Raw genomic sequence first — 50,394 nt, forward strand, 5'->3', positions numbered from 1 at the left:
TCTTACACGGAGAGGATACACCTTAAGTTCAAAGGAAAGTGGTCTTGACATTGGGGTCCACTGCACAACATCAGTCGCCCCAACCAGGTCTGGTGCGCTGACATTACTTATATCCCCATGAGGCGCGGATTTTTATACCTGGTGGCGATCATGGATTGGCACAGTCGCAAAGTCCTTAGCTGGAAGCTGTCCAATACCCTTGACGCTGACTTTTGCGTGGCGGCTCTTGAAGGGGCCCTGTTCAAGTATGGCGCCCCTGAAATCTTCAACACAGACCAGGGTTGCCAGTTTACGAGCTTCGAGTTTACACAGGTTTTAAAGGATGCCGGGATCAGGATCTCCATGGACGGCAAGGGCCGTTGGATGGATAACGTCATGATCGAACGGCTTTGGCGCTCAATGAAGTATGAATGTGTTTATCTGAACGCGTTTGAGACGGGAAGCGAAACCAGGGATGGGATCGGAAACTGGATCAACCTGTACAACGAGAAACGGCCCCACTCCAAACTGGACGACAGAACACCTCATGAGGCATACTTCGATCTGCCTCTGCCCGGCTACAACGGGAAAAAGGCGGCATAAACCATGAACCTTTCCACCTTAAAACTGCCGCCAACCTGTCCAACCAATGGGGTCCACCTCTCACCGGCGAGGAGGTGTATCTCCCCCGCAGCCTCAGTGAAAGGCGTATGCAGAAAAGTGTCCTTCTCTGGCACCTTCCGGAGAACCGCGCCGCCGTGTCCGAAGCGTTGCGGATCACCGGTAGGGAGAAGGAGGGGAGGAAGCTGCTGGATATAATTTGCTTTTTTCAAAACCGGGGGTATAATTTGTAATAAATGCAGTTTAGAAAGCCAAAAAGCCCCTGCCTTCCGTGTTGCGGAAGGTTTTTCGTAGGGGGTGGAAAATAACGATATTGGAGAAGAAAAGGGAGGTTGGGAATGGAAATCAGGAGGTATTGGGGGAACTTACTTTCAATTGTTCTGGTGACAGGATTGCTCGGTGCCTGCGCCGGACCAAAACTCATGGTTGAGCCTGTTTCAGTGCCCCAGGACCCGGCAGTGGCCATGGCGCAGCTGGAGGCTAAACTGGTGGAAGGTCGTCAGGACCAGTTGAATGTTCTTTCGCCAACGTGGTTCGCCAAGGCAGAAAATTCCCTCGGCGAGGCTCGCAAGATCAATGAATCCAAAGGTGAGATCGCCCGTATCGGCGATGCTGCGTCCCGAGGGTTAACGGAGATCAGACAGGCCGAGGAGATCGGGCGTATCGTCAGGACCGCGATCCCGGAAGCAGTGGAGGCAAGGAAAATGGCGAGGACTGCCGGAGCCACCAGTTTCGGCCAGGACTACGCCGATGTTGAAACGCGGTTTCTGGGTCTGACCAGGGACGTGGAGAATAATGACCTTAAAAGTGCGAAAAAGGACCAGAAGGGGGTTGTGGTAGCGTTCCATGTTCTGGAGATAAAGGCCATCAAGGAGACCATTCTCGGTGATACGCGCAAGATCCTGAAACAGGCGGAGGAAGAAGGCGCGCGGAAGCTGGCTCCGGAGCAGTACGCCGAAGCCCAGCAGGAATTTAACAGTGTGGAAGAGTTTATCGCCGCGAACCCTTACGAAACCGAGGATATGAAAAGGCGAGGTACCGTGGCCCTTTTCAAGGCGAACCGCCTCCTTGAGATCACCAGACAGACAGAGCGTCTGCGTGGTATGGAACCCCTTGAAACAGCCCTCTGGTTCGAAGGCTACCTGCGGCAGGCCTCAGAGGCCCTTGGCGCCCCGGATATGCGCGACAAGACCTTTGATCTGCAGGAAAGCAACATCGTTGGCTCCATCACTTCGCTGGTGGAGGACCGCGATTTCCTGGCACAGAAGGCCGACGCCCAGCAGGAGGCGATGGACATAATGCGGTCACGCTATCCGGAGGAGATAGAGGCGCTAAGGAAGACAAACGCCAGCGACCAGAGTGCCATGAAGCAGCGGTATGATAAGGAGATCGAGGGTCTTATGGGACGCATCGCCTCCCTTGAGGGACAGAGCCGTGAAGAGGCTGCCAGGCTGGTCGCCCTTCAGGGTGAGCAGCGCGCGGAAAGAGAGCGGATCGAGGCTGAGCGCATTGCCGAGCGAGAGCGCATTGAAGCCCAAAAGAGAGCGGCTGAGGAACGGCTGGCCGCGGAACGACGCTTCAACGAGCTGTACAACGAGGTCCAGGCCCTGTTCACAAAAGACGAAGCCGAGTGTTACAAACAGGGAAACCGCATGGTGATCCGTCTCAGGGGAATGACCTTCCCGGTGGGACAGGCCGTCATCATGCCAGAGAACTACCCTCTGCTCAGCAAGGTCCAAAGGGCAGTCCGTACTTTCACAGAGCCCCAGGTGACCATCGAGGGCCACACCGATTCCACGGGAACTTCGGAATTCAATGAGCATCTTTCCCAACAGCGCGCTGAATCGGTTCGCGAATATCTTCTGGCTAACAATGTTGTGGCACCGGAGCACGTGGTAGCGGCCGGTTTCGGGTCATCCCGTCCGCTGGCTCCAAACATAACAGCAGCCGGCAGGGCGGCCAACCGCCGTATTGACGTCGTGATCACACCCGGGGACATGCCCGTGATGTAGAACAGATATTGAACGGTGTATAAAGGTTACACAGAGGCTCCCGGACGGTCAGGTCCGGGAGCCTCTTTACAATCAAGTTCTTGTCCTGTTCCTGTGTTTGATAAACTTTCACTTTTTTCCACGGCCGATATCCTGCCGTGATGACTATAAACCCGCTCTCTTTGTTCCCAGCCAGGAGCGAGGGGAACCCGGTGACGCCCAGGCGGCGGGATGTCTCGAAATCCCTCCACGTCGCCCTTGCAGTCTCCTCTGTTTTGAATCCGACGGCGAACTGTTCCCGGTTTACTCCGCACCCTTGAGCGATATCGGCTAATAGCTCGGGGGCGGTGACATCCCGGTTCATGGCATAGAAGGCTTCCTGAACTCTTTTCAGGAATTCAAATCCATGTGTAAGGTGAACCGTGAACCGTGAAACGTGAACCGAAAACCGTTCATAAATTCCAATTCATGTTTCGTGGTCTACGGGTTTTGAATGAGCTTAACGGTTCACAGTTCACTGTTCACGAAATGTGGCAAATACGAAACCCCCTCGCATTTCTGCAAGGGGGCCCCGATCATTGCAGGTACAACGAGTCATTTACATTTTTAATTTAAACTTATCCGCGATGACGTTGTAGTAAGCGTTCTCGGACACCGATCCCCAGACGCCCACCTGCTCCTTGAATTTCTTGAAAGTATCGTGGACCTTGCGCGCCACAGGATCCTTGGACGCCTCTTCCTCCATGGTCTCCTTGGCCATCTTGCGAAGGCTGTTGAGGAGGGATTCCGGGAACCGCACCAGGTTAACGTTGTGCTTGGTGATGAGTTCCTGAAGCGCTGCACCGTTGGTGGCTTCGAACTCGCTCAGGCTCCACATGTTCGTCTCGGCCGCAATGGCATCCAGGGTGATCTGGAGGTCCTTTGGAAGAGCGTCGTAGGCTGTCTTGTTGAAGATGACCTCAAGGCAGGTTCCCGGCTCATGCCAGCCGGGATAGTAATAGTACTTGGCGGCCTTGTAGAACCCCATCCTCAGGTCGTGCATGGGCCCGACCCACTCGGTGGCGTCGATGACACCCCGCTCGAGGGATGTGAAGATCTCACCGCCGGGCAGCAGGACAACGGTGCCGCCGGCCTTGGCGATGACCTTTCCTCCCAGGCCCGGAATGCGCATCTTAAGGCCCTTATAGTCATCTATAGTATTCATTTCCTTGTTGAACCAGCCCCCCATCTGAACTCCGGTGTTCCCCTGGGGCCGCGGCACCAGGTTAAAGGGAGCATAGACCTCCTCCCACAGCTTAAGGCCGCCACCGCTGTAGAACCAGGCGTTGATCCCTTGGGCGTTGAGGCCGAAGGGTACCGTCGTAAACCACTGGGCCGCCGGTGTCTTTCCACCCCAATAGTAGGCCGCCCCGCTGCCGCACTCCACCGAACCTTCGGATACGGCATCGAAAACTCCCAGACCTGGCACCAATTCGCCGGCGGCAAAAACTTTTATCTTTATGCGACCGCCTGTGGCCTCCTCCACACGCTGGGCGAACCGTTCTGCCCCGGTCTGGAGGACTGGCAGGTTGGGAGGCCAGGTGGTCACCATCTTCCATTCGTAGGTTTTGGTGACTGCCTGTTTCGGTGCCTCCTTGGCCTTTGCGCATCCCGTTCCCACAACCGCAGCGACAGCCGCGACTTTTCCCGCTTTCTTCAAAAAATCTCGTCTTTCCATGGTTCACCGTGTCCTTTCCTGGGAAAGGTGTTTGAAAGAACCATCGACACCCCCAGATGGGCCGACGGTCTGGATATTTTAATTCTATAAAAAAGCGTTCTATAATTTCAAGACCCAAATTAAAAAGGCAATACCGTTTTATACAGATCGACCTGATCTTGCATTCAGAATGTCCACTCGGCCGCAGGCATGATCAATTTCCGTAAACCACTGTGGGTAGCCATGTCACCAGGGCGGGGAATGACAGGACGATGAGCAGCCCGATGAGCTGGAAGATCACAAAGGGAATGATGCCCCGGTAGATGTGGCCGGTCTCTATCTCGGGGGGAGTAACGGCCTTAAGATAGAACAGGGAGAACCCGAAGGGCGGTGTCATGAAGGAGGTCTGGAGGTTTACGGCCAACAGGATGCAGAACCAGGCCGGGTCGAATCCGAAATCGATGATGATGGGGGCGAGAACCGGCACGTGGATGAAGGTGATCTCGATAAAATCCAGAAAGAACCCGATGATGAAAATAAGCCCCATAACGATGGCCATAACAAACCATTTCCCGTGGTCCGCGGCGATGCCCCCAAGGAATCCGCGTACCAGGTCATCGCCGTTCAGACCGCGGAAAACAAGCCCGAAGGCGGCCGCGCCCACCAGGATAATGAAGACCATGCAGGTCAGGATCATCGTAGAGTGCATGACGTCGCGAAGCATCTGCATGTTGAATTTGCGGTTGAGCACAGTCAGGCCTGTAGCCCCAACGGCCCCCACCGCCGCTGCCTCCGTGGGGGAGGCGATGCCGGCGAAGATGGATCCCAGGACTGCTACCATAAGAAACAGCGTCGGGACCAGGGCGCGCATGATACGGCCAAGCAACACCTGTCGGGTCAGGGCATCCAACTCACTTTTAGAAATAGGAGGGGCCCACTCGGGCTTGAGATGGGCAACGATGAGGATGTACAGGATGTAGAGCCCCACGAGCACCAGTCCCGGAAGGACCGCTCCCATGAACAGGTCGCCCACAGGAACGCCCACGATATCGCCGATGAGGACAAGGACAATACTCGGCGGGATGATCTGCCCCAGGGTGCCCGAGGCCGATACGGTGCCGGTGACCAGCTCCTTCTGGTATCCGCGTTTGAGCATGGTGGGCACGGCCAGAAGCCCCATGGTGACCACTGTGGCGCCCACGATCCCTGTGGAGGCCCCCAGGAGCGCACCGACAACGACTACGGAGATGGCAAGGCCGCCCTTGAGCCTACCGAACACCAGGCCCATGGTGTCCAGGAGGTCCTCGGCCAGCCCCGAGCGTTCCAGCATGACCCCCATGAAAACGAAGAGTGGAACAGCCAACAGGGTGACGTTGGTCATGACGCCGAAGATGCGAAGGGGCAAGAGGTTAAAAAGGTTCCACCCGAAGCCTATGAGGCCGAAGAAAATGGCCGTTCCCATGAGGGTGAAGGTCACTGGGAAACCCGCCATGAGCAGGATCGTCAGTGCGAGGAACATCCAGCCGGCGAGATAATCCATCAGATGTTCTCTCCGGTGTCCAGGTCACGGCCCCTGATATGATAGTAACTCCGGATGCCCAGGGCGACCCCCTGCATCAGGACGAGGGTAAACCCTGCCGGGATGCACGACTTGAGGATAAAGCGGTAGGGGATTCCCCCGGGATCCGGTGAGCTCTCCATTATCATAAAAGAGGTGGAGACGAATTTCAGGGAAGTGAGGATGATCATGAGACAGCCCGGGATGAGGAAGAAGAAAACTCCGATGAGGTTGATCCATGCCCGGTGCCTGTAGCTGAACCGCTGGTAGAAGATGTCGACCCGGACGTGGCCGTCCTTGAGGAGGGTGGCCCCGGCCCCCATGAGGAAGACGAAGCCGAAGAGATGCCACTCCAGTTCCTGGGTGGCCACGAAACTGGTGTTGAAGACGTAGCGCATGATCACGTCCACGAAAACCACCACCACGACGACGGCAGTGGCCCATGAAACCACATGGCCGACCCAGTCGTTTACAGCATCGATTCTCTGGCAAAGTTTGCGGAAAAAGCCGGTCATTTCACACTCCGAAAAATGTCCGGAAAACGAGGGATACAACTATTTCATGAGATGCGAATCATACCCACAACAGCCCCGACAGGTTATATTACCAGGTCGTTCAATTCAACATTCAAAATTGTTAGAGTCGCAAAAAGTCCAATCCGGGACTTTTCGCTCCACGGAAAGGGAAAAGCGTCGTTTTCCCTTTCCTTACAAATCAATGACTTACGGAGTGAGTCATTGATTTGGGCGCCCCGCGCGCAGCGCATTGATGACTTTTTGCGAAGTCATCAAAGTTTGTGATTCAAAAAGGATCCAAGATCCAAGAATGCTTGTCATCGCGAGCCGTCATTCGGGCGAAGCGATCTCGGGTTCTGTAAAAGCGGCAAAAGCCTTAACGCAGAGGGCCACCCTTTGACTGGGCTCAGGGCAGGCAGATTGGATCGCTGGTAGGCTGCTCGTACCACAGAAGGCCGCAGAGGAAGGCTTAAATCCGGGTAATGGAACTGTTCCTGTAAATGCATTAAAATCAGCCTCACACAAAAACACCATTCGACAAGCTTATGGTAGGCAGTGCTCCGGAGAATTACCTTTTGGATCTTGGATCAACCTGTTCGCGTTTCACTTATTCTCAATCCTCAATCAGGAATACTCAATTTACACGATGATCTCCTCCAAATTCCTCTTCGGCACGTGGTGGACTCCCTGCTCATCGCGCCAGTACTTCATGTCCCCGTCCTGGCCCACCGGCACGAGGTGAACCTCCTCTACCGGTTTACCCAGGGGCAGGACGAGCAGGACATGCAGGTGCTCACCGATCCCCAGGCCGCTCCTCAGGCCGTCCATGTCGAGGTTGCCGATCATACAGCCGCCCAGTCCCTTCTCGACGGCACCGAGAAGGATCGTCTGGGATGCTATGCCGTGGTCGCAGCTGTCTGCTTTAAAGATCGTGGTGTCCCTCAGAACGATGATATAGGCCGAAGGCCTTTCCCCCTCAACTGGCCCGGGCCAGTCCTTCAGATACCCTGCCCACTTCAGGTGGGGGAAGATGAGTTCGTTCCGAACGGGCTCTGAGGAGATCATATATTTTAACGGCTGCAGGTTGGCTGAAGAGGGTGTTAGCCTGGCGAGGTCCACCAGTTCCATAAGGGTTGCCTCATCGATTCTGTGACTTTCATCGAACCGCCGGTAACTGCGGTTCCTTTCCACGAGTTGTTTGAACATTTTTTGCCTCCTTTATCTTTGATATGGTCGCAAAAAGTCCATTATTGGCTTTTTGCTTCACGGAAAGCGAAACGTGTCATTTTCGCTTTCCTTACAAATCAATGACTTATACTGCAGGTCATTGATTTGGGCGCCCCGACAGGGGCGCATTGATGACTTTTTGCGAAGTCATCATCTTTAGGCGGAAAACTGTTTCCGAGGTACCTGGCCCCCTTTTAGTCATAATAGTTTAAGCGAGATGGAGATGTTTATCGAGGGGGGAATTTTCCCACTGGGAAATTTTCCCACAGTGCTCTGATACCGCAGGTTATCCACATAAAGGAAGGAGGAAGGAGGAAGGACGAAAGAGGAATACCCCCGCAGCCCCATACCATGATTCTCCATCCGGTGAGCCTTTGATAAGCGTTCAGCATTGCGCATGGTTCACTACTCGGTGATATTTCGCCCACCGCCCTTCATTCTCTACACTCTGCACTCACAGTGCTGGAAGATGTCCTGGAATGTGGTATCTTCATATCATGCAAAAGAGAAAATCCAGCACTGTGGCCGGCTTTACCTTAATAGAGGTCATGACGGCCGTAACCATCCTGGCCATAATGGCCACAGTCGCCTTTACCATCGTGTTCGGGGCGGTGAAGAGATCACGGCATATCGACCGGCGTGGGGGACTTACCACGGAGGCTGCTGCAATCGTCAACATTGTCTCCGAAGATCTTCGAGGAGCCTTCGTCCGTGATGGCGTTGTTCCGTTCTTCCAGGGTATTGATAATTTTAAAGCAGAGGATCCTGCCGATTGCCTTTCCCTTCTCACTACCGCTGTCCTTCCGGTAAACCCGGAAATACCCGCTGGCGGCGTTGGGGAGGTGGAGTATTCGATCATCGAGGGCGAAAATGGAGCCCTTCTGCTCCTGAGAAGGGAGCAGATCCCTGCTCGTTCCCCCTATGACGAGGGCGGCGCGGCCATCGTTATCACAGATCGCATCAAGTCCCTGAACCTTGAATTTTCAGACGGTGAAGATTGGTTCGAAAGGTGGGATACCGAAAGCGTCGGGGGGCACGAAGATGGAAAGCTCCCCAGACAGGTGAGGATCGAGCTGGTTCTGGAGGATGGTGAACTGTCTGTGACCCACCGCGGTTCCGTTGCGCCGATAATGGCGGTGGGGAGATGAGAAAGTGTAGAGGGATAAATCAGTGTAGGGTGCAGGGTGCAGAGTGTATTATTTTTGTAAGATCCATTCGTGCGTGCGTGTGTGCGTTAAGCGTGCATGCGAAAGGTTTTACGCACGTACTCAGGTACGCTTTACTTAGTCGGAATTTATCTGTTTCCAGCAGATTTTTCTCTACACTTTGCACTCTACACGCTACATACGCTACACTTCTATTGACACAAAGAGCCTGACCTATTATTGTCATAAATTAATTTTCTGCCTGGCCCGATCTCAAAAACCGACCCCGCCCTGTGCGGGGTTTTCGAAATCTGCAGGTGATGACTTCGTAAAAAGTCATCAACGCGCCCCGATGGGGCGCCCGGAGCGATGACCGATAGTGATGACCGATAGTCATGTCATCGATCCGTGAGGAAACCCAAAACCACGCTTTTGGGTTTCCCTAGAGCAAAAGTCCACAAGGACTTTTGCGACCTTTTCAATGCCAGTCCAAGGAGGCGTTAAATGCAGTCGGATAATATTAATTTCGGTCTGACCTTCGACGATGTTCTTCTCCTCCCCGCTCGTTCTGACGTTTTGCCTTCCGAAGTAAACCTTGAGACGATCCTGACAAGGAATATCAGCCTGGGTATCCCGCTGATATCCGCTGCCATGGACACGGTAACGGAAGCGCACACAGCTATCTCAATGGCCCAGGAGGGCGGGTTGGGGATCCTCCACAAGAACATGACACCCGAGAGGCAGGCCAGCGAGGTGGACAAGGTCAAAAAGTCTGAGAGCGGCATGATCGTTGACCCTATTACTATGGACCCGGACCGCACAGTGAGCGCAGCTCTTGAGCTCATGACAAAATACCGGATATCGGGTGTGCCTATTACGGAAGGTGGGAAAAAGGAGGGGAAGCTTGTTGGTATTCTCACCAACAGGGACCTTCGCTTCGAAACAAATCTTCAAAGACCTATCCGTGAAGTTATGACCAGCAAGAACCTGGTTACGGTGCGTCCCGGTATATCTCTGGAGGAAGCCAAATCCAGGCTTCATGAGCACAGGATCGAAAAACTTCTCGTCGTGGATGAGAACTACAACCTGGCTGGCCTCATCACGATCAAGGATATTGAGAAAGCCCGCAAATACCCCAACGCATGCAAAGACCCCATGGGACGGCTGCGCGTTGGAGCTGCGGTTGGAATCGGAAACGACCTTCAGGCGCGGGCTCCTGCCCTTATTGAGGCCGGTGTCGATGTCCTTACCGTAGATACCGCCCACGGCCACAGCACCGGTGTCCTCGCAGGTGTGCGGGAGTTGAAAAGGAATTTCCCGGATATGGAGATTATCGCCGGGAACGTTGCCACTGCAGCGGCAGCTAAGGAACTCGTTGACGCTGGCGCCGATGCTGTCAAGGTTGGTGTGGGACCTGGCTCCATATGCACCACCCGGATAATCTCTGGAGTAGGTGTTCCACAATTTTCGGCTATTCTGGAATGCACCAGGGCAATAAAAGGCTCTGGTGTGCCTGTCATCGCTGACGGCGGTGTTAAATTTTCCGGGGATATCGTCAAGGCTATCGCCGCCGGAGCCCACTCGGTGATGATCGGAGGACTTTTTGCGGGTACGGACGAAAGTCCCGGTGACCTGGTCCTGTACCAGGGCCGCTCCTATAAGGTCTACAGGGGTATGGGATCCCTTGAGGCCATGAAAGAGGGCAGCAAGGACAGATACTTCCAGGAACATGTGGATGTTGAGGGCAAGCTGGTTCCGGAAGGGATCGAGGGACGCGTTCCGTACCGTGGACCGATATCCGCCACTGTGTTCCAGATGGTGGGGGGGCTGCGCTCGGGAATGGGGTACACCGGGTGCAAGGACCTTTCAGAGCTTCGGACATTAGCGAAATTCGTACAAATATCGGCTGCCGGACTCAAGGAGAGCCACGTCCACGATGTGATCATTACCAAGGAAGCGCCGAATTATCGACTTGACTAAAAGCGATCTCAGATCTCAGATCTCACATCTCAAAGGGTAAGCGCACCCGTTTCAGGGTCTAGATCTTTCTGAGATCTAAGATTTGAGATATGAGATCAAGCGAGGAACTCTGTGACGAGCGTTGACATTCACGACGAAAAGATCCTGATCCTGGACTTCGGGAGCCAGTACACTCAGCTCATCGCTCGCCGCGTTCGGGAACTCAAGGTTTACTGCGAGATCCACCCCTGCACGGAACCATTGGAAAAGATAAGGGAATTTTCACCGAGAGGCGTCATCCTTTCCGGAGGACCGGCGAGCGTAACTGATGAGGGCGCGCCCCTTGTGCCAAGGGAACTGTTCGATTTGGATGTTCCTTTTCTGGGTATTTGTTACGGCATGCAGCTGTTTACGCACCTGATGGGTGGTAAGGTCGGCAAGGCTGAGCGGCGGGAATACGGCCACGCCATGCTCCAGATCGACGACAACTCTGACCTGTTCAACGGTTTTGAAACCGGGGCGGAGAACCTGAACAAGGTCTGGATGAGCCACGGCGACAAGATCGAATCGGCTCCGCCCGGTTTTGTCCCTATTGCTCACACGGAGAACTCCCACGTCGCAGCCATGAGGGACGAGTCCGGCAAATTCTTTGCCGTCCAATTTCACCCAGAGGTGGTTCATACGCCTCGCGGCACCGAGATTTTTGAGAACTTTCTGTTTAAAATCTGTGACCTGAGGCCTCTGTGGACAGCAAAATCCTACATCGACATGGCTGTGGAGCAGATACAGGAGACCGTGGGTAAAGATGGGAAGGTTCTCTGCGGTCTTTCAGGCGGTGTAGACTCATCTGTTGTTGCTGTCCTTGTACACAAAGCCATTGGGGACAGGCTTACATGTGTATTCGTGGACAACGGGCTGTTGCGTAAAGGGGAGAGGGAAAGGGTTGAGGCCGTTTTCACTGACTACTACCATATCCCCCTGATTGTACTCGACGCTGGAAAGGGATTTGTGGATAAACTTGCAGGTGTTGAGGATCCGGAAAGAAAGCGAGTCATCATCGGCAACGAGTTCATCAGGCTTTTCGAGATCGAGGCCAAAAATATAGGAGATGTCAAGTTTCTCGCCCAGGGAACCCTTTACCCGGACGTCATCGAGAGCGTTTCCTTCAAGGGCCCCTCAGCTACCATAAAGACCCACCACAACGTGGGCGGGTTGCCTGAAAAGATGGATTTAATGCTCGTTGAACCTCTCAGGGAACTGTTCAAGGACGAGGTGCGGGAAGTGGGTAGGGAATTGGGGATGCCCGACCAGATGGTAAAGCGCCACCCGTTCCCCGGTCCGGGTCTCGGGATTCGCGTTCTCGGTGAGGTAACCCAGGAGAGACTCCACGTCCTGCGGGAAGCGGATGCCATTGTTCGGGAAGAGATCCGGGCGGCGGGGCTCTACGACCATATCTGGCAGCTTTTCGCCGTTCTGCTCCCCATTAAAACAGTGGGCGTTATGGGGGATGAAAGGACCTACGAAAACGTGGTTGCCGTAAGAGCCGTTCATAGCCTCGACGGGATGACCGCAGACTGGGTCCATCTGCCCTATGACCTGCTCAACCGCATCTCCAACCGCATTATCAATGAAGTGCGAGGTGTCAACCGGGTGGTGTACGACATCAGCTCCAAACCTCCTGCTACGATCGAATGGGAATAGAAGAAGCCGAGGGGAGAGGGGGCGAGTGGGTGAAGGGGAGAAAAATCGTTTCCATGTTTCTTAACCGATCACGGATCACGGATAACTAATCACTGTCTTTATGAAACACGCCAATTTCGTTCATCTCCATGTCCATACTTCCTACAGCCTCCTCGACGGGGCCTGCCGCGTTTCCGATTTGACCCGTTACGCCGCCGATCTCAAGTTTCCGGCCCTTGCTATTACCGACCATGGGGCAATGTTCGGTGCCATCGATTTCTACAAAAGCGCTCGCGCAGCCGGAATAAAGCCGATTATCGGCCAGGAGTTCTATATTGCTCCCGAAAGCCGGTTTGATCGGAAACTTGATGAGTACGGGGAATCGGCCTATCACATCGTCCTTCTTGCGCGAAACCTTGAAGGTTATTCCAACCTGGTAAAGCTGTCCTCTATCTCTTATCTCGAGGGTTTCTACCGGAAGCCGCGTATCGACAAGGAGGTTCTTTCCCGTTACTCCGATGGCCTGGTAGCCCTGTCCGCCTGCCTGAAGGGAGAAGTTGCCTATCTGATCAGACAGGGTAATTACGAAAGTGCCAGGGAAACCGTGTCCTGGTACAAAGACCTGTTCGGCGAGAATTACTTCCTGGAAGTTCAGCATAACGGTCTTGCAGATCAGGACAAGGCCAACGAAGGGATGCTCAGGCTGGCTAAAGAAACCGGTGTCGGACTGGTAGCGACCAACGATATTCACTACCTGCGTAGAGAGGACACAAGGATGCATGATGTCCTCCTTTGCATCCAGACTGGGAAAACGGTTCAAGACGAGAACCGGATGAGAATGGACACCGACGAGCTCTACGTCAAGTCGGCCGAAGAGATGGAGATGTATTTCAAGGACTACCCCGACGCCCTGTCCAATACCCTTGCCATCGCTGAGAGATGCAACCTTGAGATCGCTATCGGTGAAACACACCTTCCCCGTTTTCCCATACCTGAAGGGATGACGGAGGAGTCTTTCCTTTACACCAAGGTTCGTGCCGGATTCGACAAGCGAATGGAGATCATTCTGGATGGGACTCCGGAGGATCAAAGGGAGGAGGTGCTGGAGAAGTACCAGGCCAGGCTGGGCACCGAATTGGAGGTGATCACCAATATGGGGTTCCCGGGCTACTTCCTTATTGTATGGGACTTCATACAATATGCGAGGGAGCAGGGCATCCCCGTTGGCCCGGGGAGAGGTTCAGCAGCTGGTTCCCTCGTGGCCTATTCCCTGAGAATCACCGATATCGACCCTATCAGGTATGGACTTCTCTTTGAACGTTTCCTCAACCCTGAGAGAATCAGTCTTCCGGATATCGATGTGGATTTCTGCATGGTGAGACGGGACGAGGTCATCCGTTATGTGACGAATAAGTATGGTGAAGACAAAGTCGCCCAGATAATTACTTTCGGAACCATGGCCGCCAGGGGCGCCATCCGGGATGTTGGCAGGGCTCTTGATATGAATTATGCCGAGGTGGACAGGATCGCCAAGTTGGTCCCGGAAATTCTGGGTATCAAGTTGAATAAAGCCATCGAGCAGGAACCTCAGCTCAAAGATGCCATGAAAAACGACAAGAAGGTGGCCGATCTCCTTGAGTTGGCCCAGAAAATGGAGGGTCTCCATCGCCACGCATCTACCCATGCTGCGGGAGTGGTGATCAGTGACCTGCCCCTTTCCAGCCACGTTCCCCTTTACAGGAATATCAAGGACGACAGCGTTCTGACCCAATACGCCATGAAGGAACTGGAAAACATCGGGCTTGTGAAGTTTGATTTCCTGGGGCTCCGGACGCTGACCCTTTTGAGTAATGCCATAAAGCTTGTCAACAGGAAGAGGTCGGATCAGGGACAGGAACCTTTCGAGATGGAAAGGCTGGACCTTTCGGACCAGAAGACCTACGAACTTTTATCCACCGGGGATACGGATGGAGTTTTCCAACTGGAAAGTTCCGGGATGAAGGATCTTCTGGTCAAGATGAAACCGGGGTGCTTTGAGGATCTCATCGCCCTTGTGGCCCTCTACCGTCCGGGGCCCCTCGGGTCAGGGATGGTGACCGATTTTATCAACCGGAAGCAGGGTCGGCAGCAGATCACCTACGACACCAAGGAGTTGGAAAAGATCCTGTCGGAGACCTACGGTGTTATCGTCTATCAGGAGCAGGTTATGCAGGTGGCCAGCGAACTGGCCGGCTATAGCATGGGTGAGGCGGACAACCTTCGTCGTGCCATGGGCAAGAAGATGCCCGAGGAGATGGAAAAGGAAAGGGTTCGTTTCCTGGAGGGGTGCCAAAGAAACAGTATCCCGGACAAGAAGGCGGCAGGTATTTTTGAAAACCTCGCATTTTTTGCGGGATACGGGTTCAACAAGTCCCACAGTGCTGCCTACGCTCTCATCGCTTACCAGACAGCCTATCTGAAGGCACACTACCCAATGGAGTTCATGGCCGCCCTTCTCACCAGTGAGATGGATAATTCGGACAAGGTTACCCAGCACATCGGCGTTTGCAAGGAGATGGGTGTCAATTTACAGCCCCCCGACATAACGCACTCGGAGATCCCGTTCACCGTTGAAGAGGGCGGGATCCGTTTCGGGCTCGGTGCAGTGAAGAACGTGGGGGTTTCGGCCCTGGAAGAGATCCTGAGTAAGCGTAGTGATGGCGGGACCTTCAAGTCTGTAAACGAATTTTGCAGCAGGGTGGATCTGAGAAAAGTCAATCGAAGGGTCATAGAGAGTTTGATCAAATCGGGGGCCTTTGATTGCTGCGGGGATCACAGAGCCCAGCTGCTGGCTTCCCTGGACCAGGCCATGGAACGAGGACAAAAGGCTCAAAGGGATCGAGACAGCGGGCAGATAACCATGTTCGAGGGAGCCCTTGCATCCGAGAGTGAGGATTCCATATCCCAGGTTGAACCGTGGTCGGAGCACCAGCGGCTGGCTTTTGAGAAAGAGTGCCTGGGCTTTTATATTACCGGACATCCCCTTGAAAAGTATCGCAAAGAGCTTGAGAGGTACATTACCGCGGATCTGGGGCGCCTTGTGGAGATGTCTGAAGGACAAGAGGTCAAGGTCGCGGGAATGAAACAGAGCATGCGGGAAATAAGTACAAGGAGAGGGGACCGCATGGCTTTCCTGACTCTGGAGGACCTGCACGGCAGCGCCGAGGTGATCGTTTTTTCTGATGCCTTTACCAAGGCAGGCCATATCCTGTCTTCCGAAGGTCCCTTCGTTGTTCAGGGGGTTATCGATTCTAACGGAGACAAACCAAAGATCAAGGCCTCTGATGTGGAGCTGTTGGAAGAATACCGGCAGAGGGTTACAAGTGAGATCCTTATCAACCTGTCCACCATCGGGCTTTCCGGGGACGATCTCGCTAGACTGAAGGATGTTCTTTTGCAGCACAAGGGTGATTGTGCTGTCAGGTTAAAGCTTACGATCCCCACCAAGGCCGAATCTGTTATAGCCCTTTCAGACATATTCAAAGTGGGGTCTTCCGATGAGATGGTCAACGATGTGGAGAGGATATTCGGCACCGGGACGGTGACCTTTGTTTGACAGACAGGATATTTGCAGGAATACTTAAAAGCGATGGAATGAAGGATGTAAAATGTAGAACAGGGAAAAAGGAACAGCATCCGAAACCCGAAAACTAACCGCAAAACGGAATATATTATGGTAAACAACCTGCTGGAATTTGAAAAGCCTCTGGCCGAACTGGAACGGCGTATCGGCGAACTGAAGCACATGGATCTGGACCAGCCCGGAGTGGACCTGTCTGACGATATCTCCAGGCTCGAAAAAAAGCTCAACAAAATGCGCCGTGATGTTTATTCAGACCTTAGCCGGTGGCAGAAAACCCAGATTGCCAGGCACCCCCAAAGGCCTTACACCCTGGATTACATAGAGTCCATCATGGAGGATTTTGTGGAACTCCACGGGGACAGGACTTTCGCTGACGACAAAGCCATTGTGGGGGGAGTGGCGTGGTTCAACGGGAGACCGGTCATGGTGATCGGGCATCAGAAGGGACGCAACACCAAGGAGAAGGTGGAGCGGAACTTCGGTATGCCCAATCCAGAGGGGTATCGCAAGGCTCTCAGGCTGATGAAGCTGGCTGAAAGGTTCAACATCCCTGTCATTACCCTGGTCGACACACCCGGTGCCTTCCCGGGGATCGGAGCCGAGGAGAGGGGACAGGCGGAGGCCATCGCGAGGAACCTTATAGAGATGGCTGACCTCACAGTTCCCATAATAACTGTCGTGACAGGGGAAGGGGGCAGTGGCGGAGCTTTGGCCCTTGCAGTCTCCAACTGGGTCATGATGCTGGAAAACAGTATCTATTCGGTGATCTCACCCGAGGGTTGTGCGGCTATTTTGTGGAAGAACCAGGATTACGCCCAGGACGCTGCGGAAGCGATGAAACTGACGGCCCAGGACAGCCTCAAGAACGGGATCATCGAAGAGATCATCCCCGAACCACTTGGCGGTGCCCATCTTGAACCGGCGACTGCGGCCAAATCTATGGGTGCCTCCATTCAGGTACAACTTGACAGGTTGTCTGCCATGGGGCCCGAAGAACTTGTCACCGACAGGTGGGCTAAATTCAGGAAAATAGGTGTCTTCAAGGATGAACCAGGTGGCTGACCAGCTCAGGATAGCTTATCTGGGACCAGAGGCTACCTTCACCCATCAAGCTGCCCGCCAGACCTTCGGGCGCGGCGCCAGATACCTTGCTGCCGAGACCATAGGGGACGTTTTTAGCATGGTTGGGCAAGGGTACGCGGACATGGGGGTAGCGCCAGTTGAAAACTCCAATGAGGGTGTCGTTACCTCGACCCTTGACCTGCTGGTGGACTCCGATCAGCAGATTGCCGGGGAGATCATCCTTCCCATCAGGCTCATGCTCATGTCCAGGGAGCAAAGTCTCAATACCGTGCGGACGGTTTACTCCCATCCCCATGTTTGGGGGCAATGCCGGCAATGGCTGGGAAGGAACCTGAGCGAAGCTAAACTGAAGGACGCCAGGAGCACCGCGGAAGCGGTGACCCTGAGTGCTGAGGTTGCCGGAACGGCCGCGGTAGGCGGGGAGCTGGCCGCGGAGCTTTATGAAGTCCCGATCCTGGTTGAAAATATCGGTGACTGGACGGAGAACCTTACCCGGTTTCTTATCTTTTCCAACCGAAAATCCGACCTTACCGGAGATGACAAGACTTCCATCGTTCTGTCCATCAAGGACCGTGTCGGGGCTCTTTATGAGATCCTTAAACCTTTTGGCGACAACGATATTTCTCTCACCAAGATCGAATCGCGCCCGTCGAAGAGAAAAGCCTGGGATTACCTCTTTTTTGTCGATCTGGAAGGCCATAGGGGCGAACCGAAAGTGAAGGAGACCCTGGAGAGGGTAAGGGAGTTTTGTGAGGATATGAAAATATTGGGCAGTTATCCTAAAGGCACCGTGATTGGGGGGGACACACAATAACAGGCCATCTGTCACGCCGATGGCGTGATTGTCGGGGTTCGGCAATCCTCGACGTATGTTACTCGTGAAGTGAACAGTGAACTGTGAACGGTGAAAAGTATGATGTTTCCATTCACTCTTCACGGTTCACCTTTCACTGCTCTTTTTGAGATCTGAGATCTGAGATCTGAGATTAATTCATACACGGAGTCAACAATATGACCATAACCTACCGACCCGCATATAGTTCAGTGGAGGATCTTGTTCCCTATAGCGCCGGAAAACCCATCGAGGAAGTTGCACGGGAGATGGGGCTTACCAGGATCGTGAAGCTGGCCTCAAACGAGAATCCCATGGGTATGTCACCCCTGGCTGTCGAAGCGATGAATCGGGCTGCTGCCGGTGTAAACAGGTACCCTGATGGCGCTGGCTGGGATCTGAAGGGAAAACTTTCTGAAATGCTGGAAGTACCTCGGGAGAATATCGTACTGGGGAACGGATCCAACGAGATCCTGGAACTCCTTGCGCAACTGCTTCTCACAGAAGGGGACGAGACACTTTATGCCTGGCCTGCTTTCGTAGTCTATAGGTTGGCTACTTTGGCTCACGGGGGAAAAGGGATCGAGGTGCCCCTGGACAGGAACCTCAAACACGATCTGGACGCCATGGCAGACGCTCTGACAGATCGGACCAGGATCGTTTATATAGCCAACCCCAACAACCCTACCGGGACCTATGTCGGGCGGGATGAGTTGGAACGGTTAATGGACAGGGTTCCGGAAAATGTCCCGTTGGTGCTCGATGAAGCTTATTTTGAGTTTGCCAGTCATATCGAAGATTTTCCAGACGGGATGGAGTACTTCAGACAGGGCAGGCCCATTGTAGTGGTAAGGACCTTTTCCAAGGCCCACGGACTGGCAGGTCTTCGTGTGGGCTACGCTGTAATGCCTGAACCCCTGGCGGACCTTCTGAACCGTGTTCGCCAGCCGTTTAATGTCAACAGTATGGCTCAGGCTGCGGCTATAGCCGCTCTTGATGATAATGATTTTGTTCAAAGAGGACTCGACCACAACCGGAAGGAATTGAGACGTATCCAGGACGCTGTGGAAAGTATTGGTCTTACGGTTACCCCGTCATTTACCAACTTTATCCTCATTGATCTGGGGGGACGGTCCGGTCAGGATGTTTATGAGGGGCTGATGAAGAAGGGCGTTATCGTAAGATCCATGGCGCCCTACGGGTTGCCGGGCACCATCCGGGTCACTGCCGGGCTTACCGAAGAGAACGATATGTTTCTGGAGGCGCTCCAAGAAGTAATAGGAGAAATGCGTGATTCGAAACTGGTAATTCGTAATTCGCAAACAGCAGATTTACCAATCACGAGTCACGATTCACAAATCGCGGTAATTAAGAGGTAACAGCCATGATCATCGTACTGAAATCCGGTTCGACCCAATCAGACATTGATTACATCAAGGGAAAACTTCACGGCAAGGGTCTTAAGGTCCACGTCTCCCAGGGGGAGGAGAGGACTATCATAGGCGCTATCGGCGACGAACGTATTCTCAGGGAAGCTGCCCTGGCGGCCTACCCGGCAGTGGAAGCGGTTCTTCCCATTTTAAAGCCGTTTAAACTGGCAAGCCGCGATTTCCACAAGGAGGATACCCGCGTCACAGTGGGTGATGCGATTATCGGCAGCGACGACGTAATCGTCATTGCCGGTCCGTGCAGTGTGGAAACAAGGGAGGGTCTCCTTGAAGTGGCCAGGTCCGTGAAGAAATCCGGTGCCAAGCTGCTCCGGGGAGGAGCGTTCAAGCCCAGGTCCTCCCCTTACGCGTTCCAGGGGTTGGGTGAGGAAGGGCTCAAGTACCTTGCCGAGGCCCGGGATGAGACAGGCCTTAAGATCGTCACCGAGCTAATGGATCCCCGAGACGCGGAACTGGTGGATAAATACGCTGACATGATACAGATCGGTGCGCGAAATATGTCCAATTTCAACCTTCTCAAAGAGGTTGGTAAAATGAAAAAACCAGTCCTTCTCAAGAGGGGTTTGTCCTCTACGGTCAAGGAGTGGCTCATGTCTGCCGAATATATCCTTAACGAGGGAAATATGGAGGTCATCCTTTGTGAACGGGGTGTCAGGACCTTTGAGACCGAAACCCGAAACACCCTTGACCTTTCGTGCGTACCGCTGGTCCAGAGCATGAGCCATTTGCCGATTATTGTTGATCCCAGCCACGCTGTCGGGCGTGCCGACCTCGTGACCCCCATGTCCATGGCCGCTGTGGCCGCCGGTACTGACGGACTCCTTATAGAGGTCCACGAGAACCCCGAAGAAGCCAGGTGTGACGGGCCGCAGTCTCTCCGATTAGACGATTTCGCTTCTCTCATGAAGAGCCTCCGATCTCTGGCAAAGGCCCTCGGCAGGGAATTGTGAACCGTTCAACCTCCCCACCCCCCCCTTTCAAACGGGTGTATCTGCTGGGGACCGGTCTCATCGGCGGCTCCCTGGCACTGGACCTGAAGGCCAGTGGACTGGTTGAAACTGTTGTCGGATCCGATTCCTTTCCGGAGAGGTCCGAGTCAGCCTTGTCCATCGGCATTCTGGATGAAATTCTGCCCATGGTGCCGGAAGTCGTAAGTTGCTGCGACCTGGTTATCCTGGCAGTACCCGTAATCAACATCAGAGAGATTCTCAGCGTTGGATTTGAAAGGGACACCCTTGTCACCGATGCGGGAAGTGTGAAGAGTGATGCTATCCGTGGGTATCGCGAGGCAGTTGCCGCTGGCAAGGGCTATCGCTACGTCCCCGGGCACCCCATAGCGGGAGATGAAAAATCAGGACCTGAAGCCGCCAGGAAGGGACTTTTCATCGGGGCAAGGGTCATCCTTACCCCTGTAGATGCTTCCCAGGAGGATGTGTCCGATATCAGCGCCATGTGGGAAGGTGTTGGCGCAAAGATCAAGATCATGGATCCGGATGAGCACGATGAAGTGTTCGCCTGGGTCAGCCACATGCCTCACATGGCGGCCTATGCCATAATTGACAGTGTGTTGGCGCAAGATCCGGACATGGTGGACCTTTCCGGTGGAGGGCTGAGGGATTATACACGTATCGCTGCGAGCAACCCCCGCATGTGGGCGGACATCGCTGTGGCCAACCGGGAGAAGCTCCTCATCGCCACCAGGGGCCTGGGTGATTCGCTGAACAAGATCATTTCCGCACTTGAGGAGGGTGACCACGATCGTCTTGAGAGCGTTTTTCAAAGGATCGCGTCTGTCAGGAGGTCACTGGATTGAGCTGGGTGATCAAACCAGGAGGATCTCTCCATGGTGATATTATTGTTCCGGGGGACAAGTCCGTTACCCAAAGGGCTTATATCTTTGCCGCCATGGCCAAAGGGACTTCCCAAATAATCGCGCCCCTTCGCGCAGAGGACACGGACAGCACCCTCAACGCCGTGAGAGCCCTGGGTCCAATTATAGACGACAGGGTTCAGGAGGTGTCCGTAACAGGGGGCGGAACACAATCCTTCACTGAGCCTGGTGATGTAATAAACCTTGGAAACAGCGGTACGGGTGCCCGTCTCATGGCAGGCCTTCTCGCGGCTTGTCCCTTTCTTTCTGTACTTACGGGTGACGAATCCCTGCGCCGGCGTCCCATGGCCCGGGTGACAGAACCACTTCGGCTCATGGGGGCTGTTATCGATGGACGTGCCGACGGTACCCTTCTTCCTCTTGCTATCAGGGGTGGGTTTCTGAAGGGTGTTAACTACACTAGCCCGGTCGCCAGCGCTCAAGTCAAATCAAGCGTGCTTATCGCTGCCCTGGGGGCCCATGGAAAAACCATATTTACGGAGCCGGCTTTGAGCAGGGACCACACGGAAAGAATGCTCACAGCCATGGGCGTTCATATTTCCACTCAAGGAGGGTCTCTCGTTGTGGAGGGAGGGCAGGTTCCCACAGCTGCCACCATAAAGGTCCCCGGTGATATATCTTCTGCCGCCTATTTCTTTGTCGCCGCCACCGTTATGGATGGGTCTGACATCGTTGTGCACAACGTGGGTATTAACCCGACGCGAACCGGGATACTGCAGCTGCTCGAAGCCATGGGTGCCCGGATCTCAGTCGTGCCTTATGATGGTGATGGAGAACCAATGGCTGACATACGGGTGCAGGGAAACGGTACCCTCAAGGGGGTGAGCATCCCTGAGGAATGGATCCCGGCGATCATTGACGAGCTTCCCCTGGCGGCTGTCCTGGCGGCCGCGGCCGACGGCGTGACAGAACTGCGTGGGGCCAGTGAACTGCGTGTTAAGGAATCGGACAGGATCACGACCACTGTTCAGATGCTCCAACGGGCCGGTGTTAAGGTTGAGGAGCTCAGTGACGGTTTCAGGATCCACGGTCCGGCCGCCGTAACCGGTTATGCTCACGAGAGCCACGGTGACCACCGTATTGCCATGAGTTCCACCATCTTGTCTCTTCTGGCAAAGGACGAGAGTGAGATCCTGGAAACAGGGTGTGTGGCAACCTCCTTCCCCGGTTTTGTTAAACTCATGAACGATCTTCTGCCCGGTTCGGTGAGTGTTACCTGAGTGTTATGAAACAGATCGTGGCAATAGATGGTCCATCGGGTTCCGGCAAGAGCACAGTGGCCGCCATGCTGGCAACGAAGCTTGGTTACATGCATCTGGACACAGGTGCTATGTACAGGGCGGTGGCTCTGGCAGCTGCTCTTGGCAACATCCCCTACGACGATGCGAAGGGTCTGGATGAGCTGTGTGAGCAGATCCGGATCGAGATGCGTCGGAACGAAGGCGTCGTGTCGGTATACCTTAACGGGCAGGATGTCACGGAAAAGATCAGATCACCCGAGATGAGTCTCGGGTCATCCGCCGTCTCGGCGGTTTCGGAGGTCCGGTCTCATATGGTGAGGCTGCAGCGTGAAATTGGGAGTTCGGGTGGAATTGTGGCTGAGGGTCGGGATATGGGCAGTGTGGTCTTCCCTGACACTCCGGCAAAATTCTACCTGGACGCTTCACCTGAGGAGCGCGCAAGACGAAGATGGCTGCAGCTTAAAGAGATGGGAATTGACGAGGCACCGGAAAAGGTCCGAAGAGAGATGGATGAAAGGGATCAAAATGACACATCAAGGGAGCATTCGCCTCTTAAGAAAGCTGATGACGCCATCATTGTAGACACCACAGGAATGTCTGTCGACCAGGTTATCGAAAAACTTGCAGACAAGGTGAAGGAGCTGGAGGAATCCGGTGCATGAGGTGAAGCTGGCTGTATCAGCGGGGTTCTGCTTCGGTGTTGAAAGGGCCGTCAAAATGGCAGTCCTGGCCCTCGATGAGTTAGGGGGGCCGGTATACACCCTGGGCCCTATTATCCATAACCCTCAAGAGGTACTTCGGCTTCAGAACATAGGGATAAAGATGGCTCATACCCTTGATGAAATACCGGGAGGTACGGTGGTAATCCGTTCCCACGGCGCTCCAAAGGGAGTGATCGAGGAGGCCGAAAAGAGAGGTCTCAAGGTCGTTGACGCCACCTGTCCCCTTGTGCAGCGGCTTACGGAAAGAGTCAGGGAACTGGCAGAGGATGGGTACCAGGTTGTTGTCGTGGGGGAATCTGATCACCCGGAGGTCATGGCGGTTCTCAGTTATGCCCCTGACTCATGTTTCGTTGTCAGTGGCCCGGAAAGTGTGGAATCTGCAAATTTAAATAAAAAAGTGGGTCTTGTAGCCCAGACGACACAGTCCCTGGAAAACCTGCGAGATGTGGCCTCCCTATGTATATGTTATTGCCAGGAGGTGAGGACCTACAACACGATCTGTCATGCGACACACAAGCGGGGCGCTGAGGCGCTGGAACTTGCCAGACAGGTTCAGGTCATGATCGTGGTTGGCGGGAAGAACAGCGCCAACACGACACGACTGGCGAAGGCTGTCATCCAGGGAGGCACTAAGACATACCATATCGAGAGTGCGGATGAGTTAAACAGTATTGAGGTTCCCTTGGGAGTGCCCATAGGAGTCACAGCCGGTGCCTCAACACCCGGTTGGGTCATAGAGGAAGTTATGGTGGCGTTAAAGGACATGGACTAAATACTATCTCAAATCTCATATCTCAAATCTCATATTTCATATCTCAAAAAGTCCTAAAATCTCTTTGACTCCAGTTACATAGGATGCTCCTTTCCACAGGTTGTTTATCGATCATCCCCAATATAACAGACCGAAGGCGGAATCCTGGAAGCGAATTTCAATTTCCAATCCTCAATTCATAATTTACCATTTCCCCCTAATTATGAAACAAATGTTGGAAACCCACTATTTTCAAGGCTTGCGAGCCGGGTATTGAATTGACATGGGGTATCAAATATAGGATAATCCGCAACCGTTCAGCATGAATAAAATTCGAGGAGGTCACACAGCGTATGACGATGGAAGAGATTGAAGAAACGGAAGAGAATAGTCTCAATAGCGATGGGACGCCTGTGGTGGTAGACGATGACACCATGACAGACAGCGGAGATGCCGGTGAGGAATTCGGTGAGGAACTGGATGACGATGACGATGACAGTGAGGATTTCGCCAAGATGTACGAAGCGAGTATCCGAGATCTGAGAGAGAGGGAGGTTGTCACCGGTACGGTAGTCGGAATCTCAAAGGATGGTGTTCTGGTGGACGTGGGCTACAAGTCCGAAGGCATTATTCCGAGGGTGCAGTTCCAGGATGAAAATGGAGAACTCACCATAGAAGAAGGCGATACCGTTGAGGTGTTCCTTGAGAAAAAGGAAGACTCAGAAGGTCTGATCTATCTGTCCAAAGAGAAGGCAGACAAGATGAAGGTCTGGAACGACATCGGCCAGTCCTACGAGGACAATGAGCCTATTCGGGGTAAGATCATCAGTCGGATAAAGGGTGGTCTCACAGTGGATATCGGCGTGAGGGCCTTCCTGCCCGGTTCTCAGGTTGACATCAGGCCGATCAGAAACCTTGATCGTCTCGTTGGTGAAGATTTCTTTTTCAAAATAATTAAATTTAACCCCAGACGAGGGAATGTTGTACTTTCCCGGCGTGTTCTGCTTGAGGAGGAGAGGGAAACCAAGAAGGAAGATACCCTCAAGGTACTCGAGGAAGGTTCGGTGATGGAAGGGATCGTTAAAAATATCACCGATTACGGCGCCTTTATTGATCTGGGTGGAATAGATGGTCTTTTGCATATCACAGATCTTTCCTGGGGAAGACTGCAGCATCCTTCGGAAATGTTGACAGTTGGTGACAGTATCCAGGTCAAGGTCCTGAAGTTTGACAAGGAGAAGGAACGTGTCTCCCTTGGAATGAAGCAGTTGTCCGAAGACCCATGGGAAGGTGTACCTGACAGGTACCCCCTCAACGGGAGGGTTAACGGCAAGGTTATGAGCGTCACCGATTACGGCGCCTTCATAAAGCTTGAGGATGGTGTGGAAGGACTTGTTCACATCAGCGAAATGACCTGGAACCGCAAGATCAAGCACCCTTCCAAAATTGTTGAAGTTGGGGATTCGGTGGAAGCAGAAGTTCTTAGCATCGACAGGGAAAACAGACGTATCTCCCTGGGTATGAAGCAGATCGAACCCAACCCCTGGGATATCGTTGCTGAGAACTATCCCATCGGCAGCGTTATCGAAGGAAAGGTCAGGACCCTCACCGACTTCGGCGCATTTATCGGGTTGGAGGAAGGCATTGACGGTCTTATCCATGTTAGCGATATGTCATGGACCCAGAAGATTAACCATCCCTCCGAGGTCATAAAAAAGGGTGATTCTGTCAAGGCAGTCGTCCTGAGTGTTGACAAGGGCAGGGAGCGCCTGTCACTGGGTTTGAAACAGCTGACCACAAACCCATGGGAAGAGCTTGCCGCCAAACATCCGGTCGGAACAATAGTTACCGGGAAGGTTGTCAACCATGCTGATTTCGGCACTTTTGTTGAACTGATGGAAGGTGTTGAGGGGCTCATACACGTTTCCGAAATTGATGTACGTGACGGTCAAAGCTCTGAGGATGCATACCCCTCCGGTACTGAGGTGACTGTCAAGATCCTGAACATCGATTCCGAGGAACGGAAAGTCAGTCTCAGCATGAAAGCTGCCAAGGAAGGCGGCTCTTCTCCTGCTCCTTACAAGAGCTATCTGAACAATGACAGCGGTGGCGGGACCCTGGGAGACATTCTGGGAGCATCCCTGGCAGCGGCCAAGAGCAGCGGGGAATCCCAGGAGCAGGAAACTGAGCCAGCGGTAGAGATCGAAGCTGTCCCTGAAGAAGTTGATGAATCTCCGGAGGAGGAGGTTGAGGCTTCCCTGGCGGAAGTCGAAGAAGATCTTCAGCCTGAAACGGAAGAGGATGTTGAAGCTTCCGCCCCTGAGACTGAGGAAGAAGAAACCTCTGAGGAAACCGAACCAGAGGAAGAGAAAGCCGACTAACCCGCATTTCTCACAAGGGTTCGTCGCGAGGCGGTGTAGACGGGTGTGGATACAAGGCGCGCGATCGAGGGCCCCGGAGGCGTAGTTGACACTACGTCGAGGAGTCCGACCGAGCGCAACGCAGTAGACATGCCCGTATCCGCCGCCGCAGTAGAAGGCTGGTGAGAAGTGCGGGCTATTACCGGCAACGGTAATTTTTGTTTGATTATAGCCGTGTGTATTCTCGATGAGATGCCACGGCCTTTTTTGTGATAGATTAAAGAGAAAATAGAAAGTGGATAGGGGATAAGGGATAAGGGACAAGGGCGGAAAGCCAGCCCGGAAGCTCGAAACTCAAAAGCGCAAACCTCAAACCTCAAACTTTGGTTAAGCTTATGAAACGTGGATATAAAATATTTATAATCATCACTTTGGTTCTGCTCGTGGTGGCTTTTGCCGTCGGACGATCAGACAGATATGGCCCCGGAGGTTTTGGCGGGGATACCATTGCCCTGCTGCGTGTTGAGGGTCCTATAGTCGATGTTAGATGGCATATGGACCAGGTCCGTGATCTTATGGAAGATGACAGGATCAAAGGTGTTGTGCTTCGAATAGACAGCCCTGGAGGTGCAGTCGCCCCCACCCAGGAACTTTACATGGAACTGCTTAAGTTACGAAAGATCAAACCGATCGTGACTTCAATGGGAACTGTGGCAGCTTCAGGTGGATATTATGTCAGCTGCGCCACTGACTGGATCGTTTCCAACCCTGGTACCATCACCGGAAGCATCGGTGTCATTATGGAGTTCAGCAATCTGGAGGGCTTGTTCGGGAAACTGGGCATCAGCAGCCGAACCATCAAAAGTGGAAAGTTCAAGGATACTGGCAATCCAATGCGTCAAATGACTGAAGAAGAGGAAAAACTGCTTCAGGCTATGATAATGGATACATACGAACAGTTCGTCGAAGCGGTGCTCGAGGGGCGGCCAGTGGAAGAGGACCTGGTGCGTCCTTACCTTGATGGCAGGGTCTTTACTGGCCGGCAAGCGCATGAACTGGGTCTCGTGGACCAATTGGGTAACATAAATGACGCCATTGAAAAGGTATCTGAAATGGCAGGGTTGAAGGAAGTACCTGATGAAATTTACGAACCAGAACGGGAACGCCCTGGGATTTTTTCGATCTTGTTCGGTGAATCGGCCGCCAGAGCCCTGGCCAGCCTGTCTGATTCTGTAAATGATCAAAGCAGCGACAGGTGGCTGCAGCTGTGGAGAGCGTTTTAAGAGCAGAATGCAGAATGTAGAATCCAGAACGTAGAAGAAAGACACTTTGGCTTCGCCAATATACACAGGTGGTCTGGATTGGTATTCTACGTTCTACATTCTCGATTCTACATTCTGCCTTTCCTAACCTCTTGACTTTCATAGCTATTTTAGTTAGCCTTTCTTTTATATTTCAACTTCATATTTCATTCTGGGAGGGATCATGACCAAGGCTGAACTCATTGAAGCTCTCGTAGACCGAATAGACAGACTGACCAAAAAAGAAGCGGAACTTATCGTCAACACGGTTCTCAAGAGCATTGCTGACTCCCTTTCGACTGGCGGTAAAGTGGAACTCAGAGGGTTTGGCAGCTTCAAGGTCAAGGACAGGCGGTCCAGGGAGGGCAGGAACCCAAAGACCGGTGACAAGGTTTCGGTGGATGCGAAACGTGTTCCTTATTTTAAGGCAGGCAAGGAGTTGAGGGAACGGGTTAATAATTAGCTTGAGCAAACAAATAATATTGAACGGCTGGAGATCATCCAGCCGTTTTTTTTGTGTGCTCAAGGCAATTACTAAGTAACGGGGTATCGGCGAAAGAACTTATATACGCATTTAACTTTTCCCCGATACGCCGACACTCCGACACTCCGATACCTGCTTTACAATCCCTCCTTCCCGTGTAAAATTAAATCCAAAATTAATCCTTTAGGAGGGCACATGGCTGGACATTCAAAATGGGCTAATATAAAGCACAGAAAAGGTGCGCAGGATGTGGTAAGAGGCAAGATCTTTACCAAGCTCAACCGCGAGATAATGGTTGCCGCCAAGATGGGAGGCGGTGAGGTGGAAGCCAATCCTCGGCTCAGACAGGCTATTGCCAAGGCAAGATCGGCCAACATGCCCATGCAGAACATCGAACGTGCGATCAAAAAAGGTACCGGTGATCTTGAGGGCGTCAACTACGAGGAGATCCTCTACGAGGGGTACGGCCCGGCAGGCGTTGCCATTCTTGTGGAAACCCTGACTGACAACAGGAACAGGACCGTTTCGGATGTTCGTAGCGCCTTTACGAAAAATAACGGTAACCTGGGTGAAGCAGGGTGCGTTTCCTGGATCTTCCAGATGAGCTCATATTTTGTTTTTCCCAAAGAGGGGATAGAGGGGGACCACCTTGTGGAAGTAGCTCTGGAGGCTGGTGCTGAGGACATTAACGAAGAAGGGTCCGAATACGAAGTGACCGGTCCTCCGGAAAAATTCGATGCGTTAAAGGATGCTTTTACGGATGCCGGCCTTGAGTTTCAGGTTGGGGAGGTTACCATGCTGCCCCAGAACGTCATCAAGCTTGATGACCGACAGGCAGAGCAGACCCTTAAACTGGTGGAGGCCCTGGAGGATAGCGACGATGTTCAGAAGGTCTTCGCCAACTTCGACATTCCAGACGATGTTATGGAAAACCTCTGATAGATATCATGCGCATCCTCGGTGTCGACCCGAGCCTTCGGTCAACAGGTTATGCGATCGTTGAAGGGGACCGGAAGAAGCAGAGGATTATCGAGTTCGGTCTTATTAAAACGCGCAGTTCAGAATCTCTGGAAGATTCCCTGAAGCATATAGCGGATGCCATTGAAGAAGTCGTTCGAATACACACGCCTGACAGCCTCGCCATTGAGAATATCTTCACGGCCAGAAATAGCCGTGTGGCGCTTCAGCTTGGTCACGTCAGGGGAGTTGTGATACAGGTTTGCACACGTTGTGGACTACAAATTTTCCACTATGCTGCTACACGGATAAAGGAGACTGTCGCCGGGTATGGGCGGGCGTCCAAGGAACAGGTGCAGAACATGGTGGTGCGAACCTTTGGGCTTACCGAAACTCCTCCCCACGACGCTGCTGACGCAATAGCTGCCGCCTTGACACATTTCTACTGGTACCGGCCGGAGGAGGAAAACAGGTGATCGCCCTTATCAGCGGACGTCTTGCGGTTAAGGATCCAGGTGGCACAGTGGTGGTGGACACAGGAAATGTGGGCTACCGCATCTTTGTTTCCTTAAACACCCTCATACGCCTTCCCGAGGTAGGGGAGGAACTGATCCTGCACACTGTGACGGTGGTTCGGGACGACGCCATGCACCTTTTCGGGTTCGGAGACACCCAGGAAAAAGACCTGTTTAATCTCCTTGTGCAGGTTAAAGGTATCGGTCCCAAAGTCGCCCTGTCCCTTCTCGGAGGGTTAAAACCCGTCGATTTGAAGAACGCTATCTACCGTGAGGATGCAGGATGGATCAGCACGGTGCCGGGGGTAGGCAAGAAGACTGCTGAAAGGATCGTTCTGGAACTGAAGGACAAGGTGCAGCCAGCAGGGGAAGACCCTGCAGCGGTTGATGTCGGTGTGGAGGAACAGATAATCTCCGATGTTGTGTCCGCCCTGGCCAATCTTGGCTACCCTGCGTCACAGAGCAGGAAAGCGGTACAGGATATCCTTGAAAAAGATGGCGGGCCCGAAGACTTTACGGGCATCATCCGTGAATCGCTTAAAGTGCTTTCCGGGAGGAAAGCATGAAAACCCGCACGTGTCGGCGTGTCGGCGTGTCGACGTGTCGGGGAAAAACCGCTGTTATGAACGTCTTTTTCACCGATACCCCGTTACCCCGATACCCCGATACCCGGGAAAACGAGGTCCGCAGAGAGGACCAGAACTTCTTATGACCGACGATCGCATCGTAAATCCGGAACAGACCAACGACGAAGCTGCTTTCGAGGCCAATATCAGGCCCAGGAGGCTGACTGAATACGTGGGACAGTCTCGGGTCAAGGATAACCTCAGTGTCTTCATCAGGGCTGCCCAGGACAGGGGGGAAGCCCTGGATCACGTTCTCCTCTTCGGCCCTCCAGGCCTCGGCAAAACAACCCTGGCTAACATCCTGGCCAACGAACTGGGGGTAGACATCCGTTCCACCTCGGGGCCGGCAATGGAACGGTCCGGGGATCTGGCGGCCATCCTCACCAACCTGGACGAAAAGGGTGTACTCTTTATCGATGAGATCCACCGAATGAACAGGGTCGTGGAGGAAGTCCTTTATCCGGCTATGGAGGATTTTTCCCTGGATCTTATCATCGGTAAAGGTCCGGGAGCCCGCACTGTCAAACTGGATTTGCCGAAATTTACCTTGATCGGCGCAACGACTCGTATGGGGCTTCTCTCCTCTCCCTTCCGGGACCGCTTCGGAGTTGTCTGCCGGCTTGAATTCTACTCAGTAGATGAGTTGAAACAGATCATCACCCGTGCGGCCAGGATCCTTGATGTAGAGCTTTCCGGGGATGCCGCAGACGAAATAGCCATGCGCTCAAGAGGAACACCCAGGGTGGCCAACAGGCTGCTCAGAAGAGCCAGGGATTTCGCCCAGGTCCAGGCCGAAGGTGTCATCACCCTGGAAGTTGCTCGTCATACCCTGGAGAGGCTACAGATCGACGAGGTGGGGTTGGATGCCCTGGACAGGGCAGTGCTCCTCACCATTATAGACAAGTTCTCCGGAGGGCCTGTGGGTATCGATACCATCGCTGCCTCCATAGGAGAAGAACGGGACACCATCGAGGACATCTGCGAGCCGTATCTGCTGCAGGAGGGATATATACAGCGCACGCCGCGGGGTCGAACCGCTACAGAGGCAGCATATCGGCACCTCGGGCGAAAAATGGGACAGGGCGGCCCGCAGAAAGATTTGTTCGAGTAGGTTCGGCTGCAGGCGTGCGCTGGCTTGCCAGACCGTAGCTTCAGCCAAAGCTGGTGAACCCTGTGTTGGATTAAACGCCGCCTCCTTCTCTAAAAGCAATTGTCAAAAGTCAAATAGCAGTTATGATATCCGGGTAGTGAGTATGGTTGAACATAGAATGATTATGTGAAAGGCAAAGAGATGAAACCTGAACCCTCTGCTCCGGAAATAATGGAAAAATCAAAAATTACCCTGCTTAGCGTTCTCAAGAAGTTCGAGACGCTCATCATCTCCATCCTCATGATGCTGATGATCACCATCCTCCTTTTTCCACCATCGACCTGGGCTATATCATCGGCAAGGATATCATTTCACCGCCCATGTTCATAATCAGCATGTCCCGTCTTCAGGAGATGTTCGGTCTTATAATGCTGATCCTCATCGGCATCGAGATCCTCGAGGCCATCAAGGCCTACCTGGTCCACCAGGAGATCCACGTGGAGGTTGTGCTCATGGTGGCTGTCATCGCCATCGCACACAAGGTGATCATAATTGATTTCAAGGGGCTGCCCAACTACACGCTCGTGGGCATCGGGATCATTATCGTGTCCCTGTCCATTTCCTACTATCTGATCAAGAAGGTACGGCTGGAAAAAAAGAAGGCGTACCAGGACATCACCATGGGGGATAACTAGCCCGCATTATTCATGATGGTGATGAGATGTGAGCTAACTGTGTGGCAAATATGGATAAATGGGAATGGCACGATAAACATCATGAATTATGCGTACCAGGAAACACGGGACACATCAACGCCAACTCCTGATATTTTTTCCAAAGGAAAAGGCGGAACCAGGTCCCGCCTTTTTTCTTTGCAGGTGAAAATCTCCGAAAAGCAATATCAGTGGCGCTTGCTATAGCTCAGACGTGCAGTTCGGGCAGCGCGTTGCCTGCAGGGCGATGGTGGTAAAGCAGTAGGAGCACTCTTTTGTGGTCGGATCCGCCGCGGGAGCCTCCTCCTGGCGCTTCATCTTGTTGAGGGATTTTATGACCATGAACACCGCCACGGCGACGATGAGAAAGCTTATGACTGTATTGACAAAAAGTCCGTAATTCAGGGTCACCGCTCCGGCGGCCCGGGCATTTGCGATGGAAGAAAAGGGCCCTGCCTGGGAACCAGCCTTCAGGACGATGAAGAAATTGGAAAAATCCACGTTTCCCAGCAATAGTCCGATGGGCGGCATGAGGATGTCGCTCACAAAGGACTTGACGATAGTCCCGAACGCGGCGCCGATGACGATACCCACAGCCATGTCGAAGCTTTAAAGAGAGGGTGGGCGCACCCTCTCTTTAAAGCGGCTTTTGACCTTATTGGGCGTTCTACGTTCCTCGTTTAACATTCTGCCGTTACAGTCCCAGACGCTAAATTTTCCCTTCCCATTTCCATTTTCTGATCTCCGGAAGGTCCTGACCCTCCCTGTGGATATATTCCCGGTGCTTAACACGCTTGCTGTGGACAAATTTCTTGATATAGGCGGCCTTCGGGGACAGCTTATCGACCCGGTCAGCCACATCGGCCATAAGGTGAAACCGGTCGATGTCGTTTAAAACCGCCATGTCAAAAGGCGTTGTGGTCGTTCCCTCCTCCTTGTATCCCCGTACGTGAAGGTTCCGGTGGTTGGTCCTTCTGTAAGTCAGCCGGTGTATGAGCCATGGGTAGCCGTGGTAGACGAAAATGATGGGCCGGTCGGTGGTAAATATCGTATCGAAATCCCTGTCCGAAAGCCCGTGGGGGTGCTCTTCCTCCGGCTGCAGGGTCATGAGGTCAACCACGTTGACCACCCTGACTTTGAGATCCGGCGCGTGCTCCCTGAGCAGCTGAACTGCTGCCAGGGTCTCCACGGAAGGAACGTCTCCGCAGCAGGCCATGACCACGTCCGGCTGGGCACCACGATCACTGCTGGCCCATTCCCATATTCCGAGGCCCGCGCTGCAGTGCTCGATGGCTGTTTCCATATCCATCAACTGAAGGTGCTCCTGTTTCCCTGCCACGATGACGTTGACGAAATCACGGCTGCGCAGGCACTTGTCCGCCACATACAGGAGGGAGTTGGCGTCCGGCGGGAAGTAAACCCTTATAACGTCCGCCTTTTTATTTATGACATGGTCGATGAAGCCTGGATCCTGGTGGCTGAACCCGTTGTGGTCCTGCCTCCAGACATGGGAGGTGAGGAGATAGTTCAGGGAAGCTATCGGCCGTCTCCAGGGGATCTCGCGGCTGGCTGATTTCAGCCACTTGGCGTGCTGGTTGAACATGGAGTCGACAATGTGAATAAAGGCTTCGTAGCAGGAGAAGAACCCATGCCTGCCAGTGAGGAGGTACCCCTCGAGCCACCCCTGGCAGGTGTGCTCACTGAGGATCTCCATGACACGCCCGTCGGGGGAAAGATGCTCGTCAACGGGGAGGATCTCCTCCATCCAGGTCTTGCCGGTCACCTCGTAGAGTGCGTCCAGGCGGTTGGAGGCGGTCTCGTCGGGGCCGAAGACCCTGAAATTGCGTTGGCCGGAGTTGTACTTCATCACATCCCGGAGGTATTGTCCGAGGATTTTTGTCGCCTGCGCCGTACTTTGCCCGGGAAGGGGCACCTCCACAGCGTATTTACGATAATCAGGCAGCCGCAGGTCCCTGAGCAGCTGACCTCCGTTGGCGTGAGGGTTGGAGCCCATCCGTCGCGGCCCCGTGGGGACCCAGGCTGTGATGCTTTCGAAAGGCGCGCCGTCTCCGTCAAAAAGCTCCTCGGGGCGGTAGCTCCTCATCCACTTTTCAAGGAGCGCGACATGCTCCGGGTCGCTGCCCAGGCCGGAGAGGGGTACCTGGTGGGACCTCCATGTTCCCTCGACCTTCAGACCGTCAACCTCGGCGGGACCGGTCCAACCCTTGGGTGTTCTGAGGACGATCATGGGCCAGCGTGGCCTTCCGGCCAATGCACCTGTCCTGGCTCGATCCTGGATCTCGCGGATCTCATCGAAAACACTGTCCAGAGTTACGGCCATGAGTTGGTGCATCGTTTCCGGTTCGTCACCTTCCACAAACCGCGGTTGGTAACCATAACCTTTCATGAGGTTTTCGAGTTCCGCCTTTTCCATGCGCGCGAGGATAGCCGGGTTGGCAATCTTGTACCCGTTGAGGTGAAGGATGGGGAGAACCGCGCCATCGCCGGCCGGGTTCAGGAACTTGTTGGAGTGCCAGGAAGCCGCCAGTGGCCCCGTTTCCGCTTCTCCGTCCCCCACGACACAGGCGGCTATGAGGCCGGGATTGTCGAAAACCGCGCCGAAGGCGTGGGAAAGGGAGTAGCCCAGTTCCCCCCCCTCATGTATGGAACCAGGCACCTCCGGGGCGACGTGGCTCGGGATTCCGCCGGGGAAAGAAAACTGGGTGAACAGCTTATTCATCCCCTCCTCGTCCATGGAAACGGCGGGGTAGGTCTCGGTCCAGGTCCCCTCCAGCCATGTGTTCGCAACCAGGGCGGGTCCGCCGTGTCCCGGGCCTGTTATGAAGATAATGCTCAGATCACGTTCCCTGATGGCCCTGTTGAGATGGGCGTAGATGAAATTGAGCCCCGGCGTCGTGCCCCAGTGTCCCAGGAGGCGTGGTTTGATGTGATCGTAAGAAAGGGGTTTCTTCAGGAGGGCATTGTCGTAAAGGTAAATTTGTCCAACTGAGAGATAATTGGCAGCCCTCCAGTAGGCGTCCAGCTGGGCCAGCTTCTCCTCGGTGAGAGGCTGCGGTGACGGCGTCATGATAAATGCCTCCTTCAGGACATGTTTCCCGGAAATGGGTTACTGTTTAAAGTTTAGGCTATAAAGGTGCGGCGTCAAGGATAAGAAAAATTCTATGTAAGAAAGTTCTATCTCGGAGTATCAACGTGCCAGAGTGCCGGAGGTGGAAAAGTGCCCACGGTCCGGTCATCTTTCTATGGTGTAAAGGAGATCGGTACCCGTCTCTTCCCCTGATTCCCCCTGGAGAAGCAGATGGTCGTTGATCTTATACTCGAACTGGAACACGCTGAAACTCTGGAATATACCGACACCGTAGCGGACATAAACGCTAGGTGTGAGGTACTTGCCCACAACCAGGGAGGACTGTTCCACGTCCGCTTCGGTTTGTACCGTAACCTCCTCGAAACCGAAGCTGTTGCCGATGCGCTTGGCCAGGGACTCACCCTGATTCAACCCCATGGAAAGGGCCGCTGTAGCCAGTGCATTTCCCTCTTCCCCTGATGTACGACTCAATGGCTTTCCATTAACCAGGTAGGAAAGGGCCTCGGCCTGGTCCATTGGGGGATCCGAAAAAAGGGAAATAACCGGTTCCATGAGGGTACCACCCACATTTATGCCCGCCAGGATATCGTCTATACGTCTCACAGCCCTGACGTCCAGTCCGGGGTTCTCCAGGGGGCCGCCAGAGAAGGTCAGTTTGCCCCGTTCGATGGTGAGCCTCCGTCCGAAGGCACGGTACAGTCCGTCAGTAATTCTCAACTCTCCTGTGGCTGATGTCACCGTCCCGGGTTCGTCGATTATGCGGACGGAACCACTCACACGCCCGGTAAGTCCGAATCCGTCAACTGTGACCTTGTCCCCAAGGTTCAAACGCACATCACCACGGACTTTCAGGGGCGGTTTGGGCGTGGTGTCAGAACCGGGAGCGATGACAACGACGTCCGGAGAAGGTCTCTGTGTTACGGAGATTTCCACTGGATTAAAGGACGCCTCTGGCACGTTGACTGATCCTTTCAGAGTGAAGAGATTATCTTCGGCTGTGAGGATAAGGTCCGGAGATATCACCAGACTGATAACAGGGGTTCTGGCAGCCGTAACCTCTTCTCCCTTGAACCGCAACTCCATGGCCCTCGACTTTGTTAAAGGGTTTCTGACGCTTCCCTGAATATGAAGGCGTCCACGACCTGAACCTGCCGTAGCATCCAGTGTGAAACCTTCAGGTTTGCCTGCCGTCAGCCGACCTTCAACTGGTTTCAGGGAAAGTCCCAAAAGAGGTACACCGGCAGAACCATCCTGCAGGTTAACGAAGCCTTCGGTTACGGGGGTACCCAAAGTACCCTTGATGTCCAGTGTGGCCGTTAGAAGACCGGCAGGTCCATCCACGTCAGGAGCAAGGGCCTGGATAAAACCCATTTCAGCTAATTGAGCTACGAATCGCCCCTGGACGGGTTGATCCTGATAGGAGGAGCCTTCCGGGCGAGGAAACAATATACCGGGAAGAGAGAGGGTCCCAAGGACATGGTCCTGGCTGCCTTCAGGGCCCAGTTGGGCCTGAAATGATCCTTGCAAGCCAGTGCTGTCGAAAGTTGTGGACAAATCTGTTTCTCTTAAATTGAAGGAAACCCACTTTCCCGATCCATTCTGATAAAGGATGGATCCGGCTAAAGTGGACAGCCTGGCGGACCCCCACCAGCGACCTTCCGACCTCCCCCCTTTGATGATACCGTCCGAAAAACCCTCTATCTTTAGAGCGGAGACGGTGCCGGCCGTCAAAAGGGAGAGGGGCAACCGGTGGATCTGGAGGGATCCTTTACCCTCACCTTCTTTCCAGAGTGCTTCAGCGCAAAGGCGGCTTCCGTCCGAGATCACACAAAATGGGTGGATATTCCCTTCGGTTGTGGAGATCACCAGTTCAGCTTTATTTTCCAGCGACCAGCGGCCCCTCAGTGGGTGGTCCAGGTACGTTGACACAAGCACGCCATTCCAGGTGTCTCCAACCATCGCCCCTTCAACGAGCACTGACGCTTTTCCTCCCGGGTAATCCAACGAAACTGTCAAGTCGTGCTCTCCCGCTGTCCCGGTAGCCGACAGGGCGGCCTGATCTAGCCATGATCCGCCAAACAAGATCCCCGTTGCGCGTCCGGTGATGCTTCCTGGAATGCGCTGGATGTCAGATATCTGAGTATCAAAAGAGACCGTTTCGGCAGACCAGTTTCCACCGCCGAGGGTGGTACCGATAAGGGATGCCATGATGCTTGGATGTGAGGGTGTACCGCCAAGGGCCCCGGTGCTTCGGAGGGAGCCCCTCAGGATGGACATGAAATGGGAAAGGTTCGGAACGTCCAGTGTCCATGTGCCGTTAAGGGCATCTCCTGTCTCAAGGGTGGCCTTCAGGGTGGATGTTCCCACCTGCAAATTCGGAACCCTGACTTTCGTTTCGCCGGAATCCAGGAGGATCCTGGCCGAACCCAGAACCTCCTGTCCGAGAAAAGTACCGCTGAGTTTCACAATATTCAGATCGCTTTGGAGCTTATCCCCCGCAAGGAAACCGTCCAGGGTGATCCCCGTGGTGAGACTTCCGTGAAATTGCTGGAGAACCTTGCCTGGATCCAGTTGATCACCCCGTATAGCAGCATGCCAGCTCATCTTCTCGCCCCACTGGAATTTTCCGTCAGCCTCCAGGGGCCCTTCGAGGAGATTCGTCAGCAAGGAACCTTCCCATGTGTTGGGGGTGATGCTCCCGTTTATGTCCACGGAGATAGGGGATCCATCGGGATTTTGCGTGATCATGTGAAGTTCGTGGTCCGTTCTGTTCCCGCTGCCTGTAATTTTGATCTCATCGGTGGTGAAGCTTCCCGTGGCCACCGGTGCCACGTGAATCATCAGGTTAAAGGGGTACAATTCGTCAATCCTGATGCTGGCTGTAGCTGTAACATCGCTGGTGCCGATCTTCCCAAAAAACAGGTCTTCCCCATCCAGGGAGATCTCCAGATCGGGGATTCCCCTGGGACCTGATATCTTTCCCCTGCTTATGACCTTTCCCCTGGATCCTTCCACAAAAGAGGCGAAGTCACCAATCTCAAGATCCCAAGAGGCGTTCCATGATTTCTCAAGGACTCCCGATGCTCCAAGGTGGGCGGACCCCCAGGTTAGATCAACTCCACGGAGTTCGATGCTCTCTCCCCGGATCCCGAGGCCCGCCTCCCCCTCGAAGGGCATGGAACGATAGTGCCCCTGAAGGTTGGATAAAAACACATCCGTTTTCAGGAGACCCTCGTCGTAGGAGCCGGAAAAAACAGCTTCCAGCTCGAGGTCGTCAGGCGAACCGTTCCACAGCAGGGCCGTATTCAACTCAGTGGCGTTCAGGGAGCCGTTCCAGACCAGGGTGTCCTTCCAGGCCAACCTTCCTGTCATGGATAGAATTCCATCGAGCCCTTTCACCACCCCCGTCCCTTCCCATGTCCCGTCATCTATACCACCATCAATGAGCGCTTCAATCGAAAGGTCACTACTCTGGACGCTTGTGCGGATGGAGTGGGAAAGGAAGTTTCCTTTGCCTGTCAACCCCACCCGGTCCATGTGGAAACCTTCAACCTTCAAACCCGTTAAGGAAAGGTCCAGTTCTGTTTCCGTACCCTGATTCAGGGTCGTAAGTACAGTTCCCGTCAATGACTGAAGGGTAACGCCATTGGAAAAAAGATCCCAACCGGTCAATTGGGCATACAGGCTGGGTGAAGCCGCTTCCCCCGATACGGTTCCTGAGATCTCCAGGCTCCCGCCGGCTGAAGGCATGACAGCCCCGATATCAGCTGCCTCCAAAAGCCAATTTACATCCCATTTGTCCTTGAGGCTTCCCCTGGCGTGAACTGACACAGCCTCCAGGGATATTTGAGCCTCGTGGATCGTGATTTCCCGCCCCTTTCCCGAGGCCCGGATCAGGAACGGTCCCGGCGGGAGCACTTTTGCTCCAAGGGTCCCACTCACTTGGGCGCTGTAGGTATCGCCTTGAAGATTGAAATCGATCCTGCCCGAAGGCGAGGCAAAAATCGGTTCCGCTTCCTTGAGAGGCCACCTTATATCATTCCAGACGGTCTCCAGAACAAGTACCGGTCCAGATCCCATAATTTCATAGCGTCCGCTGGTTTCGAGACTGGCAGTGTTACCTGTAGCCATAACATCGAATTTTTTGAGCTCCCATCGGTCGGCATCACGCTGTCCATTGATCTTTGCCTGAAGGGTTTCGTTGCCCAATCCGGGAAGACCGGACACGGAAAGATCCCCCCTGAAGTCGAAAGTCGCGAAAGTTCCACCACCTGTAAGATTGCCCTTTACCGAGCCTTTGATCCGGTCCAGAAAGGTGCCCCCTGGATGGAGATCGTTGACCAGGACCGACGCGTTCCAGCTGTTTACACCCCCGGCACTGCTGAGAGTTCCTCTGATGGAACCTTCAAGCAAACCGGTCACATCCTGATTTATCCGGAGTTCAGAAAGTGTTCCCTCAAGATTACCACTGCCCTGAACCCGAGGCAGTCCCGGAGGGTCGAATGACCACCGGACATCGGCATTCAAGGCATGGTCGCCCTCCATCTTCATGTCAGCAATGACAGTTATTTCGCCCAACGGGTCCCGGATCCCGAAATGCCGGATAATCAAATTTTTCCGGTCGATCCTCCCGGAAAATTCGATAGTGTCGATGCTCACAGGGGCTTTGGAGTCAGGCATCGTCAAAGCCAGGTCCCTGACTGACAGCTGACCTATTTCGATGCCCAGGGGGAGTGGATATCCGAATGAAGAAAAGGAGTCGGAAGTAGCTTCGGCGGTATTCTGGTTCGCCTCAACCCTGATGATCACCTTGTCTACAGATGCTGTCCCAAAAGTCAGGGATATCCTGAAGAGGCCGGCGGGAACAAGTTGAAAACCTACCAGATCTGCAGAAAAGTACAGGGTCTGAGTGCGGACCTCTACTCCCTGAAGCAATACCTTTCCGCCCAGCCGCCCCTGAATCTTCCCTACGGCAAAAACCCCATGAGACATACGGGTACCTGTGCCGACGATCCAGTTAAGGCCGGATTCTGTAAAGAACAACCATACCCCAAGGCTGAATGAAACAGCGGCGAGAAGGACGGCCAGGATACCGAGGCGCCGCCAGTTCACAGGTCGGGTCCGATGTTCAGGTGTATCCGCCAAGGTTTATCCTCACGACTCAAGGCCCAGGCCAGGTCCAGCCGGACCAATCCGATCAGTGACTTCCACCTCACTCCAACACCTGCCCCACTCTCCAGGGAATCCTTCATGCTTTCGAGGGAGTTTCCGGTGTCACTGAAAACAGCTGCGCTCCAGGAACGGGAAAGGCTGTGTTCGTATTCGGCGCTCCCAACTACCAGGTAGCGCCCTCCCACTGCCTCTCCTGCCGCATCCAGGGGGCTCAGTGATTTATAAGCAAAACCCCGGACGCTCTGATCTCCTCCGGCGAAGTACCTGAGGGAAGCGGGAAGAACATCAAAATCCTCGATCCAGGTGGTGGCTCTCTCTCCTCTCAGGATCACCCGGCCCCAATGGCCGACGGGTGTGATCAGCTTGGCTTTCGCCCTGGCCTGGAGGAAGGAAAATTGGGAAAAGAAGCCCTCCTGAGAACCCTGAAGTTCGAGGTCCAGCCTGAAACCCCACCTTGTGTTGACCCGATCATCGGCCCGGACATAACTGAAACCCAAACCGGGGTACAGCAGAGCGGTTTGCCCCTCCTCGGTGGCAATGTCATAATCTTCCCACAGGTAGCTAAGATTTTCCGAAAAAGATGAGGAGCCCCGCAAACGCACATGCTTCAGCCTCAGGAGTGCTTTCCTGGAGTCGATATCGTCTACACGTTCTCGCTCGAAGGCCAGGGAATAGTCTAGGTGGTCCGTTCGCGCACGTTTCAGAGGTACGGTATAGAGCCCGGACAGACCGGTTTTCACCGTGGAGAGCAACAGGTCCGTCCGGAAACGGTGCACTTTCCGGTTTACCCTGTGGTGCTCCCACCCCGTCCGAAACCTCGGCCCTGTGTCGGTACCGTAGCCGACCCCCGCAGTAAACTTTCTCGCCGGGCCGGGCTCCAGGGTGACCCTGACCGGAACGAAAAGGCCATCAGCCTCTTCCCTTGGGGCTGAAACCTCGACAAGGCTGAACTGATTGGAATCATAAATAGCTTTCTGAAGCTCCAGTAAGGCATTCTGTTCGTAAGGGTCCCCCTCGCTGATGTTAACAAAATCGTCCAGATAGGCCGGTGAAAGAAGATCCTGAACAAGAGTCACCCTTCCGAAACTGAAGCGGGGTCCGGTTTCAAGGTGCAGTACTATTTCGGCCGATGCATTTTCCCTTTTAACATAGACGCGATTTTCCATGTACCGGGCGTCGAGGTATCCCAATTGGACCGCAGTGATGATGAGGGCTTTTTTCCCCTGCTCATAACTGTGGTGAACGAGGATAGCTCCCTTCGTCAAAGGGAAATTTTTCAGTTGTAATAGCAGCTGGGGAGATTCGGAACCTTCCCCGTCTATTCGGATATCCAGGTGCGACACCGTGACGGGATTTCCTTTATCGACGGCGTACAGAGCATTGTACTTGTCTCCTTCCACTTTGAGTTGCGGGTCCACCGTTGCACCATAGAAACCGAAGGGTTCGAGGGCTTTCTTGATCTCTTCGGGTACCTGACCGTGGAGGCGCCGGACCAGGGAATCGTTGAGATAAGGGTGATCTTTCTGTTTTTCCAGAGTCAGGACTGAGAGAACGGACTTCAGCATATCCCCATCCAACCCCTCTACATTGATCGTCACCGAAACCGCTTCGGCGGTCCCGGGAAGAACGAAAAGCAGGAAAAATAAGAGGAGGCATGACAGGAACGGATTTCGGCCGGGTGCGTCGGACGAAAAAATGGTGTACGTGGGCCGGTTGCCGACGTGAATTTGGGGCCCGGCACGCTGATCAGTTTTTTCCCACATGGCTCACAGTATTAATAATCCGCCAGAATCTACGACATGATTTTTTGGCCGTGGGGAAAATTATTTTTTGTAAGATATCGTTCATGAAACGGACTTCTCGATCCACACATCATATTTCAGATTCCAAATGATAAACAGGAGCAATTGCTCCCGGCTTTCTGTTCCTGTAAAAAACGTTTAAAAACTTTAACGCAGAGAGTTTCACCCAGGATTTAGCCTTCCTCTGCGTCCTTCGCGTCCTCTGCGTTAAAGCTTTTGATCTTCTCCTGCGTCCTGCGTTCTGCGTGCTAGGATGTAACCCCTACTTCCAGACTTCAAGTTCGAGGGAAGTAGGAGTTACCTCCTCTACAAACACCTTCAAACTTCCGAAGTCGATCCCCAGGATCTCGTCGGCAAACCCCTGGGAGGATGTGTAGACCTCAAAGATCTGTGATGTTGAGGTGGAGGTGAAAACAGGGTTCTCAAAACGGCCGATGTATTTGGAACTGTTTAAGAGGGAACCTAAAAACTCTTTCTGGTCCAGGCGGCTCATGTTCACGTAGGTAAAGGTGATTTTCAGCGGTTCAAAGAGGAAGCCGAAGGATTCCAGAGCACTTGACAGGTTGTCTATGGATACGCGGACCTGACGAGTCGTGTAATATGTTTTGTCGATGAGCATCTCCTGTTCTTCGATGGTCTCGAAGAATTCAGAGTAGTTCAAGAGGTTCAGCAGGTTGCTGGTAGGGTCCTTCGTATCGAAGGGATCCCGGGACAGGTGGATCCCGTTGGGGCTTATACATCCTTTCATCGGATCTTGTGAATGGAGTTTGATCCCGAGCATCCGCAAGGACTCGGTGGCTGTCTGCCGGGTTGCGGTACGTCTTGCCAGGTCCCTCGTCCGCTCCAACTCCTGCTGGAGGCTGTCACTGCCGCTGAAACTTTTTCGCCAACCACTGCTGTCGAAAAAACCGCAAAGAGCCGCTTCGCCCTGAACGGTGATGAATTCACTTCTAACTTTCGGCTGCCCGGCAACCGTAGTTGTCTGCACATCCTCACCTTTGACGAGGGTTTCGACGCGGGCGAGAAGCTCCTGCTCTCCATCGGAATCGAAACCGTGGGAATATTCGTTTATCCGGCCCTTTTTGTCAATGAGGATCAGAGTGGGTAAGGTGGAGACACCAAAAATGTTGAATACCCTGGAGTCCTCGTCATAGAGGAGGGGGTATGTTATCTTCCCACGAAACTTCTCGAGCCTCTCTATGAAGCGGCGGATTCTATCCATGGGAACCTGGATGTCTTCATTGACAGCCATGATAATGAGACCCTCACCCTCATACTTGTCTTCAAGCTTCTGAAGTGAGAGCATCTCGTCAACGCATGAATCGCAATAGATGGACCAGAAGCTCAGAACGATGGGAGACTTCCCGAGGTACTGCTCTACGTCCACCTGTTGGCCCAGGATGTCGGGGAGGGAAAAGACGGGGGTTGCAGTCCCGGTAGAGAGAAGTTTGGAAGAGGGTTCGCTGGTCGCGTTCTGCCCCTCGGCATGCAGCGGGAGAAGGCAAATGACAGCCAGGAAAGAGTACATCAAAAATTTCTTATACATAATCATGTCCTTTTCTGCGGGTTGACGGTTAATAAGTTGCAACAGGATATTATACTTTGCCATGATATCACACGCCAAAAAACTGTTCCTATACACTTTAACAGCTCTCACTGTCCTTACAGCATCCTTTGCCAACGGTCAGGATGGCAGGTTCGTCAGGGAAACGGTCCTTCGTGTCATAGATGGGGACACCGTTGAGATCTCTGGTGGTGATCGAGTAAGGCTTCTGGGGATCGATGCTCCCGAAAAGGGCGAGCCCATATCCGCTCTCGCAACGGATAGGCTCAAAGAATTAACTGCATCCGGGGTTGTGACCCTTGAGGTGTGTGAGGACCGTGATATTTATGGCCGAATCCTTGCCACGGTCAGGGTGGACAGTTCCAACATTAACCGTATCATGTTGACGGAAGGCATGGCTCTTCCCGTGCTGATCCCTCCGTGTGGTCGTCCTGTGGCAGGGGATGTTCTCAAGGCTGCTGTCCAGGGCGCTCTGTCGGGGAAGGGAATATATTCCCTCAAAGAATACGTGATCGTTCCACACGGTGAGGCCGGTGAGCACATTGGCGAAAATTCCGTTGTAAGGGGGAAGATCCTGAATCTGCACAGGGGGAAAAATGCCCTGCAGCTTAACTTCGGTGTGGACTGGAAGACAGATTTTACAGCTGTTCTTTTCAGAGAAGGACAGCAGAGGTTCAGGGATCTGGGCATTGATCCGGCCGATCTCGTCGGGTTTGAAGTGCTGGTCATCGGGAAGATGAAACGATATAACGGTCCCGAGATAATAATTCGAGGTCCGGATCAGATACTTCCGCTGGATGGAATTACGGTCCAGGATCCAGGATCCAGGATCCAACATTGACAGGGTCGCAAAAAGTCCGTAATCGGCTTTTTGCTCCTCGGAAAGGGAAAAGCGTGGTTTTCCCTTTCCTCACAAATCAATGACTTACGGTGCGAGTCCTTGATTTGGGCGCCCCGCGCGGGACGCGTTGATGACTTTTTGCGAAGTCATCAACATTACAACATGAAAAACTGATATATGAAAATTCAGAGCCAGACAGGTTGATGTATTTGGAGAAAGCTTTGAAAAAATTCATAACCCTGTTCATACTTCTGTTCCTCGTAGTAGCCGGTGTGTATTTGCTGGGGGTCTTTTCTGAATCGCCCATAGACAGTGTGTTCAGGATAGACAGTCTGGTCAGGCGCGGCCAGGCTGCAGGGCCCGGACAAGAGCTGAACGCAGCGGGCATCGTTGAACTTGACTCCGGAGATCTGAAAGGGGCAGTTACAGCACTGCGTGAGGCGAGCCGGATGGAGCCGGAAAACCCGGTTATCACACGGAACCTGAGTATTGCTCTGGCACGGATGGCCAACGACCTGCCTGATGATGAGCAGACCGCCATCAGTCTGCTGGAAGAAGCTCTTGAACTGTGGCCAAAAAACCCCGAGGGCCTGGATGGTCTATCAACCATCCATTTTAAGGCAACCAGGTATAAGGCTGCTCTCGAGTCGGCCATGATACTACAGGAAATGATGCCGGACCGTGCAGACCTTGGGGAGTACGTCAGGCACCTTCAGGGAAAAGTCGCTGACGAACAGGGTATGGCCACCGAAAAAGGAGACCACTTTCGACTCCTTTACAGTAACGAGAAGGGGTTGGAGTACAGCGGGGAGCTTCTGGCATTACTACAAACCCAGCTGGACTCCTTGACGGCGGCTCTGGGTGTCTTTCCGGAGAAACCCATAGATGTGTTGCTGCTTACCGACGACCTCGGGACCAGGGCCGCCCCCCTTGACCCATCACTCGAAGGACTTTATAACGGCCAGATACGACTTTATCTAGGTGACGGTATCTTTGACACCCCGAAACTCATACTCACTGTGCGGCACGAGATGGTACACGCTCTTCTTCACCAGGGGGCTGGAAACCTTCCAGGGTGGGTCCAGGAGGGGTTGGCCCAGAAAGCAGGAGAGGAGCCGGATGAGGACCAAATTGTGGCCGCCAGAAGGTATATCGCCAATAAGATCAGGGATGGGTACAGTGTGGATCTCTCAAAGATGGGAATCAGCTTTATCAATTTGGACAACGAATCACGCACAATAGCCTATGCAACCAGTCTGCTTTTCATGGATTACCTTTCCCTGAATTATGGCAGCGGTTTTATTCCCAGGTTCGTCTCCGAGTTGGTCTCCGAGGCGTCCCCTCGCGATGCACTCAGGACACTGACGGGCTTAACTTTCGCCCAGCTGCAGGTATCCTTTTCCGAGGACCTGGAAAAGGAGTACAGATAATGTCTTATGTTGCCATCGTTGGAAGGCCAAACGTCGGAAAATCAACCCTGTTTAACCGGATCCTGGGAAAACGTCAGGCCATCGTGGAGGATATAGATGGGGTCACAAGGGATCGAAACTACGGTGCTGCCAGTTGGCTGGGTCGTGACTTCACTCTGGTGGATACGGGAGGACTGGATCCCCTGGTGGAAGAGGGACTTTTCACACTGACGCGGGAACAGGCCATGGTGGCCATCGAGGAGGCCGATATGATCCTTTTCGTGGTGGACACCCGTTCAGGCATAGCTCCCGCGGACGATGAAGTGGCGAAGATACTGAGGCGCACCGATAAGCCGGTCCTCCTTGTGGCCAATAAATCCGAAGGTAAGGGAGGAGAGCTGGAGGCCGCTGACTTCTACAGGCTTGGGCTGGGTGAGGTCTACCCTGTCTCGGCCCTTCACGGGTCCGGCGTGGCGGATCTTCTTGACGAAATTATCTTCAAGCTTCCGGAAAAGGAGCCTGTAACAGAGGTTGAGCACGATATGCGTGTGGCAGTGATCGGAAAGCCCAATACCGGCAAATCAACTCTGGTCAACAGGGTTCTGGGTTATGAACGGGTCCTTGTATCAGACATTCCCGGGACCACTGCCGACACGGTGGACAGTCTTGTGGAAAGGAACGGTAAGCGTTACCTGCTGGTGGACACCGCTGGAGTCCGGAGGAAAGCCAGGGTCACCGGGGCGATCGAACACTTCTCGGTTCTGCGGACGCTAAACGCAGTGGAGCGCTGCCACGTGTGTCTCCTCCTCGTGGACAGCTCGGAAGGGCTGGTGGACCAGGACCTGCGCATTGCCGGTCTTGTGAATGAGGCTGGCCGAGGTCTGGTGGTTTGCCTTAACAAATGGGACCTGGTGGAAAAGGACCACAGGACCTTCGACGAAACGGTGAAGGATATCAGGGAAAAACTGTTTTTTTACCCCGGTGTTCCGGTCATCTCTATCTCCGGCCTCACCGGCCTGAGGGTCGAAAAGGTTTTTGAAGTCGTGGATCAAGTCTACCAGGATGCCAGGAAGGAACTTACTACAAGACAGGTGAACGACACCCTGGAAAAAGCGATCGAGGGGCACCAGCCGCACCTGGTGCGTGGCCAGCGCCTCAAGTTCTACTACGCCACTCAAGTGGGCACCAACCCTCCGCGCTTCGTGATCTTTACCAACCGTCCGAAGGACATTAAAGACCATTATACCCGGTACATCGAGAGGGTCTTCAGGGAGGAACACGGTTTCGCGGGATCCCCTGTCAGGCTCATTTTTAAACGGGGTAGGGAGGATAGGCATAAATAATAATGAAGGAAGAAGGAGGAAGGAGGAAGGATGGAGGATGGAGCTATGCCTGTGTCCTGTTCTCTTCCTCCTTCCTCCCTCCTCCTTCACTATTCTGATTTTATGAAAGCCTACCTTGACATCGAAACCACCTTTGACAACACCATTTCCCTCGTGGGCGTTCACATCCCTGGGAGGGATATGGTACAGCTCATGGGGTCTCAGGTAACCGACGTGGCTATTGCCCTTGCCCTGGAGGGAGTAAACACCGTTGTGACCTTCAACGGCGCCAGCTTCGATCTTCCCTACATTCGACGTATAACAGGCCTGGATATCAAGGACATGGTTGAACACCGGGATCTGCTTCAGATCCGCCGCAAAAGAGGCCTCAGGGGAGGCCTGAAAAGGGTAGAGGTGCTCCTGGGCATAAGTCGTGGTTCCGGTATCACAGACGGACGCCTGGCGCCGCGCCTGTGGCAGCGCTGGGAGAACGACGGCGACAAGGAAGCGCTGAGGGTGCTGCTTCAGTACAATAAAGAAGATTGTGTGAATCTTGAGATCCTCGAATCCATCCTCGACAGTACAGAGGACCAGGGCGGAGGGCGAAGGGCGAAGGGCGGGTGAAGCAGGAGCCAGTACCCAGAAGCCAGGAGTCAGGAGAAGAGCTGTATCGGGGCAGAAGGACCTGTTCCTTTGTAACGAAACGGTGAAACCCTTCGACAGGCTCAGGGCAGGCGGTGAACCGGTGAAACGGGGATGGGGACAGGATCTTTTGCATGGGTGCTTGGGAGCACGGGTGCATGGAAGAAGCGCTTACGAAGAATATAAAAACCCTTTGTCATTGCGAGGAGCATCGTGGGAAACGAGAGCGACGCGGCAATCCCGAAGTTAAAGCTTTTCGCCGCTTTCACAAAAACAAAAAAATCGGAGCACCGCTCCGGTAACGCTATCCTCCTGCGTTCTGCGTGCTGCGTTCTGCGTGCTGCTCTTAAACTCCGAAGGTTTCCAGTTCCTTGAGCATCTCTTTGCCCAGCTCCCTCCACTCCGCCAGGCTCACGAACAGCGTCTCAAAGATCTGCTCCGATTCGCTGACGGTAAGAAGCAAAGCCCGGCTGCCATCCTGGTTAACCTTTGCTGTCTGGGTGAGACGGTAGCTTATCTCTGTCATACTTTCGGCCGATGCGGAGATAACGGTCGTTTTCTCTCTTTGCCGCTGAGCACCCTCCTTGAGTCTGGCAGCCATCTCGTTAAGGCTCACAGTCGTGTCGACAACGCTTCCGGCGGCATCAGCCTGCTTAACCGTTTCATCCCTGATAGCGATACTAATGTCCCGGGAGTGTCTGAAACTCTCATCAATGCGGTTCAGCACCTCCTCGGCCTTGCCTGTGTTTTCAACAGCCGATTTTACTGCTTCACTGATCAGATCCGTACCACCCATTACCGTTTCGATATCCCTTTCAAAATGGTCCATGGCCTGGCGTATGTCGCTGGTTGATTCTTCAACATCGCGGGACAGCTTACTGATCTCCTCGGCCACTACTGCGAAACTTCTTCCGTGGGCCCCGGCCTGGGCGGCAATGATGCTGGCGTTTAATGCCAGGAGGCGCGTCTGGTCCATGACCTCGTCGATGATCTTGATCGTTTCTTTTACAGTAACGGAACGGGTTTTAAGGTCATTCATGGTATGGGTAAAATCCACGGTGATCTTTTCCAGAGATCGTATGCCTTCCCTGGCATTGCTGAATACCTTTTTACCGGAGTCCACTTCCACTGCGGCCTGGTCGTCTGCTTTGGCCGACTCATTCGATTTCTCATTGATCTCAACGAGGATCTGCCGCATGTTACGCACGACGCCGGCGATCTCTTCCATGGAGGAGACCAGTTCGTCCATTCCCTCATTGACTTCCTTGCCCACATTGTCCAGCTCTTTGGCGGTGGCGGTACCATCGTCAGAAGAGGCCAGGATCTGCCCTCCGTCGGCCGCAAGGGAATCGGCGGCCTCACGCAACTGGGTGGTCGATTCGGCCAGCTTCTGGATCTGTCCTGAATAGCGGTCCCGTTTTTCCTGGATGGTGACGAATATCTGCTCCATAAGGTCATCCATACGGCGAATCCCGTGTATGAGCCTTATGTTGGAAATAGCCACTGAAATCTGGTCGGCCATAACCTTTATAATGGCAACCTCTTCATCGTTGATGTGAGTTTTCTTGAACTTGTTGTCAACGGCGAAAAGACCGATAGCCTCCTTCCCGTCATGAAAGGGGAGCAGCATAAAGGATGTGCTCCGTATCGCCTTGATCGAGTCATAGGGAGGTCTTAGACGTTGTTCCGGCTTCAGGTCAGAAGAGTTTTTGATCCTTATGGGTGTGTCATCCCTCAGGGCCTGCCAGATGATCCCGCCCTCATCGTTCATGGGTACACGTATGCTATCGAGGGGTTCATGAAGGTTGCCGCGCGTCTCGACGCATTCCAGCATACCGTTTTCCCGATTGGCCAGGAATATGTTCGCCCTGTCAAAACCCAGGGTTTCGTGTATCCCGTCAGCAACGATCCGAAAAACTTCATCTAAATCAGCAGATCGCTGAATGGAGGCGCTGACATTGGTGATCCCGTTCATTCTTCCCTGAAGGGTGAAGAGCCTTTGTTCAAACATTTCTTCTTTAGCCATGAACAGTTTATAGGTTTCCGACATCCTCTGCTGCTCATTTACAAGTTTTGTGTCCTTTCGTCCAATGAGGTATCCAAAGACCGCCATGACAGTGGAGGTGCCCAGAGCCATGTAAAGGGCTGTCAAAGTGTTGCGTGGATTCCCGAAGAAGAAACTTTTGATATAGAGAATAACGGAAGTTCCGTCCGGTCTTGAAATCAGAATGTCGAGTGCAAGCCAACCCAGAGGGGTGAAAAGGCCGAGCACCAATCCCGTCAGGGCGTAACGGAACGGCCGCTCATTTGCACTGGTGTGGTTGCCTGAAGATGAGGGTGTGGGTTTTATTTTCATAAAATTCGAGTCCGTTTAGCCACAGGTGGTCTTCTTTGCACAAAGGAGGAGAATATAACATTTGAATGGAGTCGACAAAGAAAATGTTGGGGTCTAGCAGCGTGTCGGGAAACCTGCGCACGCTGCTAGCTGGTTTGTCGGAAGACGCGCTTTTCCTGTTTCGTAATTTG

General features: G+C 53.6%; 38 protein-coding genes and 1 pseudogene. 27 read left to right on the plus strand and 12 right to left on the minus strand.

Going from position 1 to position 50,394, the window contains the following annotated elements; all coding sequences use genetic code 11:
* Positions 1–69: 69 nt before the first annotated feature.
* A pseudogene (locus tag P1S59_08440) lies at positions 70–582 on the plus strand (IS3 family transposase).
* On the opposite strand, the gene P1S59_08445 reads toward P1S59_08440, so the two are convergent.
* Entirely contained in the window at positions 558–812 is a 255-nt protein-coding gene (locus P1S59_08445) for a hypothetical protein (protein MDF1526280.1), read from the minus strand. The pseudogene P1S59_08440 and the gene P1S59_08445 overlap by 25 nt on opposite strands.
* A gap of 126 nt (positions 813–938) precedes the next feature.
* Between P1S59_08445 and P1S59_08450 the strand changes: the two genes are divergently transcribed.
* Positions 939–2,612, plus strand: coding sequence for an OmpA family protein (locus P1S59_08450; protein MDF1526281.1), 1,674 nt, complete (start codon positions 939–941; stop codon positions 2,610–2,612).
* Here P1S59_08450 and P1S59_08455 read toward each other — a convergent pair.
* The 5 genes from P1S59_08455 to P1S59_08475 all read right to left on the minus strand — a co-directional run bounded on the left by P1S59_08455 (position 2,584) and on the right by P1S59_08475 (position 7,566).
* Positions 2,584–3,051 carry a DsbA family protein gene (locus P1S59_08455; GenBank protein MDF1526282.1) on the minus strand — a complete coding sequence of 156 codons (468 nt, stop codon included), beginning with the start codon at positions 3,049–3,051 and terminating at the stop codon, positions 2,584–2,586. The genes P1S59_08450 and P1S59_08455 overlap by 29 nt on opposite strands.
* A 138-nt stretch (positions 3,052–3,189) precedes the next feature.
* Positions 3,190–4,308 carry a TRAP transporter substrate-binding protein gene (locus P1S59_08460; GenBank protein MDF1526283.1) on the minus strand — a complete coding sequence of 373 codons (1,119 nt, stop codon included), beginning with the start codon at positions 4,306–4,308 and terminating at the stop codon, positions 3,190–3,192.
* 193 nt (positions 4,309–4,501) lie between these two features.
* Positions 4,502–5,827 carry a TRAP transporter large permease subunit gene (locus P1S59_08465; GenBank protein MDF1526284.1) on the minus strand — a complete coding sequence of 442 codons (1,326 nt, stop codon included), beginning with the start codon at positions 5,825–5,827 and terminating at the stop codon, positions 4,502–4,504.
* Entirely contained in the window at positions 5,827–6,360 is a 534-nt protein-coding gene (locus P1S59_08470) for a TRAP transporter small permease subunit (GenBank protein MDF1526285.1), read from the minus strand. The genes P1S59_08465 and P1S59_08470 overlap by 1 nt, the downstream gene beginning before the upstream one ends.
* Positions 6,361–6,999: 639 nt before the next feature.
* Positions 7,000–7,566, minus strand: coding sequence for a nitroreductase family protein (locus tag P1S59_08475; GenBank protein ID MDF1526286.1), 567 nt, complete (start codon positions 7,564–7,566; stop codon positions 7,000–7,002).
* A 500-nt stretch (positions 7,567–8,066) separates the two neighbouring features.
* Between P1S59_08475 and P1S59_08480 the strand changes: the two genes are divergently transcribed.
* The 21 genes from P1S59_08480 to P1S59_08580 all read left to right on the plus strand — a co-directional run bounded on the left by P1S59_08480 (position 8,067) and on the right by P1S59_08580 (position 31,989).
* Complete coding sequence (locus P1S59_08480; protein ID MDF1526287.1) at positions 8,067–8,735, plus strand: type II secretion system protein GspJ; 669 nt, start codon at positions 8,067–8,069, stop codon at positions 8,733–8,735.
* A gap of 501 nt (positions 8,736–9,236) precedes the next feature.
* On the plus strand, positions 9,237–10,712 hold the full coding sequence (gene guaB / locus P1S59_08485; GenBank protein MDF1526288.1) for an IMP dehydrogenase: 1,476 nt from the start codon (positions 9,237–9,239) through the stop codon (positions 10,710–10,712).
* A gap of 111 nt (positions 10,713–10,823) precedes the next feature.
* The gene (gene guaA / locus P1S59_08490; GenBank protein ID MDF1526289.1) at positions 10,824–12,392 is read left to right on the plus strand and encodes a glutamine-hydrolyzing GMP synthase; all 1,569 of its coding nucleotides are present in this window, start codon (positions 10,824–10,826) and stop codon (positions 12,390–12,392) included.
* Positions 12,393–12,492: 100 nt separating this feature from the next.
* A complete protein-coding gene (gene dnaE / locus P1S59_08495; protein ID MDF1526290.1) occupies positions 12,493–15,966 on the plus strand; it encodes a DNA polymerase III subunit alpha in 3,474 nt (1,157 codons plus the stop codon).
* Positions 15,967–16,083: 117 nt separating this feature from the next.
* Positions 16,084–17,055 carry an acetyl-CoA carboxylase carboxyltransferase subunit alpha gene (locus tag P1S59_08500; GenBank protein MDF1526291.1) on the plus strand — a complete coding sequence of 324 codons (972 nt, stop codon included), beginning with the start codon at positions 16,084–16,086 and terminating at the stop codon, positions 17,053–17,055.
* A complete protein-coding gene (gene pheA / locus P1S59_08505) occupies positions 17,039–17,890 on the plus strand; it encodes a prephenate dehydratase (protein MDF1526292.1) in 852 nt (283 codons plus the stop codon). Before P1S59_08500 ends, pheA begins: the two co-directional genes overlap by 17 nt.
* A 197-nt stretch (positions 17,891–18,087) precedes the next feature.
* Positions 18,088–19,287, plus strand: coding sequence for a histidinol-phosphate transaminase (gene hisC / locus P1S59_08510; GenBank protein ID MDF1526293.1), 1,200 nt, complete (start codon positions 18,088–18,090; stop codon positions 19,285–19,287).
* A gap of 5 nt (positions 19,288–19,292) precedes the next feature.
* Entirely contained in the window at positions 19,293–20,306 is a 1,014-nt protein-coding gene (aroF, locus tag P1S59_08515; protein ID MDF1526294.1) for a 3-deoxy-7-phosphoheptulonate synthase, read from the plus strand.
* On the plus strand, positions 20,303–21,169 hold the full coding sequence (locus P1S59_08520; protein MDF1526295.1) for a prephenate dehydrogenase/arogenate dehydrogenase family protein: 867 nt from the start codon (positions 20,303–20,305) through the stop codon (positions 21,167–21,169). The genes aroF and P1S59_08520 overlap by 4 nt, the downstream gene beginning before the upstream one ends.
* A gap of 5 nt (positions 21,170–21,174) precedes the next feature.
* Positions 21,175–22,467, plus strand: a complete 1,293-nt coding sequence (gene aroA, locus P1S59_08525) for a 3-phosphoshikimate 1-carboxyvinyltransferase (protein ID MDF1526296.1) — start codon at positions 21,175–21,177, stop codon at positions 22,465–22,467.
* Between the two features lie 5 nt (positions 22,468–22,472).
* Positions 22,473–23,150: a (d)CMP kinase gene (gene cmk, locus P1S59_08530; GenBank protein MDF1526297.1), complete on the plus strand. Its 678-nt coding sequence runs from the start codon at positions 22,473–22,475 to the stop codon at positions 23,148–23,150.
* The gene (gene ispH, locus P1S59_08535) at positions 23,143–23,982 is read left to right on the plus strand and encodes a 4-hydroxy-3-methylbut-2-enyl diphosphate reductase (GenBank protein MDF1526298.1); all 840 of its coding nucleotides are present in this window, start codon (positions 23,143–23,145) and stop codon (positions 23,980–23,982) included. The genes cmk and ispH overlap by 8 nt, the downstream gene beginning before the upstream one ends.
* 332 nt (positions 23,983–24,314) lie before the next feature.
* Positions 24,315–26,342, plus strand: coding sequence for a 30S ribosomal protein S1 (locus P1S59_08540; GenBank protein MDF1526299.1), 2,028 nt, complete (start codon positions 24,315–24,317; stop codon positions 26,340–26,342).
* A 374-nt stretch (positions 26,343–26,716) separates the two neighbouring features.
* Positions 26,717–27,604, plus strand: a complete 888-nt coding sequence (gene sppA, locus P1S59_08545; GenBank protein ID MDF1526300.1) for a signal peptide peptidase SppA — start codon at positions 26,717–26,719, stop codon at positions 27,602–27,604.
* Between the two features lie 202 nt (positions 27,605–27,806).
* A complete protein-coding gene (locus P1S59_08550; protein MDF1526301.1) occupies positions 27,807–28,085 on the plus strand; it encodes an integration host factor subunit beta in 279 nt (92 codons plus the stop codon).
* 216 nt (positions 28,086–28,301) lie between these two features.
* The gene (locus P1S59_08555; GenBank protein ID MDF1526302.1) at positions 28,302–29,045 is read left to right on the plus strand and encodes a YebC/PmpR family DNA-binding transcriptional regulator; all 744 of its coding nucleotides are present in this window, start codon (positions 28,302–28,304) and stop codon (positions 29,043–29,045) included.
* 8 nt (positions 29,046–29,053) lie between these two features.
* A complete protein-coding gene (gene ruvC / locus P1S59_08560) occupies positions 29,054–29,539 on the plus strand; it encodes a crossover junction endodeoxyribonuclease RuvC (GenBank protein MDF1526303.1) in 486 nt (161 codons plus the stop codon).
* Complete coding sequence (gene ruvA / locus P1S59_08565; protein MDF1526304.1) at positions 29,536–30,144, plus strand: Holliday junction branch migration protein RuvA; 609 nt, start codon at positions 29,536–29,538, stop codon at positions 30,142–30,144. The genes ruvC and ruvA overlap by 4 nt, the downstream gene beginning before the upstream one ends.
* 142 nt (positions 30,145–30,286) lie before the next feature.
* The gene (ruvB, locus tag P1S59_08570) at positions 30,287–31,315 is read left to right on the plus strand and encodes a Holliday junction branch migration DNA helicase RuvB (GenBank protein ID MDF1526305.1); all 1,029 of its coding nucleotides are present in this window, start codon (positions 30,287–30,289) and stop codon (positions 31,313–31,315) included.
* Between the two features lie 210 nt (positions 31,316–31,525).
* Positions 31,526–31,684, plus strand: a complete 159-nt coding sequence (locus P1S59_08575) for a hypothetical protein (protein MDF1526306.1) — start codon at positions 31,526–31,528, stop codon at positions 31,682–31,684.
* On the plus strand, positions 31,675–31,989 hold the full coding sequence (locus tag P1S59_08580) for a phosphate-starvation-inducible PsiE family protein (GenBank protein ID MDF1526307.1): 315 nt from the start codon (positions 31,675–31,677) through the stop codon (positions 31,987–31,989). Before P1S59_08575 ends, P1S59_08580 begins: the two co-directional genes overlap by 10 nt.
* Before the next feature lie 219 nt (positions 31,990–32,208).
* Here P1S59_08580 and mscL read toward each other — a convergent pair whose 3' ends face one another.
* The 5 genes from mscL to P1S59_08605 all read right to left on the minus strand — a co-directional run bounded on the left by mscL (position 32,209) and on the right by P1S59_08605 (position 43,636).
* Positions 32,209–32,607: a large conductance mechanosensitive channel protein MscL gene (gene mscL / locus P1S59_08585; GenBank protein MDF1526308.1), complete on the minus strand. Its 399-nt coding sequence runs from the start codon at positions 32,605–32,607 to the stop codon at positions 32,209–32,211.
* 109 nt (positions 32,608–32,716) lie between these two features.
* Positions 32,717–35,095, minus strand: coding sequence for a phosphoketolase family protein (locus P1S59_08590; GenBank protein ID MDF1526309.1), 2,379 nt, complete (start codon positions 35,093–35,095; stop codon positions 32,717–32,719).
* A gap of 165 nt (positions 35,096–35,260) precedes the next feature.
* Positions 35,261–40,261 (minus strand): translocation/assembly module TamB domain-containing protein, encoded by a 5,001-nt coding sequence (locus P1S59_08595; GenBank protein MDF1526310.1) that lies wholly within the window; start codon positions 40,259–40,261, stop codon positions 35,261–35,263.
* On the minus strand, positions 40,225–42,051 hold the full coding sequence (locus tag P1S59_08600) for an autotransporter assembly complex protein TamA (protein MDF1526311.1): 1,827 nt from the start codon (positions 42,049–42,051) through the stop codon (positions 40,225–40,227). The genes P1S59_08595 and P1S59_08600 overlap by 37 nt, the downstream gene beginning before the upstream one ends.
* Before the next feature lie 301 nt (positions 42,052–42,352).
* Entirely contained in the window at positions 42,353–43,636 is a 1,284-nt protein-coding gene (locus tag P1S59_08605; GenBank protein ID MDF1526312.1) for a TlpA disulfide reductase family protein, read from the minus strand.
* Between the two features lie 61 nt (positions 43,637–43,697).
* On the opposite strand from P1S59_08605, the gene P1S59_08610 reads away from it, so the two are divergent.
* The 4 genes from P1S59_08610 (at position 43,698) to P1S59_08625 (ending at position 47,850) form a co-directional block, all read left to right on the plus strand.
* Complete coding sequence (locus tag P1S59_08610) at positions 43,698–44,495, plus strand: thermonuclease family protein (GenBank protein MDF1526313.1); 798 nt, start codon at positions 43,698–43,700, stop codon at positions 44,493–44,495.
* A 221-nt stretch (positions 44,496–44,716) separates the two neighbouring features.
* Positions 44,717–45,925 carry a hypothetical protein gene (locus tag P1S59_08615; protein MDF1526314.1) on the plus strand — a complete coding sequence of 403 codons (1,209 nt, stop codon included), beginning with the start codon at positions 44,717–44,719 and terminating at the stop codon, positions 45,923–45,925.
* The gene (gene der, locus P1S59_08620) at positions 45,925–47,247 is read left to right on the plus strand and encodes a ribosome biogenesis GTPase Der (protein MDF1526315.1); all 1,323 of its coding nucleotides are present in this window, start codon (positions 45,925–45,927) and stop codon (positions 47,245–47,247) included. The genes P1S59_08615 and der overlap by 1 nt, the downstream gene beginning before the upstream one ends.
* Positions 47,248–47,277: 30 nt before the next feature.
* Entirely contained in the window at positions 47,278–47,850 is a 573-nt protein-coding gene (locus tag P1S59_08625; protein ID MDF1526316.1) for a ribonuclease H-like domain-containing protein, read from the plus strand.
* A 364-nt stretch (positions 47,851–48,214) separates the two neighbouring features.
* Here P1S59_08625 and P1S59_08630 read toward each other — a convergent pair whose 3' ends face one another.
* A complete protein-coding gene (locus tag P1S59_08630; protein MDF1526317.1) occupies positions 48,215–50,224 on the minus strand; it encodes a methyl-accepting chemotaxis protein in 2,010 nt (669 codons plus the stop codon).
* Positions 50,225–50,394 lie beyond the last annotated feature (170 nt).

The organism is bacterium, from assembly GCA_029210965.1.
Classification (GTDB): domain Bacteria; phylum BMS3Abin14; class BMS3Abin14; order BMS3Abin14; family BMS3Abin14; genus JALHUC01.

Excerpts from the sequence above, each read along its gene's own strand:
- cmk (MDF1526297.1), top strand. The coding sequence starts at position 22,473 with ATGAAACAGATCGTGGCAATAGATGGTCCATCGGGTTCCGGCAAGAGC.
- dnaE (MDF1526290.1), top strand. The coding sequence starts at position 12,493 with ATGAAACACGCCAATTTCGTTCATCTCCATGTCCATACTTCCTACAGC.
- P1S59_08460 (MDF1526283.1), bottom strand. The coding sequence starts at position 4,308 with ATGGAAAGACGAGATTTTTTGAAGAAAGCGGGAAAAGTCGCGGCTGTC.
- P1S59_08580 (MDF1526307.1), top strand. The coding sequence starts at position 31,675 with ATGTTCATAATCAGCATGTCCCGTCTTCAGGAGATGTTCGGTCTTATA.
- P1S59_08590 (MDF1526309.1), bottom strand. The coding sequence starts at position 35,095 with ATGACGCCGTCACCGCAGCCTCTCACCGAGGAGAAGCTGGCCCAGCTG.
- aroF (MDF1526294.1), top strand. The coding sequence starts at position 19,293 with ATGATCATCGTACTGAAATCCGGTTCGACCCAATCAGACATTGATTAC.
- P1S59_08500 (MDF1526291.1), top strand. The coding sequence starts at position 16,084 with ATGGTAAACAACCTGCTGGAATTTGAAAAGCCTCTGGCCGAACTGGAA.
- der (MDF1526315.1), top strand. The coding sequence starts at position 45,925 with ATGTCTTATGTTGCCATCGTTGGAAGGCCAAACGTCGGAAAATCAACC.
- pheA (MDF1526292.1), top strand. The coding sequence starts at position 17,039 with ATGAACCAGGTGGCTGACCAGCTCAGGATAGCTTATCTGGGACCAGAG.
- P1S59_08605 (MDF1526312.1), bottom strand. The coding sequence starts at position 43,636 with ATGTATAAGAAATTTTTGATGTACTCTTTCCTGGCTGTCATTTGCCTT.
- P1S59_08465 (MDF1526284.1), bottom strand. The coding sequence starts at position 5,827 with ATGGATTATCTCGCCGGCTGGATGTTCCTCGCACTGACGATCCTGCTC.
- P1S59_08480 (MDF1526287.1), top strand. The coding sequence starts at position 8,067 with ATGTGGTATCTTCATATCATGCAAAAGAGAAAATCCAGCACTGTGGCC.
- hisC (MDF1526293.1), top strand. The coding sequence starts at position 18,088 with ATGACCATAACCTACCGACCCGCATATAGTTCAGTGGAGGATCTTGTT.
- P1S59_08610 (MDF1526313.1), top strand. The coding sequence starts at position 43,698 with ATGATATCACACGCCAAAAAACTGTTCCTATACACTTTAACAGCTCTC.
- P1S59_08550 (MDF1526301.1), top strand. The coding sequence starts at position 27,807 with ATGACCAAGGCTGAACTCATTGAAGCTCTCGTAGACCGAATAGACAGA.
- ruvB (MDF1526305.1), top strand. The coding sequence starts at position 30,287 with ATGACCGACGATCGCATCGTAAATCCGGAACAGACCAACGACGAAGCT.
- mscL (MDF1526308.1), bottom strand. The coding sequence starts at position 32,607 with ATGGCTGTGGGTATCGTCATCGGCGCCGCGTTCGGGACTATCGTCAAG.
- P1S59_08540 (MDF1526299.1), top strand. The coding sequence starts at position 24,315 with ATGACGATGGAAGAGATTGAAGAAACGGAAGAGAATAGTCTCAATAGC.
- ruvC (MDF1526303.1), top strand. The coding sequence starts at position 29,054 with ATGCGCATCCTCGGTGTCGACCCGAGCCTTCGGTCAACAGGTTATGCG.
- P1S59_08470 (MDF1526285.1), bottom strand. The coding sequence starts at position 6,360 with ATGACCGGCTTTTTCCGCAAACTTTGCCAGAGAATCGATGCTGTAAAC.
- P1S59_08575 (MDF1526306.1), top strand. The coding sequence starts at position 31,526 with ATGGAAAAATCAAAAATTACCCTGCTTAGCGTTCTCAAGAAGTTCGAG.
- sppA (MDF1526300.1), top strand. The coding sequence starts at position 26,717 with ATGAAACGTGGATATAAAATATTTATAATCATCACTTTGGTTCTGCTC.
- P1S59_08555 (MDF1526302.1), top strand. The coding sequence starts at position 28,302 with ATGGCTGGACATTCAAAATGGGCTAATATAAAGCACAGAAAAGGTGCG.
- P1S59_08600 (MDF1526311.1), bottom strand. The coding sequence starts at position 42,051 with ATGTGGGAAAAAACTGATCAGCGTGCCGGGCCCCAAATTCACGTCGGC.
- P1S59_08630 (MDF1526317.1), bottom strand. The coding sequence starts at position 50,224 with ATGAAAATAAAACCCACACCCTCATCTTCAGGCAACCACACCAGTGCA.
- guaB (MDF1526288.1), top strand. The coding sequence starts at position 9,237 with ATGCAGTCGGATAATATTAATTTCGGTCTGACCTTCGACGATGTTCTT.
- P1S59_08625 (MDF1526316.1), top strand. The coding sequence starts at position 47,278 with ATGGAGGATGGAGCTATGCCTGTGTCCTGTTCTCTTCCTCCTTCCTCC.
- P1S59_08475 (MDF1526286.1), bottom strand. The coding sequence starts at position 7,566 with ATGTTCAAACAACTCGTGGAAAGGAACCGCAGTTACCGGCGGTTCGAT.
- P1S59_08450 (MDF1526281.1), top strand. The coding sequence starts at position 939 with ATGGAAATCAGGAGGTATTGGGGGAACTTACTTTCAATTGTTCTGGTG.